This is a genomic window from Pandoraea cepalis, assembly GCF_902459665.1.
GTDB lineage: Bacteria > Pseudomonadota > Gammaproteobacteria > Burkholderiales > Burkholderiaceae > Pandoraea > Pandoraea cepalis.
Genome location: NZ_CABPSL010000002.1, coordinates 338,412 through 394,105 on the forward strand (window position 1 = coordinate 338,412; position 55,694 = coordinate 394,105).

The following is a 55,694-nucleotide window of genomic DNA, read 5'->3' on the forward strand; positions in this document are numbered from 1 at the left end:
ACGGCGGTGTCACCGCCGTTGTCCAACGTGTCACTTGTCTTGAAGGCTGAACATGGATCTGGGAATCAAGGGGCGCACCGCGCTGGTCTGCGGCGCGAGCAAGGGGCTGGGGCGCGCGTGCGCGCAGGCCCTGGCCGAAGCGGGCGTGAATGTCGTGATCGTCGCGCGCACGGCGCAGACGCTCAACGCGGCGGCCGACGAGATTCGCGCGGCCACGGGCGTGAGCGTGACCGCCGTGGCCTGCGACATCACCACGCCAGAGGGGCGCGCGCAGGCGCTCGCGGCGTGCGGGCAACTCGACATTCTCGTGACCAACGCGGGTGGCCCGCCGCCGGGTGACTTCCGCGACTGGCAACGCGACGACTGGATTCGCGCGCTCGACGCGAACATGCTCACCCCCATCGAACTGATCAAGGCGTGCGTGGACGACATGATGGCACGCGGCTTCGGCCGCATCGTGAACATTACGTCGTCGGCCGTGAAGGCGCCCATCGACATTCTCGGGTTGTCCAATGGCGCCCGCTCCGGTCTGACCGGGTTTGTCGCAGGACTGGCGCGCACGACCGTTGGGCACAACGTGACCATCAACAATCTGCTGCCGGGCGCTTTCGATACCGACCGCCTCGCGGCCACCCTGCAGGCATCGGCGACCAAGAGCGGACAGACGGTCGAAGAAGTCCGCACCAAGCGGGCTGCCGCGATTCCGGCGCGCCGTTTCGGGCAGCCCGACGAGTTCGGCGCGACCTGCGCGTTTCTCTGCAGCGCGCAGGCGGGCTACATTACCGGACAGAACGTGCTGATCGACGGTGGCGCGTACCCGGGCACGTTTTAACCTTTTTGAGATCGCTTCAATGACTGTATCGACGGTACCCAACGTCCGGATTGCGCTCATCGCGCACGACAAGAAAAAAGACGACATTCTGGCGGTGGCGCACGACTACGTCGACGTGCTGCGCCAGTGCAAGCTCGTGGCAACGGGCACGACGGGCGGACGCATCGCCACCGAGCTTGGCCTGGACGTCGAGCGCATGCTCTCCGGTCCGCACGGCGGCGACCTCCAGATTGGCGCGCAACTGGCCGAGGGGCGTGTCGACATGGTGCTGTTCCTGCGCGACCCGATGACGCCGCAACCGCACGAACCGGATATCAACGCCCTCGTGCGGGCGTGCGACGTACACAACGTGCCGTGTGCGACCAACAGCGCCACGGCGCGCATGCTGCTCGAGCAGTTGATCGTGCGTCTGGCCGCGCAGCCGGTGGCGTGACGCCGAGAACCGACAGTTCACAACACACTTCACACGAGTGAGAGGAGCGAGGATGACCAAGGCAATTCGCATCGAACAGAATGGCGGCCCGGAAGTGATGAAGTATGTCGACGTCGAAGTGGGCGACCCTGGGCCGGGCGAGGCGCGTGTGCGCCACAACGCCGTCGGGCTGAACTACATCGACGTGTATTTCCGCACCGGCCTGTACCCGCAGCCGCTGCCGGCCGGTCTGGGCATGGAAGCGGCCGGCGTGGTCGAGGCCGTGGGCGAAGGCGTGACACTCGTCAAGGCGGGCGACCGCGTCGCCTATGCCAGCCGTCCTTGCGGCGCCTACTCGCAGGCCCGCGTGATGCCGGTGGCCTCGCTCGTGCGTCTACCGGACAGCATCAGCGACGATCAGGCCGCCGCGATGATGCTGCAGGGTATGACCGCGCAGTACCTGTTGCGTCGCACCTACCCGGTCAAGGCGGGCGACACGATCCTCATCCATGCGGCCGCTGGCGGCGTGGGGCTCATCGTCTGCCAGTGGGCCAAGGCCTTGGGTGCGACGGTGATCGGCACGGTCGGCTCCGACGAGAAGGCGGCGCTCGCGCGCCAGCATGGCTGCGACCATCCGATCGTCTATACGCGTGAGAATTTCGTCGAACGGGTGAAGGAGATCACGAGTGGCGAAGGTGTGCCGGTCGTCTACGATTCCATCGGCAAGGACACGTTCATCGGCTCGCTCGACTGCCTGCGGCCGCTGGGCATGATGGTGAACTTCGGGAGCGCGTCGGGGCCCGTCGCGCAGATCAACACGGCCGACCTTGTGTCGCGCGGCTCGCTGTTCTTCACGCGACCGACGCTCTTCAGCTACACGGCCAAGCGGGCCGACCTGGAAGCCACGGCCAACGACCTGTTCGATGTCGTGGCCAAGGGGGCGGTCAAGATCGAGGTCAATCAGCGTTACGCATTGGCCGACGTGGCCCAGGCCCATCGCGATCTCGAGGCGCGCAAAACCACCGGGTCGACGTTGCTCATGCCCTGAGTGGGGGCGAATGACGCTAACGCCAGCAGGCATCAATGCGATGTGCTCCCGGACGCCGGACGCTGGTCCAACGTTCGGGGAGACTCGGCCAAGGTCCGTTGCTCATGGCCGACGGCGTCGTCAACGACCCGACTTAGGCTCGCTGCCTGAAGCGGTGGGCGCCGTGGGCGCGCGCATCCTCGCGCACCTCCTCGGGCAAACGGTTGATGAGCCAATGCACGACCAGCCCGATCACCACGACATCGTCGAGCAGGCCGAAGACGGGCACAAAGTCCGGAATCAGATCGAATGGACTGACTAAATAGACGGCGAGCAGCGCCAGCGCGGGCAGCAACCAGCGCGGGCGGCGCGGATCGCGAGCCGCGTGCCAGAGAACCCGGAAATCGTGGCGCGCAACTTGCCACAGACGCAGAAAACGCTTCACTTGCAGGCTCCTGAACGAATATCGCCGCCGAATGTGGCAGGTGTCTTCATTGTATTGATGGAAACGTCGCTCATTGATTCTTTAAGTTGTCGCATCGCGCGTTATCTCTCTGCCGTGCTGCATCGCCCGTAGCGTGTGGGCTCATACGCACGATGCGTGATATTGTGCTTCGACCCCGCCGAGGCGGGGTGGTTTCATCGTACATCGAGTCCTGTCCGGTGCCTGGGTGCCGGATCTGGCGGTCGATCGGCTTTCCCGGTTGCGGCAGGATCAGGCCGGCGGGATAATTTGCCAGCCGCAGTGGTCCATTCATTTTTCCCCCTTCGCGGACGCCATCCAAACGCCACCATGACTGACGCTCAAGATCCGAAATCGCCGCAGCCGTCGCCGCCGTCGAATAAGCCAGAGTCCGATACGAGCAAGAGCGCAACGCCACCGCAGACGCCGCCGTCCACCGACGCCGGTACGTCGCCAACGCCGGCCTCGCAGGGCGCGTCCGAGTATGTGGAGCCGCCGACAACGGCGACGTCTCATGCGACAGCGAAACCCGTTGCGGGCACGGCCGAGGCTTCGGGCAACATGCCAGCGAACCCCGACACGCTCACGCGTCCGGCGCCCGCGCCCGAGGCGCCGCCAGGGGCTCCTGCCTCGGCGACGAGCCCCTCAGTTCAGGCGTCCGCAGCCGAAGTGGCCGCCGACCGTAATCCGATTGGCACGCCGGCGCCAAAGCCGAGCGAAGCGACCAGCGTACCCAGCAGCGTCGGTGGCACGGGCAGTGAGACGGCGACCGGCAGTGCCGGCAGCGACGAGCCGCCGCATCAGCCGACATTCGGCCCCGGTGCCGCGCGTCCTGGCAGCCCTGCCTCGATGGGCACCCAGCCGTCGTACCTGCAGGCGGGCGATTCGCCGTGGTCGGTGCTGCGTCGTATCACGTCGGCACGATTTCGCGCGTGGTACGACCGCGCGGGGCAGCGCATCACGCAGCGCACCCTGAAGATCGGCATTTCAGCGCGCATCTTTCATCCGGAGCCGGGGTCGAAGGGGCTGCGCAGCAAGACGCTTCAGTACCTCGAAGAGTCGATTGCGCACTGGGTGATGTCGCGCGATGTGCTGGTGTTCATGATTCCCACGGTCGACACGCAGGGGCTGCTGCACCCGAGCCATATCCGTCTGCACGATTACGCGAAGCATCTCGACGGGCTGGTGTTGCAGGGCGGGGCGGACGTCTCGCCGCACAGCTATTCGGAAGTGGCGACGCGCCACGAATGGCAAGGCGATCGCATGCGCGACATGTACGAACTCGAATTGCTGCATGAGTTCGTGGAGCAGGGCAAGCCGATTCTCGGTGTATGTCGCGGCTGCCAGCTCATCAACGTGGCATTTGGGGGCACGTTGCACCAGGACATCGCGACGGATCTGCCCGACGCGATCCCACACGTGACCGATACCTACGAACACAACCGTCACACGCTGACGTTCCCCGAGGGGTCATCGCTCGCGCAGATGCTGGGGCCGGTCGACGTGCCGATCGTCAACTCGATCCATCACCAGTCGGTGAGAACGCTTGGGCGCGACCTGAGTGTGGAGGCGGTGTGCTCGGAAGATGGGGTGGTGGAAGCCATTCGCTATCGCAAGGCGCCGTTCGTGATGGGCCTGCAATGGCACCCGGAATTTCACCGGGCGGGTGGGCCGGAGTATCTCGATTGCACACCGGTGCTCGACAACTTCCTGCGCGCCGCGCGCGAAACGCGGTTCTGATTGGGCTTCTGATCGCACCGCGATCGACGCAATGAAAAATGGGCAGCCGCGAGGCTGCCCATTTTCATGTCAGGCGCACCGGCATCATGCCGCCGGTGTGCGCGCCGCGTCGATTAGAAGCGGTGACGGATGCCCGTGCCCACAACGGTTTGCGAGCTGGTCGACGACATACCGCCGGCAGCGCCGACACCGGCTTGGAGGCCCGTGCCTTCGTTGTCGGAGATGTGCTGGTACGAACCGGTCAGGTACACATCGGTACGCTTCGACAGACGGTAGTCGGCTTGCAGCGTCACGGTGTGGAACTTCGGCTTCTTGTCCGTCGAATCTTGCTTGGCCATCGTGTACGTGTACGCGGCGGACAGCGAGACTGCCGGGGTCAGCATGTAGCGACCGTTGACTTCGAAGTTGTCGAACTTCAGACCGTCGTTGCCGAAGGCAACTGCGGTGCTGTTGAAGTTCAGGCCGGTCAGGCCTTGGAGTTGCGTGTGGGTGTACACCAGGCCGACGGTTGCCGGGCCGAAGGCGTAGTTACCACCGATACCCCAGACGCGTTGCTTCGAGGCGCTGAACACCGAGTCGCCGCCAGTCGACGTGTCGACTGCGCCGCTGGTGTTGTTGGCGCCCGTGTTGCCTTGGCGTTCCAGGTAGGCAGCGGCCACGGTCAGCGGGCCGTTCGCGTAGTTCACGCCGGCGCTGAAGGCGCGGTTGTTGGCGAAATCGCCAGCCTTGTTCGAGAAGCCATACAGGCCGCCGAAGGTCAGGCCGTTGTAGTTGGCGCTCGAGTACTTGACCGAGTTGTTCACACGGAACGAGTTGTTCGTGTTGTCGTTATCGTACGGGTGCGCTGCGATCGTGCCGCCGAACGACGAACCGTTCAGGGTCAGCGGTGCCAGGTAGTCAACCAGCGAGTCGTATTGACGACCGATCGTCACCGAGCCGAACTTGTCGTTCTGCAGGCCAACGAAAGCCTGACGACCGAACATGCGGCCGTTTTGGCCCGAGGTGCCGTTGTTGATCGAGAAGCCGTTTTCCAGCACGAAGATGGCCTTGTTACCGCCACCCAGATCTTCCGCGCCCTTCAGGCCCCAACGGCTGCCGTTGATCAGGCCGCTCGTTGCGCGGAAGTTCTTCGAACCCGAAGCCGTCGAGGTCGTCGAGTTGCTGGTGTAAGCGACGCCAGCGTCGATCAAGCCATACAGGGTGACGCTGCTTTGCGCTTGGGCGCTCGCGGAGAACGCGCCGACAACGGCAGCGGCAAGAAGAGTTTTTTTCATGGTTTAAGCTCCAGTAACGTGACACGAATCGCAGAATTCGCGTGTAAACAGAACGCGGCGAAACAGAACATGTCGAGGTGACGGTTTGTCATTCGCGGACCCGATCAAGTATCGGCACTGCTCTGTTGACAGGGGGCAGTGTATGAGTGAGCGACACCCGCGCCTATTTCAGAATCCGCAAGAATCTATTTCAGATACGGGAAGAATCTGCCGAATGTGCCGAAAAGCGTTGTCCAATAAGGGATTGGCTTGAATAAGCCTAGGCGATAAATGACCACGCAAGCGACGTGTGTTGCGCTTGGGACACAGTGCAGAGGGCAAGCGGCATCGCTCGGGAAGCATTGCCAGCACTGGATCTACACGCGACATGGGGCAAGGCGTTAAGTTCCGGCGACACGTGATCTCCGCGATGGCGATCATTGACCCACGTCACGCGCCGAACGAAATAATGCCTTCGATGAAGGTACCTTCCGTTGCACGATCGGTGAGGTTTTGTGGTGGCTATAGGGAGAGGCGTAGGGGCGCGGTGCGGGCAGACGTCATGATCGCGTCATTGCGCGTACTGAAGCACACGCGATGAGGAAAATCCGAGATGCCGACAGGCGTGAACAATTGACTCGCGCCAAAAAGTCCTTTGTTGATAGCGTTTTACGGACTATTGCGAGTCGCCGAATAATGCATTGCGCCGAATGATGAGAATGATTCGGGAGGCCAGACCCTATACTACGTTCCGCGAGAAGTAGACTTTTGCGTTGAGTGAAAAGTCTCCAAACCTTGGCGCGGCCTCATTGGCCGCGCTTTTTTTTGTCTGCGTTTTTTGCCGCGTGTTCGGCTACGCGTAATGGCTCGCGCCGAGGGCGTCGCCGCAATCGCGCACGTGCGGAATGCGCAACTGCTTGAGCTTGCGATACAGCGACGCCCGGCAGAAGCCGAGGGTGCGTGCCGCTGCGGAAATGTTCCAGCGGTGTTGCGCGAGCGCCTGCAGAATGCGGTCGCGCTCTCGGTGGTCGTGCGGCGATGCCTGCGCACTTGCTTCGTTCGGGGCGGCGACGGGGCTCGACGCCACGACATCTCGCGCTTCCATGACACGCATCGCGACATTGCCACCTACATTGCGCGCCGGCGACGGCATGACAAGCTCTGGCGGCAGGTCGTCCATCTCCAGCATATTGCCAGCCATTACCGCGCACGCGTAACGCAACGCGGCGCGCATCTGGCGCAGATTGCCCGGCCACGCGTGGGAGAGCAGGCACGCCAAGACGTGCGGCGCTACGCGAGCCAATGCCTGATCGGCGCGCAATCCCGGCCACTCGTCGCACAGCATGCGCGCGATCAACTCGCGCTTGTCGTCGCGCTCGCGCAGTGTCGGCAGCGTGAGTACACCCACGGCGATGCGGTAGTAAAGATCTTCGCGGAACGTGCCCTGTGCCACTGCGCCGGCGAGATCCTGATGCGTGGCGCAGATGAGCTGAACGTTGACGGGCACCGGGCGACTCGCGCCCAGCGGCGTGACTTCCTGCTCCGAGAGCACGCGCAGCAGCCGCGTTTGAAGCGCATAAGGCATGTCTCCGATTTCGTCGAGGAACAGCGTGCCGCCGTCTGCCTGCTGCAACTTGCCTTTCATTCCGCCGGGCAGGGCGCCCGAAAACGCGCCGCGCTGATAGCCGAACAATTCGCTCTCGACGAGATGTTCCGGCAGCGATGCCGTATTGATCGCGACGAACGCTTGCGCGCGCCGCGCGCTGTACTCGTGCAGCGCGCGGGCCAGAAACTCCTTGCCCGTTCCCGTCTCTCCGAGGATCAACACCGGCAGTCCGCGATCGACGAAGCGCTTGCCGCGCGAGAGCAACGCGCGCATTCGGTCGTCGGTGCCGCACAGATCGTCAATGGCGAGATAGTCGGGGCGCATCTGAGAGGCGGCGGCGGGGGCGGCCGGTACCCGATGGATGCGCTCGGCGAGCGCGGTGACGTGGCTGAAGGCGGTACCGGCAGTGGCGGCGCCGAGGGGGGCGGCGGGGCCGACAGGTCGAGCGGGGGCTGACGCTACAGCAAGGTGAGCGGGCATGACTTGTCTCCTTCTCGTATCGGTACGAAAGGGCGCCGTCGGTGGCTTGTGGCCTGGCGATTCCTGACGTCTCTTTATGTCGCAGCCAGCTCGGGTGGCCAACCGCTGATGCAGGATACGACTGCCCAGTCATAACATCCAATACAATATAGATGCGCCATTAATACCTTTGGGGTATCAGATGATTGAGCTGCGCCATTTCCAGTACTTTGTGGTGCTCGCCGAGACCCTTCACTTCGGCCGAGCCGCCCAGCAATTGCATATCTCCCAGCCGCCGCTGTCGCGCCAGATCGCGCTGATGGAGGCAGAGCTGGGTGTGCAGCTTTTCGAGCGAACGCGCCGCAGCGTGCGCCTCACGCGCGCCGGCGCTCGCCTATATCAGGACGCGGTGGAAATTCTCAACTCGGTCGATCGGGCGCGCCGCAACGTCGTGGCGGCGAGCCGGGGAGAGGATGGCGCGATCACCGTCGGCTTCATGATGTCCTCGGCGTACAACATCCTGCCCGCGCTCACGCGCACGTATGCCGCCGCATATTCGCGCGTCGACATGAAATTGGCGGAAACGTTACCGAATCTGCTCGCCGAATCCGTGCGGGCTGGGCAGACCGACGTCGGCATCATGTATCGCCCCGAAGACCTGACCGGGCTCGATACGGCGACCGTGTTTCGTGAGGAGATGGTGGCGGTGCTCCCACGCACGCACCCGTTGGGGAAGGCGCGGGTGCTCGACGCCGCGCAACTGGCCGAAGAGTCGTTCGTGAGCATTCCGCGCGAGATCGCGCCGCTTGTCTATGACCTGGTCGTCGACCATTGCCGTCGCGCGGGATTCTCGCCGCATATCCGGCTCGAAACCAACCTGCAGCAGACCATCATCAACCTGGTGGGCGAAGGGCTGGGCGTGGCGATGGTGCCGATGTCGATGAGCAGTACGAGCGCGTTCGGCAATGCGGTTTTCAGACCGTTGCGCAACGCCCCGGTGGCGGAAGTGGCGCTACTGTGGAGCCGCGACAATCACAATCCGTGCGTCGAGACGTTTGTGGAGAACGCGCGAGCCGTGTGGCGCGATATGCAGCGCGCGCCGGGCGCTCGGCTGGTGCCGGATGGGCCGGACACCAGCGCGCGCTGAAGGCGGCGCGAGAGACAAGCGGGACGTCAGATTTCCAGAATGCCGGCGGCCACGAAGCCGCCGTCGACCGGCAGGATGTGGCCGGTCACATACGAGGCATCGTCCGACGCGAGAAAGCTCACGGCGCCAGCGATCTCACGCGGCTGCCCATAGCGGCCGAGCGGTGTCGTCTCCGTGTAGTGGCGACGCGAAATGTCGGAATGCAGCGCCTGCGTGAGCGGCGTGTCGACGGGACCGGGAGCGATCGCGTTGGCGGTGATGCCGAACGGCGCAAGTTCGATGGCCATCTGACGCGTGAGCCCGATGACGGCGGCCTTCGACGTGCCGTAGGCGGTGCGTCCGGCGCTGGCCAGAATGCCCGCCACCGACGCCAGATTGACGACGCGCCCCCAGCGTTGCTCACGCATGAGTCGCGCGGCGTGCTGCCCGCACAACAGCGTGCCCGTGAGGTTCACGGCCATGACCTGATGCCAGTGATCGAGCGGATAGTCGAGAAACGGAAACGTCTTGGCGATACCGGCATTGTTCACGAGCACGTCGCAGCGGCCATGGCGCTGCGCAATCTTTGCGAAGCCGTCGGCAATCGACGCCGCGTCGCCCACATTCATGCCCAGCGCCCACGCTGTGCCGCCCGCCGCGCTCAGTTTCTCCGCCGTTTCGGCGGCGGCGCCTTCGTTCAGGTCGGCGACCACCACGGTCATGCCGTCATTCATCAAGCGTTCGCAGATGGCGGCACCAATGCCCATTCCGCCGCCTGTCACCACCGCCACTTTCTCCATCATAATACGGACTCCTAAATTTAATGATTTTTACAGTCCGGGCTCCGCCGCCCGCAGTGCGGCGGAGCCCGTCGGTGAGATTGCGAAACCGTTAGCGGATTTGCGTTACTTCAGAAAGCCGATCGAGATCCAGGGGACGAGTACCACGAGCAGCAATGCGATGAACAGCGCGCCCATGTAGGTCCACATCCGGTTGAACACCTTGTCGGGCGAAGTCTTGCCGATGGCGCACGCAGCGTAGAAGCCAACGCCCAGCGGCGGGGCGAACAGTCCCATGCCCATCGAAAGAATCACGACCATCGCGTAATGCACGTCATGAATGCCCAGGGAGCGTGCCACCGGGAACAGGAGCGGTCCGAACAGCACGATGGCCGGAATGCCTTCGAGGACGCTGCCCAGGATGATGAACACGACCATCGAGATGAGCAGGAAGCCGACCTGACCGCCGGGCATGCCATGCATCAGACTGACCAGCGCGGCGGAGAACCCGGATTGCGTGAGCGCCCAGGCCATGGCCGTGGCCATGCCGATAATCAGCAGGATCGCGCCGGAGAGCGCGGCCGTTTCCGTCAACAGCGGATACAGGCGTTTGAAGTTCAGGTGCTTCTTGAACGCATGCACGATCAGGCCGATCACGACCGTGTAGGCGATGCCGACGGTCGAGACTTCGGTGGCCGTGGCGGCCCCCTCGATCACGGCCGTGCGGATGAGAATCGGCAGGGCGAGCGCCGGCAAGGCCACGATGAACGTCTTGCCGATCACGCGCCACGGCGCGCGGCGGGCCGCACTCGGCGCTTCCTTGCGCGAACGTGCGAAACACACCACGACGATGGCCAGCGTTGCGATGACCGCGGGCAGCAGGCCGCCGACGAAGAGCGAGGTGATCGATACACCGCACACGGCGCCGATCGTGATGAGCACCAGGCTCGGGGGGATCGTCTCCGTCATGGCGCCGGTCGACGAGAGCAGCGCCACGAGATCTTCCGGCTTCGAGCCGCGTCGCTGCATCTCGGGGAAGAGCGCGGGCGCAACGGCCGCCATGTCGGCCGCTTTCGATCCGGAAATGCCCGAGACCAGGAACATGGCGCCGAGCAGCACATATTGCAGGCCACCGCGCACGTGCCCGAGTAGCGCAGCCATGAATTCGATCAGGCTGCGTGCCAGCCCGCTCATTTCGATGAGCGCGCCGAGCAGTACGAACAGCGGCACCGACAGCAGGATGAGGCCTGACATTCCTTCGTCCATGCGGCTGACGACGATCTGCAGCGGGGCGTCGGTCACGAGCGCCAGATACGCCAGTGTTGCCGTCCCGAACGCAAACGCAATCGGAATGCCGCCGGCCACGCAGACGCCGACGATCAGCACGAAGAACACCAGCAGGTTGTAATTGCCCATGGCGATGAGCGCGGGGCGCCCAAGCCAGAGCGCGGCACCCAGCGTGGCCACGACCAGCACACCGAGTCCGAGCTGGCGCAGGCTCGAACAGCGCGCCAGGCGCGAGACGGCGGCAATGAGCATCAGCACCGCGCCCACGGGCAGGGCCGCGGCGCGCAGCCCGTCGGGAATTTCCAGCGCGGGCGTGGTGATGTCCATCTGCTCGATGGCATGCGAATACGCGGGCACGATAATGAGCGCGACGAATACGCAGACCGTGAGCGCGGCCATGGTCTGAAACCAGTCACGCCATGCCGCCGGAAGTTTGTTGACGATGGCGGACAGCCGCATGTGCTCGCCCCGGTCGAGCGCGAGCACGGCACCGAGCATCGATAACCAGATGAACAGGATCTGTGCCAGTTCGTCCGACCAGGTGAGCGGATTGTCGAACCCATAACGCGAGATCACCCCCGCGAGCAGGATGAGCGTCTCGGCCACCACCAGCAGCACGGCAACCGCTTCGGTGACTTTCATCACCGCGCGGTTGACGTGGCAGAAGAGGCGGGCAAGCGCGTGCGTCGGCTCGGCCGTCATCGTCAACGTTTCCATTTACGCAAGCTTCCCGGTGTACTTTTCGAGCATCGACCACGCCTCGTCGCCGAACTTCTTGTGCCATTCGGCATAGAACCCGGCGGCGCGAAGCTTGTCGCGGAACTGCTCGTTGTTCGGTGCGTTGAACACGAGGCCCTTCTGCTTGAGTTCGGTTGTCACGCTGTCGTTGAGCTTGCGCACATCGTCGCGTTGCGCGAGCGCGGCGGCGTTCACGTTGGCGGTGACGATCGCCTGCAGGTCCTTCGGCAGTTTGTCCCACTTCTGCTTGTTGCCAAGGAACCAGAAGCCGTCCCACATGTGGTTCGTCATCGACACGTACTTCTGCACTTCGTACAGCTTGGCCGTGGTCAGAATGGCCAGCGGATTTTCCTGGGCTTCGACGATGTGCGTCTGCAGGGCCGAATACACTTCGGAGAAGTTGATCGACGTGGGCGCGGCGTCGAAGGCGCGGAACATCGACGTCCACAGCGGGCTCGTCGGCACGCGGATCTTCAGGCCCTTGAGGTCGGCCGGCGAATTGATCGGGCGGCTGCTGGTGGTGATCTGGCGATACCCGTTTTCCCAGATCTTGTCGAAGGCGAACACCGAGGTTTTTGCGATCTGGCTGCGTACGTGGGCGCCCAGGTCGCCATCCATCGCGGCCCATACCTGACCGTAGTCCTTGAACGCGAAGCCCACGCCGGAGATCTGCGCCGAGGGCACGAGCGTGCCGAGAATCAGCGGCGAGAGCGTGAAGTAGTCGATGGCGCCCGAGCGAACCTGGCTCAGCATGTCGCTGTCGCTGCCCAACTGATTGTTCGGGTAAATCTGGAAGTCGATGCGACCTTTCGACTGCTCCGCGATCTTTTGCGCCATCTCTTTGGCGCGAACGTTCATCGGGTGGCTGACGGGAAGATTGTTGGCGAACTTCAGCGTGAATTCGGCAGCGTGCGCTTGCGTCTGATACAAGCCCGTGGCGGCGGCGGCCGACGTGGCGGCCACGACTTTGATGAAGTGGCGGCGATCCATGTTGCTCATACTGCATGTCTCCTGTTTTTAGGTTTGGTGACTGCGTCTGAAGCGCGAGGTGGGCGGACGTGTTGCCCTGCAACGCCTCGGCCATCTCGTAAGGCGAGCGTGAAGTGGCTCGCAAGTGGCTTGGCTATCTTACGCAAATCGAGTGCCAGATCGTCGTTCGAACGGGAAAACCCTTACGTTATTAAGCATTGTTGACCTCCCGCGCCGCGGACATTGTTTGGTTGGCCGACAGATCGTGCGACACCTGTCGCATCGGCCGCCCGTGCTGCGACACCTGTCGCATGCGGCAGACGACAACGATGCGACAGGTGTCGCTGGGTTTCCGGTGCGAGATGTCGCGTTGCGGTGCAGCAAACGGCGCTGACCCGGCGCGCCGACAAATTCGCTTGATGGGCCATCGACGGCGGCTTTACGCTTACGTCAACGGCGAGTGCGCCACGCACGGCGGGGCTGTGCCGCACAGGTCTGGCATTGAAATTGCTCACCGGAGCGGGATGACCTCATTTCTCCGGAGACACTTCATGGTTGCTGCATGCCTCACCGGCTGGGCCCACTCCCAGTTCGGAAAACTCGATAACGTCGATGCCGAAGTCCTGTTGGCCGATGTCGCCCAAGCCGCGCTCGACGACGCGGGCCTCGCGCCCGAGCAGATCGATTCCATTCACGTCGGCACGTTCAACGGTGGCTTCCTGTACCAGGACTTTCCGTCGTCGCTCGTTTTCAATCGCATTCCTGGACTACGTTTCAAGCCGGCCACGCGCTACGAAAATGCGTGCGCAACGGGGTCGGCGGCCGTGCACGGCGGTTTGCAGTCCATCGAGGCGGGCAAGGCCACCCACGTGCTCGTGATCGGGTTCGAGAAGATGACCGAATTGGCGACGCCGCAAGTTGGCGAAGTCCTGCTCAAGTGTTCGTATGCACGCGAGGAGGCCGACATTCCGGGCGGCTTCGCAGGCGTGTTCGGCACGATCGCGCAGGCCTATTTCGATCGCTATGGCGATCAGTCCGACGCCCTGGCACGCATCGCGGCGAAGAACCATCGCAATGGGTCGGTGAATCCTTACGCGCACATGCGTCGCGACTTCGGTTACGACTTCTGCCGCAACGTCTCCGAGAAGAATCCGTTCGTGGCCGGGCCGCTCAAGCGCACCGATTGCTCCATGGTGTCCGACGGCGCGGCGGCGCTCGTGATCTCGAAGGCCGACGTGGCGCGCACGATGCCCAAGGCGGTCGGTTTTCGCGCGGCGGTGCAGGTCAACGACTACCTGCCGCTCTCGCGGCGCGATCCGCTGGCGTTCGAAGGCGGCCAGCATGCGTGGCGTCAGGCATTGGGGGTGGCCGGTGTGTCGTTGAAGGATCTGTCGCTGGTCGAGACGCATGATTGCTTCACGATCGCCGAGCTGATCGAATACGAGGCGATGGGCCTGGCCAAACCGGGGCAGGGTGCGAGCCTGGTCGCCGAGGGCGTGACGGAGAAGAACGGTCTGCTGCCGGTCAACCCGTCGGGGGGCCTGAAGGCGAAGGGCCATCCGGTCGGCGCCACGGGCGTGTCGATGCACGTGATGGCCGCGATGCAACTGACGGGGACCGCGGGCGAGATGCAGATTCCCAATGCACGGCTCGCGGGCGTGTTCAACATGGGCGGCGCGGCGGTGGCCAATTACGTGAGCATTCTCGAAGCGCGCTGATGCTTCGCTTGAACGGTGGTGAGGCAGGCTGCCCGGCATTTGCCGGGCGGGACTGAGCGAAAAGAACGAGGAGACGAGCGACATGCTCAAGAAGGTCATGAATCTCGGCCGCCTGCTGGCCGACGTTGCCCGACGTCATCCGGACGAGCCCGGCCTGATCGTCGGCGACAAGGTCAGCACATGGGGCGAGATCGATGCGCGCGTGAACGCCGCCGTCGATGCGCTGCGCAAGCTGGGCGTGGGCAAGGGCGACAAGCTGCTGGTTCACTCGCGCAACAACCTGCCCATCTTCGAGAGTGCATGGGTCGCCTTTCGACTGGGCGCGGTGTGGGTGCCGACGAACTTCCGTATTACCGCACCGGAGGCGGCGTACCTGGGCCAATCGAGCGGTGCGTGCGTGATGATCTACGACGCTGGCTTCGAGGGGCACGTCGACGCCGTGCGCGCCGCGTCGCCCGCGTTGCGCCATGTGATCGCGCTGGGCGAGCCACGCGCAGGGGAATTGCATTACGAGACGCTGGTCACGGAACATCAAGGCGCGCCCGGCTACGAGGCGGAAGTCGAGTACGAAGATCCACTGTGGTTCTTCTATACGTCGGGCACGACCGGGCATCCGAAGGCGGGCGTGCTCTCGCATGGGCAGATGGCGTTCGTCGTGACGAATCACCTGGCCGACCTGATGCCCGGCATCACCTATCGCAGCCGCTCGATGGTGGTGGCGCCGCTCTCGCATGGGGCGGGCATTCACGCCATCGTCAATACGGCGCGTGGGGCGGCCAGCGTGCTGCTGCCGGGCGAGAAGATGGATGCCGAACAAGTTTGGCAGGCGATCGAGCGTCATGGCGTCGACAACATGTTCACGGTGCCGACCATCGTCAAGATGCTGGTCGAAGACCCGGCCGTCGATCGCTACGACCATCGCTCGCTGCGGTTCGTGATTTACGCCGGGGCGCCGATGTATCGCGCCGATCAGAAATATGCGCTGCGCAAGCTGGGGCGGGTGCTGGTGCAGTACTACGGGCTGGGCGAGGTGACGGGCAACATCACCGTGTTGCCGCCGTGGCTGCACACCGATGACGACGACGCACCCGACGCGCGCGTGGGCACCTGCGGCGTGCCGCGTACCGGTATGGAGGTGGCGATTCTCGACGAGCGTGGCGAGCGTCAGCCGCCGTTCGCGTCGGGCGAGATCTGCGTGCGCGGTCCGGCGGTCTTCATGGGATATCACAACAATCCGGAGGCGAATGCCAAGGCGTTCAAGGACGACTGGTTTCACACCGGCGATCTCGGACACGTCGATGCGCAGGGGTTCCTGTACATCACGGGCCGCGCGTCGGACATGTACATCTCGGGCGGCTCGAACGTCTATCCGCGCGAGATCGAGGAAGCGTTGCTCACGCACCCGGCCGTGTCGGAGTGCGCGGTGCTTGGCGTGCCCGACCCCAAGTGGGGCGAGAGCGGGCTTGCCGTGGTGGTCGCCCGGGAAGGCATGGCCGCTCAGGCCGATGAACTGCTCGGACATCTCGAAGCGCGTATCGCCCGCTACAAGTGGCCGCGGCGCTTCGTATTCTGGAATGCCATGCCCAAGTCGGGCTACGGCAAGATCGTGAAGAAGCAAATCAAGACGATGCTCGAAGAGCAAGGAGACTATCGACTATGAAACCTGCGCTTTCACGGATCTATCGACATGCAGGCGCCCCCACGTTACCCCGTGTGGAAGACTGCGTGTTGAGCGGGCAGCACGAACTGCGCGTCACGATCCGGTCGGGTGCGAATCTCGGCGAGTCCTTACGCGAAGCGTTATCCCGTTATGCGTATGGTGGCGGCGTCGGCCGTTTTTGCGCGGGCACCGCGCGAGGTCTGCGGTATCACATGATCGAGACCACCGCCGACGCGGAGCGTCCCTTTGGCTATGGGGCGCCGGTCGACGAAATCCGGGAGGTGGATCTGATCGGTGGCGCGATCACCGTGGGCCGCACGGCCGACGGCGCCACGCTGCTGCATTGCCATGCGGGATTTTCCGACCCGAGCGGCGAGTTGCATGGCGGCCATCTGATTCTCGATCACACGTGGGCCGGCGACGAGCCGGTCGTGATTCGCCTGTGTTTGTTCGAGCGCGGCGGCTACGTGAGCGCGGATGACGAGGAGACGCGTTTCCGTCTGCTGCATCCCATCGCGGGAGATCGCTCATGAGCGCCGAACTGGATATCCCGGTCGACATCGAGAACGGCACGCTGGGCAGGTTGGTCGTGGCGCGTCTCAAACCCAATCAGGACTTGACGGAAAGCATCGAAGCGCTGTGTGTGGAGCATGCCATCTCGCGCGCCATCGTGCGCGGTGCCGTGGGAAGTCTGATCGACGCGCGTCTGGCGTTTCGCGCGGGCGACGGCTGGCGCGAACAGCGGGTGAGCGGCCCCGGGGTGGAAATCCTCAATGTGTTCGGTGAGGTCGACGTACGGCCCGAAGCCGTGAGCGAGCTTCCCACACTGCACGGGATGGTCGCCGATACCGACGGGCGCATGTTCGCCGGGCGCTTCGTGCGCGGCGGCAACCTCTCGTTCATCACCATTGAAGTGACGCTGCAGGAGTGGTTGCCCGCATAGGGGGCGTAGGCATCGATCAGGGCAAGGCAAACGGGGAGTCTTAGGACTCCCCGTTGCTTTAGGGCGTACGCCGTAGCGGCTCAGGCGACCGTCGGGTGCACCAGCCCGTCTTCACGGAACATGTGCTTGATGCCGCGCACGGCCTGACGAATGCGCGACTCGTTCTCGATCAGGGCGAAGCGCACATATTCGTCGCCGTACTCGCCGAAACCGATGCCTGGTGAGACCGAGACCTTGGCCTGCGCGAGCAGCTTCTTCGCGAATTCGAGTGAGCCGAGCGCGCGATACGGTTCGGGAATGCGCGCCCAGATGTACATCGACGCGCGCGGCAGATCGACGTCCCAACCCGCTTCCGTCAGGCCTTTGTAGAGCACGTCGCGGCGGCGCTGATACTGTGCGCGAATCTCTTCGACGCAGTGTTGATCGCCTTCGAGCGCGGCGATGGCGGCGACCTGCAGCGGCGTGAACGTGCCGTAGTCGTGATAGCTCTTGATGCGCGCGAGCGCGGCGACGAGTTCGGCATTGCCGACCATGAAGCCGATGCGCCAGCCGGCCATGTTGTAGCTCTTTGAGAGCGTGAAGAATTCGACGGCCACGTCCTGCGCGCCGGGCACTTGCATGATCGATGGCGCTTTGTAGCCGTCGTAGACGATATCGGCGTAGGCCAGATCGTGCACGACGAGAATGTCGTGCTTGCGCGCGAGGTCGACCACCCGCTCGAAGAACTCGAGTTCGACGCACTGGGCGGTGGGGTTCGACGGGAAGCCGAGGATCACCATCTTGGGTTTCGGATGGCTTTCTCGAATGCCGCGCTCAAGTTCGGTGAAGAAGTCGATGCCGGGCGTCATCGGCACGGAGCGGATGTTCGCGCCCGCGATGACCGCGCCGTAGATGTGAATCGGGTACGACGGATTCGGCACGAGCACCGTATCGCCTTGATCGAGCGTGGCGAGCATCAGGTGAGCGAGGCCTTCCTTCGAGCCGATCGTGACGATGGCTTCGCGCTCGGGATCGAGGTCGACGTCGTAACGATCCTTGTACCAGCGTGTGATCGCGCGGCGCAGACGCGGAATGCCGCGCGACGTCGAATAACCGTGGGTGTCGGGGCGTTGCGCGACTTCGACGAGCTTGTTGACGATGTGCGGCGGGGTCGCCCCGTCGGGGTTGCCCATCGAGAGATCGATGATGTCCTCGCCACGGCGGCGCGCGGCCATCTTCAGCTCGGCGGTGATATTGAAAACGTAAGGGGGAAGACGATTGATGCGCGTAAAGCTGCGCGAGCCCTGAGAGCTGGACATGAGAATCCTGGAACGTAAGCGCCCGGAACCGTCCGAGCGACGCCGGTGTGCTGGCCACACCGTGACGGTGACTGTAGCGCGACGCGGGGCGCTTGGGCAAGTGAATTTTGCTGGGCCAGGCGGCGAACCCGTCGGTTATGATGATCGGCCGCGAATTCGAGGAAAAGGAGTGTCGATGGCGTACCTGTACCTGCTGGTGGCAATCGTGGCGGAGGTGATTGCCACTTCGGCACTGAAGGCCTCGGAGGGATTCACGCGCGTGGGGCCGGTGGCGCTGGTTGTGGTGGGCTACGGCGTGGCGTTCTACATGCTGTCGCTCACACTGCGCACAATTCCCGTGGGCGTGGCTTATGCGATGTGGTCGGGGCTCGGCATCGTGCTCATCTCGATCGCCGCACGCGTGTTGTTCGGTCAGAAGCTCGATGCCCCTGCGCTGATCGGCATGGCGCTCATCATCGCGGGCGTGTTGGTGATGAATCTCTGGTCGAAGTCGTCGGCGCATTGACGGGCGTGGTGCTTGAATGCACGAGCGTTCCGGCGCGCATGCGCCTGACCTGGCCTCGCGTCAGGCTTCGTGTCGGGCCTCGTTTTCCGCTTCGGCCAGCACGGCCTTGAGGGCGGAGATGCAGGTGTCGATCTCCGAGCGTTCGATGACGAGCGGCGGTGCGAGGCGCAGCACGGTCGCGCGCGTTTCCTTGGCGAGCACGCGACGGCGCAGCATGCGCAGGGACAGGTCGTGTGCGTCGGCGCGTGCGGGATCGATTTCGATGCCGGCCCAGAGGCCGCGGCCCCGGACTTCGCGAATGAGCGGCGAGTGAATCGCGTGTAATCGCGAGAGCAGGTATTCCCCCATCTCGGCACTGTGTCCCGGCAGGTCTTCGTCGGCCATGACGTCGAGCGCTTCGAGCGCGACGGTCGCGGCGAGGGCGTTGCCGCCGAAGGTCGAGCCGTGGCTGCCGGGCTCGAACAGGTCGATGATGTCGCGTCGTGCCACGAAGGCCGACACAGGGAGCAGGCCGCCGCCGAGTGCTTTGCCGAGCATGACGCCGTCGGGCACGATGTCTTCGTGCTGATAGGCGAACCAGCGGCCGGTGCGTCCGAGGCCCGACTGGATTTCGTCGAGCAGCATGAGCACGTTGTGTTCTGTGCAGAGCTGTCGCAGGGCGCGCAGGAAGCCGTCGGGCGGGACCACGATACCGCCTTCGCCCTGGATCGTTTCGAAGAGGACGGCGCAGGTGTTGGGGGTGATGGCGGCGCGCACGGCGTCGATATCGCCGAAGGGCACGCGCACGAATCCGGGCGCAAACGGGCCGAAGTCGGCGCGATAGGCGGGTTCGGACGAGAAGCCGACGATGGTGGTGGTGCGACCGTGGAAGTTGCCGTCGGCGACGATGATTTCGGCTTTGTCGGCGGGAATGCGTTTGGCGCTGTAGCCCCAGCGGCGGGCGGCCTTGATGGCGGTTTCGACGGCTTCCGCGCCGGTGTTCATCGGCAGGGCGCCGCCAAGCGTGGTGAGGTCGCACAGCCGTTCAAGGAAGGCGCCGAGGCGGTCGGTGTAGAAGGCGCGGGAGACGACGGCGAGGCGTTGTGCCTGCGCGGTGAGCGCGGCGACCAGACGAGGATGCGCATGACCGTGGCTGACGGCGGAGTAGGCACTCATCATGTCGAGATAGCGGTTGCCCTCGACATCCCAGACCCAGACGCCCTTGGCGTGCGAGAGCACGACGGGCAGCGGCGCGTAGTTGTGGGCGCCAAAGCGTTGTTCGCGTTCGATTTCGTTCATGCTCGCGCTCCTCCACGTTGCCAGTCTAAAGGCGAACGAGACGACACGCAAAGGGGGACATCTCCTGAAGCGACGCCGATGAAATTGGCATGCGCGTGCGCTATAATCGTCGATTGCTTGGGCGTGATGCGTTATCTCGCCACAGCAAGACCCGCCGGCAGCGACGTCTTGTCGCTGCCATCACGCACTGCCCATAGCTCAGTTGGATAGAGCATCGGCCTTCTAAGCCGACGGTCGGGGGTTCGAATCCCTCTGGGCAGGCCAGCTTCCCACGCGATTTCTTTCGATTGTGCGGATCGGTTTGCGAAGCATCTATTGTGTCTGATGTCGGGTGCCTTTTGCTTTAGGGAAGCATTCTCGTCTTGATCAGCTTCTGAACTCATAAGACTGCTACAACTCGTAGCGTAGGCATCTAGATGGTCAACATCGGGGTTTCGGAAACGATGGTCGCGATGTAATCCATCACCACGCGGACAGGTTTTGATCGACGTAAGTCGCGATGAACTACTAGCCAAATATCTCGCGCGAACGCACTTCCGTCGTGTTCCAGCCTAACCAGATCCCCTTCGGTATCGCCCATGAAGCACGGAAGTCCCGCGACGCCGGCGCCACCGCGCGCGGCGGCGAGATGGCCGCTGATGTCGCTCAATGTGCATCCCACCGGGCGGCCGTTTGCAATTTTCAATAGCCATTGTTGCTGAGGCATGTCGGCCAACGATGCGTCGTAAGCAATAAACGTCCAATCGGCCGGCGGCACCGTACGCGCGTAATCCTTGTGCGCGTATAGCGCGAAGGGCATGCGGCCGATGCGCCGCGCCACATTGCTGGGCTCTTTGGGCCGAACCAACCGCAGTGCGATGTCCGCTTCGCCGCGACTAAGGGATATTTGCTGAGCCTGGGCCAGTAGAGAGAGTTGAATTCCGGGGTGCGTCTCACGCAAGCTGGCCAGACGTTTTGCCAGGAAGTGGGCGACCAGTACCGGTGGCGCACTCAAGGCGACCTTCCCGTCCAGTGGGACATGTTGAGCGCGGGCAAGTCGGGCAATGTCAAAGGAAGCCGTCTCCATATGCTTGGCGAGTTCCAGAACCTTCTTTCCGTCGGGCGTCAATCGGCACGAGCGCGGCAGCCGTTCAATCAGAGACATTTGCAGTTCAGCCTCGAGAGCGTTCAATCGCCGACTCACCGTCGCGTGATCGACGTGCATCGCACGCGCTGCGCCAGAAAGCGTGCCTGCATGAGCGACGGCCAGGAAATGACGTAAATTCTCCCAATCAAACATCTGTGCATTTTCTCCAGGTTGAGTTGCAATTATAGGTAATTTACGCACAGACATCGACTGCCTAACATGGCATCAGTTTGTTACGTCAAGGATGTGCGTCATGCTCTCTTCCAGACCTTCGTCGCGTGGTACGTTGGCGGCTTCCGCCTTGGGATTGGTCGTTGTGCTGTTGGACGTTAGCGTTGTCAATGTCGCCCTGGAGGCCTTGCGACAGAAATTTTCGACTGATGTTGCGGGGTTGCAGTGGGTGGTCAACGCTTACACCTTGGCGTTTGCCGCGTTACTGTTGACTAGCGGAGCGATGGGCGACCGCTTTGGGGCGCGGCGCGTCTTTTCCTGGGGGTTGATCCTTTTTACATTGGCGTCGCTCATCTGTGGGCTCACGGATGAACTGAGCGGGTTGGTTGCCGCGCGGCTGCTTCAAGGTGTGGGTGCCGCGATGCTGGTGCCCAACTCGCTTTCCATACTACAAAGGGCGTTCCAACCGGGTGAGGAGCGTGGCCGCGCCGTGGGTTGGTGGGGGGCAGTGGGAGGCCTGTCACTGGCCGCCGGTCCGGTCTTGGGCGGCCTGCTGGTGACGCATTTGGGTTGGCGCTCGATTTTTCTAGTCAATCTACCCGTCGGGTTGATTGGCATTTACCTGACCTTGCGCTACGTAACGCCTGACGGGGAAGGTCACCGACGGCGTTTAGACTGGCCCGGACAGGCAACGGTGGTGTTTGCACTAGCGTCGCTGACTGCCAGCCTTATCGAAGCCAGTAGCCTTGGATGGGGCGATACGCGGGTTCAATCGGGGTTGTTGCTGGCTATCGCCGCGCTGTTTGTCTTTGTCTGGATCGAGTGGCGCACCCAAGACCCGATGTTGCCAATGACGTTGTTTCGTGCGCCAACGTTCATGGCTTCAACGGCTTCGGGTCTGATTGTGAACTTCTCGTATTACGGCCTGGTGTTTGTGCTGAGCCTTTTCTTCCAGTCGCAGTGTCGGTTTTCTCCTCAGCAGACGGGACTCGCTTTCTTGCCGATGACCGTCATATTGGTCGCGGCAAACATTGTGGCAGGAAGGCTCATCACCCGCCTTGGGGCGCGTCGCATCATGGTGCTTGGTTTGGGGCTGGCCGCGTGTGGATATTTGCTGATGCTGTTGGCAAGCTTCGACGGGCGCTACGGCATGCTGATCGTACCTATGTTAATCGCGGGTAGCGGCGTCGCGTTGACGATTCCCACCATGACCAATGTGACACTTTCATCGGTGGAGGCGTCGCGCGCAGGCATCGCATCCGGCGTTCTTAATTCCGCGCGCCAGATCGGCGGAATGTTAGGGGTCGCCGTGTTTGGCTATCTGGTTCGCGACACGGCTTCACACGCGTTCTTGTATGGCATGCACGCGGCAATGGCGATTGCGGGTTCTCTACTATTTCTGTGTAGCATGATGTGTTTGTATTGCATGCCAAAGCGAGAATATCGGGAAGTCGTCGTTGGATCGACGAAGGCGAATTCTTCATCCGAACTGTGTGGACGTGGATGAGCCGGTTCGGAAGGTGAACGAAATGAGGCAGGCCCGGTTCTCGGTAGAATTCCACTGATCGTTTCAGGAGGAAAAATGTTCGTTGTTCTCTTGCATTACCTTCAGCCGCTGGCCGACATCGAGGCGTTCCTTCAGGAGCATCGCGAGTATCTTGAGCGTCAATACGCTGCCGGTCACTTCGTGGCGTCTGGGCCTCAAGTCCCTCGGGTTGGCGGCGTTATCCTGGTGCGCAATCTAGGGCGGGAAGCGTTGGATGCCGTGTTGGCGCAGGATCCGTTCTACCGAGAAGGCATCGCCCAGTATCAGATCATTGAGTTTGCTCCGAACAAGTTCGCGGCGGGTGCGCAATGGGTACTCTGTGGGGATCACTGACAGTCGTCGCAGACGTCGTTCCTGGCCAGTACGATTCAGCGATTCCGTGAGGCGCCGCCGGGTTGGCGAATTCGCATTGTTCCGGGATGTCGCTCAATCTACTGGCGCAGGTCGACTCAGGCGAGATCGCCCTCGCCGCTGCCACGCACATCAATACCTCATATAGCCGTCATCGCTTCGCGCTCTTCAGCCGTGAGAATGGGGCCGTCCAAAGTAACTTGCGAGTGGTCGTCCCTGAACTTCGCGATGATCGGCTTCAGCTCGCTCTTGATGTGCTTTTCGCTGTAGCCGTTGAACAGGTGGCCGAGCAGGCCTCGACGCAAGTCGCTGCTCCCCATGTACCAGTCGGCAATCGGGAACGTCAGGTTCATGTTGTATTTCATCATGATGCCCATGTTGTGGTGGGCGGTGTGATGCCGGCGAATCGTATTGATGAAAGGCATGTTGCGCACGAACCAGTTCTCATGACAGTGACAGCAGTAATGGAACGTCTCGTAGATCACATATTGGCCGACCATCGTCAGAAAGACCATCCAGCCGGCATTCGGCCCCAGGATCAGTGAGGTCAGATAGCCGAGGGCACCGCCGCCAACGCCCAGCGTCATCAGCACGCGCCACGGAAAGAAGACGATGCGAAATTCGCGCGTCGTGTCGATCGTCGACAACTGGTCGCTGAAGTATTGGTGGTGCTGACGAGTGTGGCGGTTGTAAATCTCGCGCAAGCCCCAGACATTCACGCGACGATGCATCACGAAGCGATGCATGAACCACTCCACGAAGTTGCCCGCCAGGAAGACCGGAATCATCAACAGCCATTCCCACGTCGGGTGCTGCAACCGGCTGACGGCATAGACGACCGCACCGATGGCCACGATATACATCACGACGATGTGCAACAGGCCGTTGTACATCGGGCTGATGTCGGATTTGTACTGCTCTCGGAATTTCAATTGACGCTCGGTAATCATGGGTTGTCTCCTGCGTTTAAATCAATCGGATGGCGCTCGTGGAAGGGGTATCGGCGGGCAGGATTGCCCACCGATCAGCGCGTCAATGCGAAACGTCCTCAAGCGATCGGCCTTTGGTCTCCACGCCCAGCAGCAACACGGCGAGCGCTGCAATGACGAAGGAGAGGGCGCCCAGGGTGAAGACGCCCGCCTGTCCCCACGAGGGAAGCAGTACGCCAATGGCAAAGGGGCCTGCCAGGGAGCCGACGCGTCCGATGGACGACGCGAAGCCGGAGCCTGTCGCGCGCGTGCGGGTCGGATAAAGCTCGGGCGTGTAGGCGTACAGCACCGACCACATGCCGAACAGGAAAAATTGCATCATCAGTCCGGCGGCAATCAATTGTTCGATAGGGGCCTTGGTGCCAGCGGCCTGACCGTAAAGGTATGCGGCTGCCGCACTTCCCAGCAGCATCAGTGCGCACGTTGGCTTGCGGCCCCATTTCTCCAGCAACCACGCCGAGAACATGAACCCGGGAATCCCCGCCAGCGAGATGTAGACCGTGTAGAGAACCGATTTGGTCAGCTCATAGCCGGCCTGTTGAAGCAGCGCTCCCAGCCACGTCGTCAGTCCGTAGTAGCCGAGTAAGGCGAAGAACCACGTGGTCCAGAGCATGACCGTCCGTTTGGCATAGATGCCGGTCCAAAGCTCGGCGAAGAGCGCCTTCCTGCCGGTTTGGGCGCGAGGCGCGCTCGGCGTCAATGTGGGCGCGGGCAACTTGCGTCCGTAGGCTTTCTCCACCTTGGCCTCGATGCTATTCATCACGTCCGAGGCTTCGGTCATCCGTCCGGTGTCTTCAAGCCACCGAGGCGACTCGGGCACCACGCGCCGGATGACGAACACAAACACGGCCGGGACCGACAAGGCGATGAAAATGCCACGCCAGCCGATGACCGGAAGCATGAAGTAAGAGAGCGCGCCGGCAACGATGAACCCGATGGGCCAAAAACCTTCTAGGATTGCTACATACTTGCCACGGCTTTTGGCCGGCACGATCTCCGAGACCATCGACAGGCCGATGGGGAACTCCATGCCCATGCCAAAGCCCAGCACCACCCGGTACAACATCAGCGAATCGACGTTGTGCGCGAAGCCGCACATCAGACTACCGACGCCCCAGAAAATCATGCTGATCTGGAAGACCGGCTTTCGGCCGAATTTGTCCGCGAGCAGGCCCGCTATCGCAGCGCCGGCAAACATCCCAAGGAAGCTGGCGCTGGCCAGCAGTCCTGTTTGCGAGGCCGAGAGGCCGAATTCCGTCTTGATCGACCCCAGAACAAAGGTCATCAGACCCAGGTCCATGGAATCGAAGAACCAGGCGGTGGCAATGATCGAGAACAGCGTTCTCTGGTAGCGGGTCATCGGCAGCCGCTCTAGACGCGCGGCAACCCCAACACCCAGCCGCGAAGCGGCGACGGACATATCCATATTTGTGTCTCCTCCAATGTATGTTGCTGATAATCAGCTAACATGTTAGACATCGAGGCGCAAAGAGGCCGGTAGGCCCGGCCGAATTCTAGTGGTGTCTTTGCGTCGCTACAGCGTCGGGCAGAAATGCTCAATCTGCGGCGAGTCTCGCTGTCGTCTCGTCTTGAAGACGGTTATGCCACGCGTTATTGATAATGTCCGCATAGCTGTCTTCAATATTCCCAACCGGGAACGCTTTCGCCAACCGAGTCACGCCGAGCGAATCGGTGAGCAATTCCTGTAGCGATGTCCGCGCGACGCCAAACGCGTTGAGATCGGTGGGAATCCCAAGCTTGCCGACCAGTTCGCGCAATTGGTGCGGTAATGCGCGCACCGCCTGGACTTCGTCGGCCGTCTGAATGCCGAACATTCGGGCGACCTCCAAAAGTTCGGCATGTCGGGACTCGCGCAGGGCGTCGATGACATAGGGCAAGACAACGGCATTCGTCGCCCCGTGGGATTGGTGCGTCAGAGCGGCGACGCCGTAAGCAATGCCATGCACCGCATTCAGCCCTGCGCTGCCGTAGGACATCGCCGCATAGACGCTCGCATAGCACATGCCGACCCGTGCCTCGACATCGTGTCCGTCCTGATAGGAACGAAGCAGATACTGGGCGCAAAGCCGGATGGATTCGCGCGCAAACATCATGGTCAAGCCGCTGCGACCGCTATAGCCCGGGTCGACGTTGCCGCCTCGCTCGAACCGGCTTGAGTCAAGGGTGACAAACGACTCGAGCGCATGCGTCAGGGCGTCGATGCCGGATTCCGCCGTGACTTTGGGCGGGCAGGTGAAGGTGAGTTCGGGGTCGATGGCGGCGATGACCGGGCGAAGCCGATTGTCCATTACGGCGGTCTTGATACCGGTGGACGTGTCGAACAGAATGGTGCCGGGAGTCAGCTCAGAGCCCGTGCCCGCCGTCGTGGGCACCGAGACGTGGTCGATGACCGGTGTATCGCTCGTGATGCCGGCACTGAAGTCGCGAATGGGCCGCCCTGCAGTCAGGGTGACGCACAGCGCCTTGGCCAGATCGATGTTGCTGCCGCCGCCCAGGGAAATGATGTGGTCGGGCAGATGACCGTCAAGATGGACGCGCAGTTCGGCCGTCGCACGGTCGCACAGGTCGGTCGTGGGGTCGGGTTGGCCGCCCGCAAAGACATCGACGTGAATACCGAGGCGTTCGCAGGCGCTCACGTAGTCGTTCACCCAAGGGGTTCGATCCGAAAAGAAGCGATCGGTGACGAGCAATCCTCGCCGATAGCCGATGCTCTGCAAAAGATGGGGAAGCTTTTGACGGTAGCCGCGCTCGATGATCAGTCGGGAGGGGGCACAAAAGTGGATGCAATCGTCAAGCCTCATGAATTTGTCTCCGGGGTGCTCGGGCATCGGGATGCCATGCTGTATTGCGTGAGAAAGTGGCGCATGGCGACGCAGACCGCTTGCGTGTTCTGCGTCAGGATCGAGTGGCGCGCGCCCGGAATCACTTGCAGCGTTGCGCAGCGAATTCCCTCTCGCATGCGATGTGCGTGCTCGATGGGACAGTCTTCGTCGTCGCTGCCGTGGATGAGCAGCGTGGGCACGTCGACGTGCGCCAGATGCCGGAGGTGGGAAATCCGCTTCAGCGCATTCCATGTCCACGACACAGTGAGCGGATCCGCCGCGTGCGTCAGGCCCAAGCGCATTTGCCTGTGCCGAATTTCGTCGAGTAGGGCAGTCTCTTCGGACGCCTTGAACCAGGCAACCTCGTCCAACTGCGCGGTGCCGGACAACAGCACAATGGCCGCCGGCGGGTGATGACGCGCCGTGCCGTTCGCCAACTGCGCCATCAACTCGAGGATGACCGATACCCCCATGCTCCAGCCGGCCAGCGCATAGGGACGAGCGCCGACTTCCTGTTCAATCGACAGGCTGGCAATCCGCGCGAAGTTGTCGGTGCTGCATGCCTTTGGCCCGCTTGGCGATTCGGCGTCGCCGCGACCGGGCATGTTGGGCAAGACGAAATGGAATGCGTCTCCCAATGCGGTCGCGACAGGAATCCAGGAGTCGCTCGTGCCTTGAATGCCATGCAGGGCGACGACCGGAAAGCCCTCGGGCATTCCTACATGGCGAATATCCATCGCGTGCCCCTTCTGTAAGTAATATATTAGTTGATTAATAATAGCATGTCAGTCTGTGAAAACAAGTCGTCGACACCGAGGGAAAACTCGGGGGTAGGCGAGGGGCGAGCAAAAATGGTGAGGTGATGTGGCACTGCGCACCGCAGACGTACAGCGCGCGGTGCGCCGTCGAAGCCTTGAGAGCAGGTGATATACAATTAATATTTGCTCTGAAGCATCGACCCAATGGCGACAAAAAAAGCGACGCAACGCACGGGGAAACCAGTGCCCCATGTACCGGATGACGCACGGGAAGCCATCCCGCGAGGTCGCATGGTCGATATGGCTTACGAGTGGATTGAAGAGGCGATCGTGACGCTGCGGCTCGCGCCGGGGTCGACCTTGTCGGAACTGCAACTGAGCGAGATGACGGGCTTTGGCCGAACGCCGATCCGGGAGGCCGTGCAGCGACTGGCCCGCGAGCATTTGATCGTGGTGTTGCCGCAACGAGGGCTACTCATCCCGCCGATGGACGTCGCCAAGCAACTGCGCTTGCTGGAGACGCGACGTGAGGTGGAGCGCTTGATTGCGCGAAGCGCAGCAAAGAAGGCGACGGCCGAACAGCGCGAGCATTTCACGCGTCTGGCGAAGGCATTCAAGAGTTCGGCCCGCAGCGGCAAGGATGTGGAGTTCGTCCGCGCCGACCGCGAGTTCAACGAATTGTGCCTCGTGGCCGCGCGCAACGAGTTCGCCGAGGGCGCGATGCGTTTGTTGCACGGACTGGCGCGCCGCTTCTGGTACTACCACTACAAGGAAGCGGCCGATTTGCCCACGATGGCACGCCTGCATGCGGAAGTCGCGGAAGCGATTGCCGCGGGCGAAGTGAAGCGCGCAGGCGACGCCCTCGATGCGCTGTTGGACAATATCGAGGCATTCACGCGAGCCACGGTGCTGGGCGAGCGAGCCTAGTGGCGGAATTTCCCCTGGCTTGTCTGACAAAGGCGGCGACAGGCGCGCCGCCCCAAACTCAAATCGCCGACGGGTGGCGCGCCAGCGGCGTCACCGAGATGTCCATGTACGGGAACAGGGGCAACTGGCTCAGCAGCGTGTGCAGCTCGTCGTTGCTCTCGACATCGAAGATGCTGTAGTTGGCATATTCCCCGACCACGCGCCAGATGCTGGGCCACTTGCCCGAGCGTTGCAACGATTGAGAATACTCTTTTTCCGCCGCCTTGATACGCGCAGCCTCTTCCGCCGGCACCGTATCGGGAATCCGAACGATCATATGAACCAGATACAGCATTTCACTCTCCTTGAAGCGCGGGCGAAGTGCCCTTGACAGTCACAGGTGGGGCCACGCCACGACGACTGTGATATGAATCGCACGGAGATCGGTTGCGACCTCCGATGCGCCTCGCGTCAGGCAAGCGCCCTGGCGAGGAACTGGACCAGCGCGGCCTCGAACTGCGCCGGCGCCTCGATGTTCGACAGATGCGAGGCCGGCACCGACACCACCGTCGATCCGGCGATGGCGCGTTGCATCGCCTGCGCATCGGCCACCGTCGTCACCGGGTCGAACTCGCCGGCGATCAACAGTGTCGGTACCTTGATCGCCGAGATCTCGTCTCTGAGGTCAGAGGTCGCCAGGGCGTCGCAGCACGACGCGTAGCCTTCCGGCGCAAGCGCCGCAATCCCGGCCTGCGCGAGCGCCACGCGCGCCGGCTCGCGGGCGATGAAGCCCTCGGTAAACCAGCGCGACGGCGAGGATGCGGCCAACGCCGCCATCGCAGCTTTTCCATCTGTACGGACCTGCGTGGCGCGGGTCGTCCACCCCTCGGTCGTGCCGATCCTGGCGGCGCTGTTGCACACCGCAATCGCGTTGAAGCGCGTTGGCGCATGCAGACCCAGCCACAAGCCCGTATGCCCGCCCATCGATACGCCGCAGAAGCTCGCGCGAGGCACGTCCAGCGCGTCGAGCAGCGCGACGACGTCATCGCCCAACTGGTCGAACGTATAAGGCCCCTGCGTGACGATGCTGCCGCCGTGTCCTCTCGTGTCGTAGCGCACGACACGGAAGTCGCGCGCCAAACCCGGCACCTGCGCGTCCCACATCTCCAGCGTCGTGCCGAGCGAGTTGCTCAGCACTAGCACCGGCGCGGATACCGGGCCGGAAATCGCGACGCGAAAGCGGCCGTTTCTCGTTTCGATATACGTGTCGCCGGGCGTTTCAATCGCCGTGTCGAGGATGGCGGACATACGGTGTCTCTCTCAGGTCGGCGGGAATGGCGGCACGTGCGTGCCGCCATTCGGTGCGCCATAGGGTTTGGATGGAAGGCGATGGGCATGCACCCGTGTCGTTCGGCGCAACACCCGGCGGGCCGCAGTGCGCAGGTCGCTCGCGGAACCCGGCCTATCGCGCGCCAGTGACGACGCGCTGCGTGTCGCGACGATAGTGGGCGAGCTTGTCCTCGTCGATCGTGACGCCCAGGCCCACGCCGGTGGGCAGGTGCAGCGCGAACTCGCGGTAGGTCGGCCGCTCGACGACGATATCGTCCTTGAGCAACAGCGGCCCGAACAGCTCGGTACCCCAGGCGAGTTGACGAAGCGTGCAGAAGCAGTGCGCCGCCGCGATCGAGCCGATCGTGCCTTCGAGCATGGTGCCGCCATAGAGCGCGACACCCGCGGCATCGCCAACGGCGGCGGCACGCAGCGTGCCGTAAAGACCGCCAGCCTTGGCGATCTTCAGAGCGAACACATCGGCACAACCGCCGCGCACGAGTTCAATGGCGTCCTCGGCACCGAGGATCGCTTCGTCGGCCATGATCGGCACGACAAAGCGAGCCGCCAGTCGCGCCAGGCCGGCGCGCTGGTCGCGTGGGATCGGTTGCTCGATCAGGTCGACGCCGGCGGCTTCGAGCGCGGCGATGCCCGTGGCCGCTTCCGCTTCGTTCCATGCCTGATTGACGTCCACCGTGACGCGCGCACGGTCGCCCAGGGCGCGCTTGATCGCGGCAACGTGGGCCACGTCATCGCTTACGGCCCGCCGTCCGATCTTGAGCTTGAAGGTGTTGTGGCGGCGCTCGGCCAGCAGGCGCTCAGCCTCGTCGATGTCGCGTGCGGTATCGCCACTGGCCAGCGTCCAAAGCGTCGGGAGCGTTTCGCGCACCGCGCCGCCCAGGAGCGTGACGAGCGGCACGCCAAGACGCTTCGCCTGGGCATCGAGCAAGGCCGTTTCCAGCGCAGACTTGGCGAAGCGATTGCCGCGCGCGACCTTGTCCAGGCGCACCATGGCCGCGTGCACATTGGTGGCGTCGACCTCGCTCAATGCGGGCGCGAGATAGGTGTCGATCGCGAGCTTGATGCCCTCCGGGCTTTCCTCGCCGTAGGACAACCCACCGATCGTGGTGGCCTCGCCGATGCCTTCGATGCCGTCGCTGCAACGCAGCCTGACGATCACCAGTGTTTGCTTCTGCATCGTCGTCATCGCGAGCTGGTGCGCGCGAATCGTCGGCAGGTCGACCAGAATGGCCTCGATGGAGCTGACGGTTGGTTTCATACCCGGGAGATACAGTTGGACAGTGAATCGCAGTATGCAAGCCGCGTTATGTCGCTGTCCAAGACCGATGGCGTCTTGTTCAATACCTGCCGGGTATGGTGTCGATTAGGGTGAGCCGAGGTCCGAGGGCGGGAGGTGCTCCATGTTCCCCTCGGCGTAGAGGTCGTAGATCAATTCGAGCATGGCGCGAATATCGGGCGATTCGTCGAGCAATCGCATGCTCAGGATAATCGGCGATACAAGATTGGAATCGTCGAGTTCCTTATAGGCGATGTCGTCGCGTTTGAGGCCATTGACGCTCTGCGGCACGATGGCGATGCCTTCGCCAGCCGCGACAAGCCCGAGCGCAATCTGCAACTCCCGTGTCTCGTAGATGCGCTCCGGCTTGAGCGCACGATCGTGGAAGGCGGCAAGCACCTGATCGGCATAGCTCGGGCGAGGGGCTTGGGGAAAAATGATCAGCGTTTCCGACACGAGGTCGTGCAGCGACAGAACTGGCTTGGTCTCGATCAACGGATGGCCGAGCGGCAGGGCGACGATCATGCGTTCCTCGCGCAGCACCACGCGACGAATGCTCGGGTCTTCGTGACGAATGCGGCCGAAGCCGACATCGATACGGCCTTCCTTGAGCGCCTGGATCTGATCCATTGTCGACATCTCGTGCAGACTCAGCGCAACCGTGCTGTTCTCCCCGCGAAAACGCCGGATGATCTTCGGCAGCATGCCGTAGAGCGTCGAGCCGACAAAACCGACCGACAGGCTGCGATCGATCTTGCCCACGCGCCGCGTCATCGATTCGAGTTCGGAGGTTTGCGCGAGCAACTGCACCGCCTGCGAATAAAAAAAGCGCCCCGTGTCGGTCAGTTTGAGCGGACGCGAGTCGCGCTCGAACAGTTGAACGCCGAGCAACTCCTCGAGTTGCTGAATCTGGCGACTGAGCGGCGGCTGTGCGATATGCAGCCGTGCGGCGGCGCGCGTGAAGTTGCGTTCTTCAGCAACCGCCACGAAGTAGCGCATATGGCGCAACTCAATATTCATTTCATACCTTTCAGATATCGCGCCGATACTAAATCAGTGTTGGACGGTGCTATACCCCGTCATTATCCTGACTTCATGCTCTGCATCAGTGCTCGATTATACCTATCGCGTATGGACGACGAATGCTTGGTGCACGGGTTAACCCCAGCAAAATTCGAATAGAGGTAGGAGAAGACATGAGCGTGAAAGTATTCGACACGAGCGAAGTGCAAGCGCTGTTGAGCGCCGCTGCCAATCTCGGAAATCCGACCGGCGATACGCGCACCAAGCAAATCGTGCATCGCTTGCTGAGCGACCTTTTCAAAGCGATCGACGACCTCGATATTACGCCGGATGAAATCTGGGCCGGCGTCAACTATTTCAACAAACTGGGCCAGGATGGCGAGGCGGCACTGTTGGCCGCCGGCCTCGGCCTCGAGAAGTATCTCGACGTGCGCATGGACGCCGAGGACCGGGCCGCCGAGATTGAAGGCGGCACGCCGCGCACGATCGAAGGCCCGCTCTACGTCGCTGGTGCGCCGCTGCGCGACGCGGTGTCGAAGATCGACCTCGATGCAGATGCCGACGCTGGCCCGCTGGTGATTCGCGGCAAGGTGACCGGCCCTGACGGTCAACCGGTGGCGGGCGCTGTCGTCGAGTGCTGGCATGCCAACTCGAACGGCTTCTATTCACACTTCGATCCGACGGGCGCGCAATCGCCGTTCAATTTGCGCGGCGCCGTGCGCACCGATGCGCAAGGCAAGTACGAATTCCGCACGCTGATGCCGGTGGGCTACGGTTGTCCGCCGCAAGGCGCCACGCAGCAACTGCTCGACGCGCTGGCCCGACACGGCAACCGTCCGGCGCACGTGCACTTCTTCGTGACCAGCGAACAGCATCGCAAGCTCACGACGCAAATCAACATCGAGGGCGATCCGCTGATCTGGGACGACTTCGCCTATGCCACGCGCGAGGACCTGATCCCGCACGTGGTCGAGAAGACCGGCGGCGCTACGCTCGGCCTGAAAGCGGACGACTACAAGGAAATCGAATTCGATATCCAGTTGAGCCCGCTCACGCATGGCAAGGACAACCAGATCGTTCATCGCCTGCGCGCTTCGGCGGCGGCATAACCGCCCGCCACGGCGGCGGCGCCAGTGCGCAGCCGCCCATCTCATCGTTCCACCTTTGATACCGACGCGATCGCTCCCCGGTGGGAGCACGCGCGGGGAGAGCCCCCATGTCCTCCATCACCCAAACCCGCTCGCCACTGGATGCGCTGCTCGATACGGCCGTTCAGGACGACAAGCAGGCCGGCGTCTTCCGCTGCCGTCGCGACATTTTTACCAATGCCGAGTTGTTCGAACTCGAGATGAAGCACATCTTCGAGAGCAATTGGGTCTATCTGGCCCATGAAAGCCAGATCCCGAACAACAACGATTACTACACGACGTGGATCGGTCGCCAGCCCGTGGTCGTCACGCGCGACAAGAACGGTGAGCTGCACGCGGTCATCAATGCCTGCGCGCACAAGGGGGCCATGCTGTGCCGTCGCAAGCACGGCAACAAGGGCAGCTTCACATGCCCGTTCCACGGCTGGACGTTCTCCAACACCGGCAAGCTGCTCAAGGTGAAGGAAGAGAAGACCACGCAGTATCCGGTGCAATTCAATACGCACGGCTCGCATGACCTGCGCAAGGTCGCGCGCTTCGAGAGCTATCGCGGTTTCCTGTTCGGCAGCCTCAACCCCGATTCGATGCCGCTCGCGGACTATCTCGGCGAGACCCGCGTGATCATCGACCAGATCGTCGATCAGGCGCCGCAAGGGCTGGAAGTCGTGCGCGGCAATTCCTCGTACGTCTACGACGGCAACTGGAAGATGCAGATGGAGAACGGCTGCGACGGCTATCACGTCAGTACCGTTCACTGGAACTACGCGGCGACCATGGGCCGACGCAAGGAGGAGGGCACGAAAGCCGTCGACGCCAACAGCTGGAGCAAGTCGGTGGCGGGCGTCTATGGCTTCGATCATGGCCACATCCTGTTGTGGACCAACACGATGAATCCGGAAGTTCGCCCGGTCTACGCGCATCGTGACGAAATCAAGGCGCGCGTCGGCGACGTCAAGGCCGATTTCATCGTCAACCAGACGCGCAACCTCTGCCTCTACCCGAACGTGTTCCTGATGGACCAGTTCAGCACGCAGATTCGCGTGGTACGCCCGCTCAGCGTGGACAAGACGGAAGTTTCGATCTTCTGCTTTGCGCCGAAGGGAGAAAGTGCCGAAGTGCGCGCCCACCGCATCCGCCAGTACGAGGACTTCTTCAACGTCACGGGCATGGGCACGGCCGACGACCTGGAAGAATTCCGCGCCTGCCAGGCGGGGTATGCCGGCACCACGGCGCTGTGGAACGACTTGTCGCGCGGCGCGCCGCTGTGGATTGACGGGCCGGACGACAACGCCCGCAAGATGGGCCTGACACCGCGCCTGTCCGGCGAGCGCAGCGAAGACGAAGGATTGTTCGTCTGCCAGCACGAATACTGGGTCGAAGTGATGCGCGACGCCCTGAAGAAAGAACAGACGGAGGCCACGGCATGAACTTCGATTACGCAACGATTTGCGCCACGCTGTATCGCGAAGCCCGTCTGCTCGACGACCGTCAGTGGGACGAGTGGCTGGCGTGCTATGCCAACGACGTCACGTACTGGATGCCGGCGTGGGACGACGACGATCGCCTGACCGACGACCCCCAGAGCCAGATCTCGCTGATGTACTACGCGGACCGTGGGGGATTGGAGGATCGCGTGTTCCGCATCAAGACCGAGCGTAGCAGCGCCTCGATGCCGGAGCCCCGCACCGCGCATACCGTCGCGAATGTGGAAGTGCTGGCGCAACGCGACGACGAAGTCGACGTGCGCTACAACTTCAGCACGCTCAGCCATCGTTACAAGGCGACCGATCAATTCTTCGGCACGATGTTCGTCACGTTGCGCCACGACGGCGATGCGCTGTTGATCGCCAAGAAGAAGATCGTTTTGAAGAACGACTATATCCGTCAGGTACTCGACGTTTATCACGTTTGACGTTGACTATCGCATCAGGACTGGAAGTCGAGGAGGCTATATGTCCAGCTACAACGTAGCGCTCAATTTCGAAGACGGGGTGACCCGCTTCGTCGAATGCAAGGCTGGCGAGAAGGTGCTCGACGCCGCCTTCCGCGCCAAGATCAATCTGCCGATGGATTGCTCCGACGGTGTGTGCGGCACTTGCAAGTGCCGTGCCGAGAGCGGCAGTTACGACATGGGCGACGACTACATTGACGACGCCCTGAGCGCGGACGAGAAGGACAGTGGCCTCGTCCTCACATGCCAGATGGTGCCGCAGAGCGACTGCGTGATTGCCGTGCCGGCGTCGTCAGCGGCGTGCAAGACGGAGCAGAGCCGATTCGCCGCGACCGTCACCAAAGTCGAGACGCACAACGACGCGGCGGTCGTGCTCGAACTCGATGTGGGCGCCGCCGCGCCCGTGTTCCTGCCCGGCCAGTACGTCAACATCGATGTGCCTGGCAGCGGTGTGCGTCGCTCGTATTCGTTTTCGTCCGCGCCGGGCGAATCGCGCATCGGATTCCTCATCAAGAAGATTCCGGGCGGGGCCATGAGTTCGTGGCTCGATCATGCGCAACCCGGTAATGCGCTCGAGATGACCGGCCCGCTCGGTAGCTTCTATCTGCGCGCCGTCGAGCGCCCGTTGCTGTTCCTGGCGGGCGGCACGGGGCTGGCGCCGTTCCTGTCGATGCTCGAAGTCCTCGCGCGCACGTCGTCGCAACAACGCGTGCATCTGATCTACGGCGTGACGCGTGATCTCGATCTGGTCCAGGTTGAGGCGATCGAGGCCTACACAGCCAAGCTGCCGAATTTCACCTTTGCCACGGTGGTGGCGGACGCCGAATCGAAACACCCGCGCAAGGGCTGGGTGACGCAACACATCCCGGCGGAGGCGCTCAACGATGGCAACGTCGACGTGTATTTGTGCGGGCCGCCGCCGATGGTCGATGCCGTGCGCAAATACTTCGATGACAACGGCGTGAGGCCCAAAAGCTTCCATTATGAGAAATTCACGCCCAACGTCGCAATGGTGGACGCATGACAACGCAACGATTTGCCGGCAAGGTCATGGTCGTGACCGGTGCGGCGCAAGGCATCGGTCGGGGTGTCGCGCTGCGCGCGTCGGCCGAAGGGGCGAGGGTGGTCTTCGTGGATCGTGCCGAATTCGTCGCCGAGGTCGCGGCCGAAGCGGTCGGCGAGTCGGCCGGCTTCGTGGCCGATCTCGAGACCTACGAAGGTGCCGCCGCAGCCATGGCGTTCGCCAACGAGCGCTTCGGGGGCATCGACATTTTGATCAACGGCGTGGGCGGGGCGATTCGTATGCGTCCGTTCGCCGAGTTCGAGCCGGCGCAGATCGACGCGGAGATTCGCCGCTCGCTGATGCCAACGCTCTATACCTGCCACGCGGTGCTGCCGTACCTGCTCAAGCGTGGCGGCGGCACGATCGTCAACGTCTCGTCGAATGCGACTCGGGGTATTCGACGCGTGCCTTACTCCGCAGCGAAGGGCGGGGTGAACGCCATCACGCAATCGCTGGCGATGGAATACGCCGAACACAATATTCGCGTCGCGGCGACCGCGCCGGGGGGCACCACGGCGCCGCCACGCCGGATTCCACGTAACGCCGCGGGCGACAGCGAACAAGAGGTTGCCTGGATGAACGAGGCGGTCGCGCAGGTGACCGAATCGACGTTCTTCAAACGTTACGGCACCCTCGACGAGCAAGTCGCGCCCATTCTTTTCCTGGCCTCCGACGAAGCCGGATACATCACCGGTACGGTCTTGCCGGTCGCCGGCGGCGATATGGGCTGACGCCAGGCGCCGAGAGATCATTGGATGAATGGGCGTTGCGCAAGCGCGTCGGCATGGCCTGCCAGTGGGGCAACAACGCCTGCTGCCGAGGTGGCAGATCGGCGGTTGGCATATGATGAACGGTCTTTGACTCCCCTGGAACGACCTTTCCATGCAAGTTTTTGTCGACGCTGACGCCTGCCCCTTTGCCATCAAGGAGATATTGTTCCGGGCCGCGCGACGTGAGGAGGTGCGGGTGACGCTGATCGCGAATCAATTCCTGCGCACGCCGCCGTCACCGTTCATCAAGGCGATTCAGGTGCCGGCAGGCTTCGATGTGGCCGATGCCCGCATCGTCGAACTTGTCGTCCTGGGCGATCTGGTGATTACCGCGGACATCCCGCTTGCCGCCTTGGTGCTCGACAAAGGGGGGCTGGCGCTCGATCCACGCGGGAATTGGTTCACGCGTGAAAACATCGAGGAACGACTGAGCATGCGCGACATGATGGATCAACTGCGCAATGCGGGCATCGAGACCGGCGGTCCTGCTCCCTTCAGCGCGCGCGACAGTCAATCGTTCGCCGGGCAACTCGATCGCTTCCTCGCCCGTCATCGCGCGTCGCGCCGGTAAGCGGTCCGCGCCGGAACGCGCCAAAACGGGCTTACTCCGCTTCCGAACTCGCCCGCAACAGTTCGCCAAACCGAGTGTTGCACCATTGCATCACGTCGTTGGGCTCTCGCCCAAAACGCCAGAGCATGCGCACGGGGAGTTGCGGCAGGCCGAGGTCGTCGCAGCGCAGTTCGTGAAGTTCATCGTACTTCGCAATGTCGATCGGCAGCACGGCCCAGCCGAGTTTGTCGAGCACCATGCTGGCGATCAGGTATGAACTGTCCGCCCGCCAGATTGACGGGCTCAGTTGCCACGGTGTGAAATCGTCCATCTGCAGCAGAATCTGGCGGTACTTGGCCAAATCGCCGCGCGTGACCTGATCGCGGTAAGCGAGCGGATGATCGCCAGCGACAAATACGCCTTGCACGGCCGACCCAACATATTTGTGCCCCAGCGCCAACGAGATCGCGCCGCGATCCACGTGAAAGCCAATGTCCGCGCGCTGCTTCTCCACATACTCGGCCACTTCCGTCGAGGTCCCGTTGAGTATCGTCAGCTCCAAATAAGCGAACTGGTACGCAAGATCGCGGACCAGTTCGCTCACGACTTGATACGGCAACGCTTCGTCGATTGCCAGCGACAACTGCGGTTGCTCGCCGAACGCCAGCGCATTCGCCCGATGGTTCAAGCCCTCCGCCTGACGCAGCAACTCCTTCGCCTCGAGCAACATGACCTCCCCCTGCGCGGTGAGTCTCGCGTTGCGACGGCTGCGGTCGAATAGTTCAAATCCCAAATCGGCCTCGAGCAGCGAAATCGCCGAACTCAACGCCGACTGGGCTTTGCCGAGTCTTCGGGCGGCAGCCGATATCGATCCTTCCTCCGCGGCAGCCACAAAGTAGCGCAATTGCTCTATTGTCCAGTTCATTCATCCATTTTATCGATAGGTTCCAACTTTTTCTAACTGAAATTTCGCGGCAGAATCGCGATTCTCCAATGTAGGACGCCAAATTGAATCGCCAACATAGGCGAGGCGGCAGACGACCGGATCTTCCGGTCCGGTGGTCTCGGGTACTGACCCCTTCGCGCAATGCGCACCTGCCACCCACGGCGAGCCTGGAGAGATGCGGGCCCCCGGTACCCCATCCGTGGCTGCGCCATGGGTCGACGTCGCGCACTGAGCGCGGTCTCGACACCCCGACCGGTTGTCGTCAATCCAACGTACTTACATGTCATCGAATATTCATTACCGAACTCGCTTCGGACGGCTAACCGGCCTGTCAGCCAGCCTGATCGCCAGTATTCTCGTGCTCGCCGCCTGCGCCGACCGAGATCCAAAGGACGAGGCCGATGCGACGCCGGAAGCGGTCGTGCGCATCGTCGAGCGCCGTGCGCAGACCCTTACGACTCAGCAGCCGGGACGTCTGGCCGCCTACCGCAGCGCCGACGTGCGTGCGCGTGCGGGCGGAGTCGTCGTCGAACGCCGATATCAGGAGGGGCAGACCGTTGCCAAGGGCGACGTGCTGTTCCGCATCGACCCGCAACCGTTGTCGGCTGCGCTGGACGCCGCGCGCGGTGCACTCGCCAAGGCACACGCTGAACACGACGCGGCGCGCGACAAGGTCGAGCGATATCGCGGCCTTCTGGAAGTGCGCGCCATCAGCGCCCGGGAAGACGCCGAGTCTCGCTCGGCCGAAGCGCGTGCGCGCGCGGAGGTGCTGGCCGCTCGCGCGGAAGTCCGCAAGGCGGAACTCAATCTCGGCTATACGCGCGTCGTCTCACCCATTGCGGGGCGCGTGCGCGGTGCCGAAGTCACGGAAGGCGCGCTGGTCGGTCTCGACTCGGCCACGCTGCTCACACGCGTTGAGCAGATCGATCCGATCTACGTGAACTTCTCGCAGCCGGCCGCGGAGGTGTATGCGATGACGCGCGATTTGCGCGCCGGCAAGCTGCAGCACGGCAACGCGTCGGCCGCGCCGCCGGTGCACGTGACGCTGCCCGACGGCCGTGAATACGCGCTACCGGGCCAATTGCTCTTTACCGATCTGGCGGTCGATCCGGGCACGGACACGATCGCCATGCGCGCCGTGCTGCCAAACCCCGACGGCGTATTGCTGCCCGGCGCGTTCGTGCAGGTACGCCTGCAGGGGGCGGTGAATCCGAACATCGTGCGCGTGCCCCGCGAGGCGCTCACGCGCACGGCCAATGGCGCCGTGGTGCGCGTGGTCGACGCACAGGGCACGGTGCGCGACACGAAGGTGCATGCGGATGAGATCGACGGCCGCGATTGGCTCGTCACGGAGGGCCTTGCGGGCGGCGAGACGATCATCGTGCAGAACGTCGCGCAGTTCTCCGACGGCATGCACGTCAAGGTCAAGGCCGAGGCCAAGCAGACGGACGACACGAAGGCCAAGCCGGTGACATCCCGCGACGCGAAGCCGAAAGACAATGGCGGACCGGTTGAGCCTGCGCGCGCCGGACCGGCCTCCCACGCGGAGACGCAATAATCATGGCTCGCTTCTTTATCGATCGCCCGGTCTTTGCCTGGGTGATCGCCCTGTTGATTACGCTCGTCGGCGTGCTCGCGATCCGGGCGCTCCCCGTTGCGCAGTACCCCGACATCGCCCCGCCGACGGTCAGTGTCTGGAGCAGCTATCCGGGCGCGTCGGCCAAGGTGGTCGAAGACGCCGTGACGGCGATCATCGAGCGCCAGATGAACGGCGCGCCGGGGCTGATGTATACGTCGGCGTCCAGCGGCAATGGTCGTTCGTCGGTCAATCTCACCTTCCGGCAGGGCACCAATCTCGATCTGGCCGCCGTCGAGGTGCAGAACCGCTTGAAGACGGTCGAATCGCGTCTGCCTGAAGTCGTGCGCCGCGATGGCGTCGTGGTCGAGCGCGCGGCCGACAATATTCATATGGTGGTCACGCTGGCGTCCGCGAATCCGGCGATTGGCGAATCCGATCTCGGCGAGATCGCCGCCGCGCAGGTCATCAACCAGCTCAAACGCGTGCCGGGCGTCGGACAGGTGCAGTTCTGGGGCACGGAGAAGGCGATTCGTATCTGGCCCGACACAGCGAAGCTCGTCGCCCTCGACCTGAGTGCTTCGGACATCGTCTCAAAGATCCGGGCCTACAACGTGCGCGTAACCATCGGTGATATCGGCGCAGGCTCGACGCCCGCGTCGGCCCCGATCAACGCCAACGTGGTGTCGGAAGGCTCGCTTTCCTCCCCCGAAGCCTTTGCCGGGATTCCGTTGCGCGTGCGTGCCGACGGCTCGGCGATCCGGCTCGGCGATGTCGCTCGCGTGGAATTGGGGGCGGCCGATTACGCCTATTCGTCGCGCGTGGACGGCATGCCGGCCACCGCGATGGGCATCAAGCTGGCCGCCGGCTCGAATGCCGTCGCGGTGATGAAGGCGGTGCGCAAGGTGATGGACGAACAATCGGCGCTGTTTCCGGCCGGTGTTTCGTACCAAATTCCGTACGAGACCGCGTCGTTCGTCAAGGTTTCGATCCAGAAGGTCGTGAAGACGTTGCTCGAAGCCGTGGTGCTGGTGTTCCTGGTGATGTACCTGTTCATGCAGAACCTGCGCGCCACGCTCATTCCCACACTGGTGGTGCCGGTCGCGCTGCTCGGCACCTTCGGCGTGCTGCTGGGACTCGGCTATTCGATCAACACGCTCACGATGTTCGGCATGGTGCTGGCCATCGGCATTCTCGTCGACGACGCGATCGTCGTCGTGGAGAACACCGAACGCATCATGGTGGAAGAGGGACTCTCGCCCTATGCCGCCACGGTCAAGGCGATGAAGCAGATCAGCGGGGCCATCGTGGGGATCACGGTGGTGCTGGTCGCGGTGTTCGTGCCAATGGCGTTTTTCCCCGGTGCGGTGGGCAACATCTACCGTCAGTTTGCAATCACGCTCGCGGTGTCGATTGCCTTCTCGGCGTTCCTTGCCCTCTCGCTCACGCCCGCGCTGTGCGCCACGCTGCTGCGTCCAATCGCGGCCGGCCATCACGACAAACGCGGTTTCTTCGGTTGGTTCAATCGGACTTTCGCGCTGGGTACCGAGCGCTACACACGGACCGTAAGCAAGACGTTGCGCCGTCCGTGGCGCGCGGTGCTGGTGTATGGCGCGGTGTTGATCGCCGTGCCGCTCGCGTTCATGCGTCTGCCCTCGTCGTTCATTCCCGACGAGGACACCGGCAGCTTCATGGTGATGGCGTCCGAGCCGCAGGGCGCCACGTTGCCCGAGGCGATGTCGGCGCTCGAGCGCATCGAGCAATACCTGATGCGGCACGAGCCGGTCAAACACGTCTTTGCGCTGGGCGGATGGAACGAGTTCGGTTCGGGCCCGGGCGGCGGCATGCTGTTTGTCACGCTCAAGGACTGGCACGAGCGTACATCTGCACACGACGAGGTGAGCGCCATTGTCGAGCGCGTCAACGCCAAATTTGGCGGACAGCCGGATCGCATGGTGATGGCGATGAACAGCCCGGCGCTGCCGGAACTGGGTTCGTCGAACGGCTTCAATCTGCGCTTGCAGGACCGGGCCGGTGTGGGTAAGGACGCGCTCACCGCCGCGCGCGATGCGCTGCTCAAGAAGGCGGCGCAAGATCCTGTGCTCAGGAACGTGATCTTTGCCGGTCAGGGCGACGTGCCTCAAATCGACGTCGCCATCGACCGGCACAAGATGGAAGCGCTCGGCGTCAAGATGGACGACGTCAATACGACGCTCGCGACGATGTTCGGCTCCGACTATGTCGGCGACTTCATGCTGGGCGCGGAGAGTCGCCGCGTGATCGTGCAAGCGGACGGACGTCAGCGCGTGTCACCGGAGGACGTCGGCAATCTGCGCGTGCGCAACGCGAATGGCGAAATGGTGCCGCTTTCGGCATTCGTCTCGCTCAAGTGGAAACTCGGCTCGCCGCAGCTCAGGCGATACAACGGCTACCCCTCGTTCACGATCCAGGGCGAATCGGCACCGGGCAAGAGCAGCGGCGAGGCGATGGTGCGCATGGAGCGACTGATGGCCGACCTGCCCCAGGGCATCGGTTACGAGTGGAGCGGCCAGTCGCTCGAGGAGCGCATCTCGGGCGCACAGGCGCCGGTGCTGTTCGCCTTGTCGGTGCTGGTCGTGTTCCTCGCGCTCGCGGCGTTGTACGAAAGTTGGGCGATTCCGGCGGCCGTCGTCATGGTGGTGCCGCTCGGTGTGATCGGGGCGCTCGGCGCGGTGAGCTTGCTGGGCATGCCCAACGACATCTACTTCAAGGTGGGGTTGATTGCGACCATCGGTCTGTCGGCGAAGAACGCCATCCTGATCGTGGAAGTCGCCAACGATATGACGAAACAGGGCATGGCCTGGCTCGATGCGGCGGTCGAAGCCGCGCGTTTGCGCCTGCGCCCGATCGTGATGACGTCGCTGGCATTCGGCTTCGGCGTGGTGCCGCTGGCCATTGCCTCAGGCCCGGCATCGGGCGCACAGCGTGCCATCGGTGTGGCGGTGCTCGGCGGGATCGTGACGGCCACGGTGCTGGCGATTTTCCTGGTGCCATTGTTTTTCCTGTGGGCCGGCCGCTTTGTGCGCCGGCCAATGACGAACGCGTCGGGCGATGCCGCGCCGGCCATCGAGGGGAAGGTATGAAGACGTTTCGACCCCGCTTGCGCGGGATAGCTGCGCCCGGCGTGTGCTTGCTGGCATTGGTCGGCGGATGCACGTTGGCGCCGACCTATGAGCGCCCGGCGGCACCGGTGCCGAACACGTACGAGGCGGCACCGTCGGGCTCAGGTGCGCGTCTGGCGCTCGCCGAGCCGCTCGCGGCCGACGCGGATTGGGCCGACGTATTCACCGATCCCGCCTTGCAGACGCTGATTCGCCGCTCGCTCGCGCAGAATCGCGACTTGCGCCTGGCGTCGCTACGGGTGCAGGAAGCGCGTGCGCTGTATGGCATCGAGGCGGCCAATCTGCTGCCGAGCGTGCAGGCAGGCGGTGCATTCTCCCGTCAGCGGTACTCGGGGGCGGCGGGCCTGCCTGAGGGCAGAGGCACCGCCGCAGGTTACGTCGCCAACGACATGCGAGCGACGCTCGGCGTGAGCGCCTTTGAACTCGATTTCTTCGGGCGCGTGCGCAGCCTGAGCGACGCGGCGCTGCAATCGTATTTGGCGAGCGAGGAAGCGCAACGGGCGGCGCAGGTGAGTCTCGTGGCGGAAGTAGCCACGTCCTACATTGGACTCGTGGCCATCAACGAACAGATCGCCTACGCGCGCGAGGTGCTGGCGGCGCGCGAGGAGGGCATTCGCGTGGTTCGCCTGCGCGCCGAGCGCGGGTTGATCGACGATCTCGACCTGAATGCCGAGACTACGCAGGTCGAAGTCGCGCGCGCAGCACTCGCCGAGCGCGAGCGGCAACGCAGCGAGATCGTGCATGCGTTGCAGGTTCTGACCGGCGATGTGAGTGCGAAGCCGGTCGCGGCGGCGTCGCTCGACGACGCATTCGTCGTGCCCGTGGCCGCTGGATTGCCGTCGTCGTTGCTGATGCGTCGTCCGGACATTCGGCAGGCGGAAGCGCAACTGCGTGCGGCCAATGCGGATATCGGCGCCGCTCGTGCGGCGTTTTTCCCGTCGATCAAGTTGACGACGGACGTCGGTACCGCCAGCGCGGGCATTGCGGATCTGTTCGGCGCGGGCACCGGTGTGTGGTCGTTCCTGCCGCAGATTACCGTGCCGATCTTTGCGGGCGGGCGTCACCGGCAAGGGTTGAATCTGGCGAACGTGCGCAAGGAGATGGCCGTTGTGTCGTACGAGCGCACGATTCAAACGGCGTTTGCCGAAGTGGATGACGCCCTGACCGCGCAAGGGCTGCTATCGCGCCAGTTCCAGGCGCAAAAGCGCGTGTCGGACGGCGAGCGCGAGCGGCTTCGTCTGGCCCATCATCGCTACACCAACGGCGTGGCGAGCTACCTCGAACTGCTCGACGCGCAGCGCAGCGCATTTCACGCGGCGCAACAGTTGATCGATGTGAAGCAGCAGGTGCTCGTGAACCATGTGGCGCTGTACCGAGCGTTGGGCGGCGGATGGCAACCGGAGAGCGGCACGTCCTGAGACGGTGGGCGGCGGGACCGCATCGCGGGCAGCGCATTGACATGGCGCATCGATAGCGTCTCTTGGTAAAGTCTTGACATGCCCCTACGGTTCATAAGGAAAACTTTGAGATGCGCCGCCTGAATCTGGATCAGCTTCACACGTTTTCCGAAGTCCTCGACGCGGGGAGTTTCTCCGCGGCCGCCGCGCGGCTCGATCTGTCGCAGCCCGCCGTGAGCTTGCAGGTTCGTCAGTTGGAACAGCGATTGAACGTCCGACTGGTTGAGCGCGTGGGCAAGCGGCTCAAGCCGACGTCCGCCGGGCTGACGCTGCTGGACCATGCCCGCCGCATCGATGCTGTCGTCGAAGACGCCATGCATGCGCTGTCCAGCCATGCGAGCGGCGAAGTCGGTGAAGTGGCGATCGGCACCGGAGCGACCGCCTGCATTCATTTGTTGCCGCCGATACTGCGAGCGATGCGCAAGCGCCACCCGATGCTCGACATCCGCGTGAGCACCGGGAACACCGACGACGTGGTCGCCGCCGTGACCGAGAATCGGCTCGATATCGGTCTTGTCACCTTGCCCACTGCCGGGCGCAGCCTGCATATCACGCCCGTATTGCGCGACGCGTTCGTCGCCATCGCGTCGGCCGGCGACTCGCACTGGGCGACGGAGGTCACGCCGCAGATGCTCGCCGCGGCACCGATGGTCGCGTTCGAGCCGGGGAGCAGCACCCGGTTGTTGATCGACGAATGGTTTCTCCAAGCGGGATTGCGCGTGCGGCCAGTCATGGCGCTGGGCAGCGTCGAAGCCATCAAGGAAATGGTGGCGGCCGGCTTGGGTTACAGCATCGTGCCCAGGCTTTCCGTCAACGCGGCGCACTACCGGCGGGGCTTGCGTGTCTCGACGCTCACGCCGGGGTTGACGAGAACGCTTGCGGTCGTCATGCGCCGCGACAAACCGCTGACACCGGGATTGCGCAGGGTCGCGTCGGCACTTGAGGCGTTGGGCGATGCCGCCTGATGGCGATGTGATGGCAACGCGGAAATGATCGGTAATTCACGGTAAATCAGTTTGCGGCCCGGTCACGTAGAATTGCCAACCGTGACCGCATAAAGATAGGACTACCATGCGAGAATACGGGAAATTTGCCGGAAATCATTGAGAAGCGCGCAATTCGCAATGCACCATCACCTTTATCGATATGAAGGGCTGCTCGGTGCCGGCTCGGTCGATGCACTTGACGCCGAGTTTCAGAAGCTGACGCAATCCCTGGGATATGAAGCGTTGTTCTATGCGCCGCTGTCACCGCGTCGCGAACGGGAGGCGGCTGCCTTCCAGATGGGGGACCAGCGCATTACCTCGCAGGGAATGCCTGGCCGGCACATTTTCACGACGTTTCCGGCCGCCTGGATCGAGCGCTATCAAAGCGTGGGATATGCCGAAGTGGATCCCGTATTGATTGCCGCGAATTTGTCGCCGCTGCCGATTCTCTGGCGAACCTTCCTCGCACAGGCGAATCCGCACCCCATCTTCGCGGACGCGCGCGCACACGGCCTCGGGTCCGGGGTGTCGATTCCGATCTACGGTGCGACCGGCGAGCGCGCGATCTTCAGTGCCGCGACGGCCGCGTCGCCGGAAGCCTCGGCCGAGCACGAAGCGCGCATGCTCGGAGAGATTTATCTGACGGCAGTGTATTTTCACCAGGCGATTCAGCAGCTCGACATGCAATGGGTGGCGAGTCGCAGCACCGGCAAGCTCAGCCCGCGTGAGATCGAAAGTCTGCTGTGGGCGGCACGCGGCAAAACCGCGTGGGAGATCGGTTTGATTCTGCGCATCTCCGAGCACACGGTGACGTTTCACCTCAATAACGCCAAGCGCAAGCTCGGTGCGGTCAATCGGCACCAGGCCATTGCCGCGGCGATCAGCAGCGGGGCGATATCACCCTGAGGCATCGTCGATGCCGTCATCTCCCGTGAGCGTCCTCGACGTAACGCTCGCGCGGCCGCTTCGCCTGCCATCCCCGCCCCGCTTTTGTTTCGTTTTCGCGTAATTCCTTCATCGGATTGCGAGGATTTCACCGCGTTTGTGAAACAGTGTGTTGTCGCTTTAGGGCTGGTTCATTAATGAGGGAAAACTATAATTTACCTATGGCGAAAACTGATTGAGTGCGGTTTTCGTGTCCATACGTAACCGATGAACGATAAAAGGAGTTTTCCATGAAAAAGAACCTGTTGAGCGCTGTCGCCCTCGTTGGCTTGACGATGGCTGCCGGCTCGGTATTCGCCGAAGGGCAGGCGCAAACGACCGGTGTCACCCGCGCCCATGTGCGCGCCGAACTTCAGGCAGCCCGTGAACTGGGTCTCTCGCCGGTGACGGAATTCAACTTCCCGTACACCTATGAGCAGTCGGTCCAATTGCAGAACCTGACGGCCCAGATCGAAGCGCGCAATCAAACGGCGACCCCGGCCGCCAACTGAAGGTGAAGCGATAACCGTCGACAGGTTATCGATGGCAGTGCCTGGATTCGCCGACGGCCCGCCTGACTCGCCACCGAGTCCCGCCTGCGCCGTGCGAATCACCCCACCGACGCCGCAGCGCGTCCTACCACAGCCCCGCCCGAGGATTCGTTCCCGACGGGGCTTGTGTGTTTCTGGAGGCACGGCGTCGCGAAGACGCCACCTGCCTCATCTCAACGGGTGGATACTGAAGATGCCGTGGAGGTTGCCGGCGTGTTGTTGCTGCCGGCCGTCTCATGGGATGCCGTCGGCGACGCCTTCTCGTGACTTGCATTCGCGGCACTCGATTGCCAGCCACCGCCCAACGCCAGGAACAGATTGACCTGGTCCAGCGCGACTTGTGTCTCGGAGGCGGCCAGCGCGGCCTCGGCACTGGCGTGCGTGCGCTCCGCGTCAAGACTCGTCAGATACGGCGCGCGACCGGCCTGGTAGAGCTTGTGGTTCTGTTCGGCGGCGGTGCGTGATTTGTCGCGGGCATCGCGCAGGGCGTCGTCGCGCTGCAGCTCACGCGTGTATGCCGAGAGTGACGTCTGTGTTTCTTGCAGGGCCTTGAGCACGACGCCGTCGAAATGCGCGAGCGCGGCATCCGCCCCGGCTTCCATGCCCTTGATGTGCGAACGCACGCCGTTGGTCGGCAGCGACCACGTGATCATCGGTCCCACGCTCCACTGCTCGGTGCGGCCTTGCCCGAAGTGTTCCAGGACACCGCTCGCCCCGATCGACGCACCAATGCGAATCGACGGGTAGAGGTCTGCCGTGGCGACACCGATCTTTGCCGTGGCGGAGGCGAGTTCGCGCTCGGCCTGACGCACGTCGGGGCGGCGCTTGAGCAGCGCCGTGCCGTCGCCGACCGGCAGCGGTTGCGCGAGTTGAGGAATGCGGCGGCATTGCGCCGCGCTTGCGTCGAGCGTGCCCGGCACCTTGCCGAGCATGACGGCCAGTCGGTACGTCGCCGCGTCATGCTGCGCCTGGAAGCGCGGCAGGGCGGCACGCAAGGTGTCGGCCTGCGCTTGCGCTCGCAGCAGATCGGTCGGCTGATCGCGCCCGGCGTCGACGAGCTTGCGCGTAATCGCGACGCTCTTTTCCTGCAACGCCAGTTGTTCGTTGGCAATGTCGAACTCGTGGTTGGCGGCGCAGCCTTGCACATAGGCGCGCACCGTTTCGGCGGCCACGCTCACACGCACGACGTCGAGGGCCGCCTGACTGGCTTCGGCGGCGGCCAGCGCGGCTTCATCGGCGCGCGCGAGTTTGCCGAAGAAGTCGATCTGATACGAGATGGACAGGGCGGCGGCGGCCAGATTGACCACCGGCAATTTTTCTTCCTTCAGGAAGCTCTCGCCGGAGATCTGCGCGCGTGCGGCTTCGGCTTGCACGCCGCCTTGCGGCAGATTCTCCGATTCGACTTCGTGGTACATCGCGAGCGCGCGCTGCACGTTGGCGGCGGCCACGCGAATGTTCGTGTTGGCGGCCAGCGCCGTTTTCACGAGTGCGTCGAGCTTGGGGTCGTCGTAGAGTTGCCACCAGTCGTCGGGCACGGCGCCGATCGAGACACCGCGTTGCGCTGCGTTCGCGATGGGGCCATTGGCTTCGGGCGAGCGCATGAGCGCGTGGTCCGGAAGATGATAGTCAGGCCCGACGGTCGTGCAACCGGCAACGAGCGCGGCGGCCACTGCCACGGCGCTCATCAGGCATACGCGTGATTTCACCGCTGGGCTCCCGGTTGGGCGGACTTGGCCGACGTGGCCGACGTGACCGACGAAGGAGATGGCGTCGACGGTTGCGATTGACCGGCGGTGTCCTGCTGACCTTCCACGACCGTCACGGTCGCGGTGCGCCCGGCGACCAGGCGCATGTCCTTGGGCACATCGTCGAGCGCAATGCGCACCGGAATGCGTTGGGCGAGACGCACCCAGTTGAAGGTCGGGTTGATGTTGGGCAGCATCGACGCACCGCTCGTGCGATCGCGATCCTCGATGCCGGCGACGATGCTCTGGACATGACCGTGCAGCACCTGGCGCTCGCCCATCAGACGCACCTCGACCTTGTCGCCGATGTGGATGCCGCGCATCTTCGTTTCTTCGAAATAGCCTTCCACGTGCAGCGAGTTGGCATCGACCATCGAGAGCACCGGGCGGCCGGTGCTGACGTAGTCGCCAACCCGTGGCAGGCGATCGTTCAGGTAGCCGTCGGCGGGCGCGAGCACCCGGGTGCGCGCGAGGTTGAGTTTCGCCAATCGCACGGCGGTTTCCGCCTGGGCGAGCGCCGCCTCGCCCGATTCGACCTTGGTCTGGCCGGCTTCGACGACTTCCTTGGCGACCACTTCCGTCAATTGATGGTTGCGTGCATTTTCGCGGCGCGCCTGTGCGAGCGTGGCGCGCCGCGCCGCGACGTTGGCCTCGGCCTGCTGCACTGCCAGCGTGTAGCGCTCGGGGTCGATCACGAACAGCAGATCGCCACGGTGCACCGGCTGATTGTCCTTGACCTCGACATCGGTGATGAGGCCGGAGACGTCGGGGGCGACCTGCACGATGTCGGCGCGAATGCGGCCGTCGCGTGTCCAGGGGGCGACGGTGTAGTAGTCCCACAGATGCAGCAGAACGAACACCGCGATGCAAGATACCGCGAGCGTCAGCGCGACGGGGCCGATGGAGCGAAATTTCAGTTTCATGGTTGGCAGGCGTGCGCGATGGCGACAATGCCGCCCAGCGCGATGATGTACACAGCAAGGTTAAACAGGGAACGGTGCCAGACGAGCTTGTAAAAGCCCAGGCGCGCGAGTACGAAGCGCAGCGCGCCGGTCAGGACGAAAGCCACGACCATCAGCACGAGCAGCGTCGGTACGAACACGCCGTAGATATCGATCTCTCCGCTCATTGAGCACTCCCGGGGCGTGTGGTGGGGAACAGCGCGACGTGGATGTCCATGAGCGACGCGCGCGCGCTGCGCGACGCCTGGTCGGTATGCGCCACCATCGAGCGCACGGCACCCAGCAGTTTGTCTTGCAGCGTGGCGTCGGGGATGCTGACCGATTCGTCGAGCCGCGCCTGATAAAAGCGCGCCACATCGGTGAGCACGGCCTCAACGGCGTCGCGCTGCGATGCACTGAGATGCGGCAACTCTCGCTGCAACGCCAGCGCCGAGAGTTCGACGCGCACTTCGGTAAAACCATCGCTCGACGTTTCGCTCTCGCTCGCCGCCAGGCGCGGCACGAGCTGGCCCAACCGATCGAGCAGACGCGTGCGCAGACGGTTATGTTGGGCAACGGAGCGCCCGAGCGCGTTGCGCGCGATGTCACGCCAGCTCGAATGGATCAGTCGCCGCATGGCAACGCGCGTACCGAACGGGCGCGTCTGCAGTGTCCAGAGCAAGGCGAACAGCACGCCGGCCAGTCCGGCGAGATTGCCGTTGAAGAACGCCTGGAAGTCGGCGCTGTATCCGCCCTGAATGCCCACGAAGCTCGCCGTATTCACCGCGACGAGCATGGCCACCATCGTGAAGCGCGGTTGTGGAATCAGCGTGCCCAGCAACAGATACGGAATGGCGAACAGCGCGACGAGCAGCCCGAAGTCGTGCGCATTCGTCAGGATGAAGAACACGTACACAGCGGCGAACACCACGCACACGGCTGTCGCCCAGAAAAACGAGCGGATGAACGGCGCGGGCTCGTCCATCGCGGCGAAGAAGCAGCAGGCCACGGCACCGAGCGAGACGCCGGCGGCGCCATCGTTCCAGCCGGTGTAGATCCACGCCATGCCCATGAGGAACGTGCACAGTGCCGCCGACACCGTCGAGAACAGCAGCAGACCATGGTCGTAGTGGCGCGCGCCGCCCAGCTCCCAATGCTGGAAGGCGGGCGTCCAGTCACCCTCGCCCTCGTGATGCTCGCGCTGACCGAAGCGGCGCTGCAGCGACGCGCAATCCTGCCAGAGCTGTACAAGCGAGCGCAGACGGTCTTCGGTGGCTGCGACCAGGGCACCATACCAGTCCGACGCCTCGCCGGCCGATGGCGCCGGACTCAGTAAATGCGCCGGGGCGGGCATTGGCGCACCGCGACGCAGCCAGGCGACCACGTCGGCCATCTTGGCTTCGAGCGCCCCGGGCGCGCCGCTCGGATGCTCGCGCAACGCCTGCACGAGCGACGCGACCGTCGAGAGCACGGGCATCATCATCGTCATGCGCCCGCGCAATTCCTGCGCATCGCGCACGCGTTCGGACGTGTCGGCGTCGTACGAGAGCTGGCTGATCAACTGGTCGAGGGCCAGAATGTCGGCCGCCATGCGGTGCCGGCTCATGTGGCGCGTTGCCTTGCCGTCGGGGTCTGCCGAGAGCATGTCGGTCGTCCAGCGCGCGGCGTCGGTCAGCCAGCGCGCCGAGCGGTCGTGCAGGACCTTGGCCACGCTCGTGGGCAGGACCACGGCGCCGACCACGCTTGCACAGACGATGCCGAGGATGATCTCTTCGGAGCGCGCGACGGCGATATCGAAGATGACGCCAGGCGTGTTGACGGCCGGCAGGGCGATCAGCGGCAGCGTGTACGAGGCGAGCAGGAACACATAGCTGCGCGGCGAGCGATGCAGCAGCGAAATATAGAGCAGCGTGCCGGTCCACAGCCCGACGGCCGCCATCAGCAGCTCGGGCGTGTTGACGAGCGCCGGCACGAAGACGACGGACGCCGCGGCGCCGAGCAGCGTGCCGAACACGCGATACAGTGCCTTGGAGCGCGTGGCGCCCGTGAGCGGGTGCGACACGATATAGACGGTGGCCATCGCCCAGTACGGACGCGGCAGGCCGAGCGCGAGCGCGATGTAAAGCGCCAGCATCGAGGCGAGGAACGCCTTGATCGAGAAAATCCAGTCGCGGGAGGAAGGCCAGGTGAGCACGGTTTACTTCTTGGGGGGAGCCAGTGCGAGGATGGACCCATCGGGGCCCGCTGCGCGAGAGAGCACTTCGAACACGCGCAACACCGCTTCGAAATCCTCGCGCGGAATGTCGGCGAACACCTTCGCGCGCAACTCGCTGAGTTCGATTTCGAGCTTTTCGGCAAGCGCTTCGCCCGCCGCGGTCAGTCGCAGCGCATTGGCGCGGCGGTCGCTTGCGTCGACTTCGCGCAGCACGAGACCGGCCCCGCACAACTGATCGAGCAGCCGTACCAGCGACGCGCCTTCGAGCCCGACATATTCGGCAAGCTCGACCTGACGCACGCCCTGACCCAGCCGGCGGATGAACAGCAACGGGCCGGCGCTCGCCGCCGAAATACCGTATTCGGCGATCGCGCCTTGCGATAGCTGGCGCCATTGTTTGCCGGCCAGCAGCAGATGGCTCGTAAAGACAAAGCGGAGCGATTCCAGGGAGGTCATGAGAAAGATTATATGTTAACTAATAATTAGCATGCTAGTTAATAGGGTATTGCGTGTGATAGCGATGTCGCGGGAAACCCAAGCCTGTATTGGGTTTTCGGGAGATCGTCGCGCGCCTTGACGGCGCTTCGGCGGACGATTTCGGCGCCGTTCGCCTGTTTTATTTTTGGTGAAGCGATTTCAGGCGCCCTGGCGAGCGTGCCCGTCGTCTGCGCGTTCTCCCTCGCTTTCTCCATCGGGCGGGCCGCCTGCCGCCTCGTCGATCCGCTTCATGTTGTCGAGCAATTTGAGCAGATAGTGCAGCGTGTGCGTCATGTCTCCCGTCGAGAATTCATCGAGCGCCTGCGCGTAATAGTCATGAATACGCGGGACCGCCTCGCGGTGCCAGACCGCATGCCCATGCTCGGTCATGGTGATGCGGCGCGATCTCCGGTCACGGCCGTCCGGTGCGCTCGCGATATGGCCGTCGCGCTCCATACGGCCGATCAGGCCCGACAGATTCTGGCGACTCACCATCAGATAACGCGCGAGATCGCCCACACTCATGCCGTCGGGCACCTCCGGGCGCGAGAGGGCACCGAGGACGGCCCATTGCTGCGTCGTCAGGCCCAGACTTTCCACTGCTCGTGTACCTGTTTTATGCAACATGTTGGCGCATTGATAGAGGCGGAAGAACAGCCGGTTCGCCAGCTCCATGCGCGTTATTTTCGTATTATTGCTAGGGTTTTCCATATCAATTTCTCCGCTTTCGCGTGCTTGCGCATCGTCGAGGTCGCGTCTAGTATACGTCAACATATTGACGTAATTTTATCGATGGGCCGGGATCTCCAAGGTCAACAAGGATACCGCGCCCACCTGTGACTCTGGAGGCGAGACATGCGGCGATTCGAGGGCAAGACGGTCATCGTGACGGGCGGTGGGGGCGGGATAGGCGGGGCGACGTGTCGCCGTTTCGCCAGTGAGGGCGCGGCGGTGGCGGTATTCGACCGCGATCTTGCGGCGGCCGAGCGCCGGGCGGGCGACATTGTGGCAGCGGGCGGACGTGCCCAGGCATTCGCATGCGACATCACCGTGCGTGATCAGGTCGATGCCGCCGTCGCTGCGGCATCGGCGGCGTTGGGGCCGGTGGATGTCCTGGTCAACAACGCCGGTTGGGACATTTTCAAGCCCTTCACCAAGACGACCCCGGCGCAATGGGAGTCGCTCATCGCGATCAACCTTGTGGGGGCGCTGCATATGCACCACGCGGTGTTGCCCGAGATGGTGGCACGGCGCAGCGGACGCATCGTAAACATCGCGTCGGACGCGGCGCGCGTCGGGTCGTCGGGCGAAGCGGTGTACGCCGCGTGCAAAGGTGGGCTCGTCGCGTTCTCAAAGACGCTTGCCCGCGAGCACGCGCGCCACGGCATCACCGTCAACGTGGTGTGCCCGGGGCCGACCGATACGGCGCTCTTTGCCGATTACAAGGAAGGCGCGGGCAATCCGGAAAAGCTGGTGGAAGCGTTCACCAAGTCCATTCCGCTCGGCCGCATCGGCCAGCCGGACGACCTGCCGGGGGCGATTGCCTTCTTCGCGAGCGACGACGCCTCGTTCGTCACCGGTCAGGTGCTGAGCGTATCGGGCGGCCTGACCATGTGCGGTTGATCCCGACTATTTCCCGATCTCTCTTATCGATATCACCATTGGCGCGCGTCGCGGCTTTCAGCGATACCCCACGACAGCGAGCGACGCGCAGCGGCAAGGAGCGACACCATGCAATACGAAGACATCCTGTATGAAGTGCGCAACGGCGCGGCGTGGATCACGATCAACCGTCCGGACAAGATGAACGCCTTTCGCGGGCGTACCTGCGACGAACTGATTCATGCCATCAACAAGGCCGGCTACGACCGCGAGATTGCCAGCATTGTGCTTGCCGGCGCAGGTGAGAAAGCATTCTGCACCGGGGGCGATCAGTCGGCGCACGAGGGGCAGTACGACGGACGCGGCACCATCGGGCTGCCGATGGAGGAACTGCACAACGCCATTCGCGACGTGCCCAAACCCGTCATTGCCCGCGTGCAAGGCTATGCCATCGGCGGCGGCAACGTGATCTGCACCTTGTGCGACTTCACGATTGCGTCCGAGAAGGCCGTGTTCGGGCAGGTCGGCCCGAAGGTCGGCTCGGTCGATCCGGGCTTCGGTACCGCATTTCTCGCGCGCGTCGTCGGCGAGAAGAAGGCGCGTGAGATCTGGTATCTGTGCCGTCGCTATCCAGCGGCGGAAGCGCTGGCGATGGGTCTCGTGAACACGGTCGTGCCGCACGATCAACTCGACGCGGAAGTTCAGAAATGGTGCGACGAGATTCTGGAGCGCAGCCCGACGGCGATTGCCATTGCGAAGCGCTCGTTCAACATGGACACGGCGCAACAGGCGGGCATCGCGGGCATGGGGATGTACGCGCTCAAGCTCTACTACGAGACGGAGGAGTCGCGCGAGGGCGTGCGTGCATTCCAGGAGAAGCGCAAGCCCGAGTTCCGTAAATACGCCAAATGAGCGAGGCGAACGCGATGCAGAATCCGTATCTCGACGACGATCTCGTTGCGCTGGCCGAGCACACGCGGCGATTCGCCCAGGCGCGAGTCGCCCCCGGCTTTCTCGAGCGTGACAAAACACGCGTGCTCGATCGCACGCTCATGCGCGAGATGGGGGAACTTGGCCTGATCGCGCCGGAGCTGCCGGAAGCCTTCGGTGGGCAGGGCATGGGGCGTCTCGCGGCGGGCGTGATACACGAAGCAATTGCGCGCGCGGACCTGAGCCTGTCGTATGTCAATCTGCTGGCC

At 63.3% G+C, this 55,694-nt stretch carries 52 protein-coding genes, 1 tRNA gene and 1 pseudogene (1 of these 54 only partly in view); 30 read left to right on the forward strand and 24 right to left on the reverse strand.

The window, feature by feature from the left end:
• Window positions 1–52 precede the first annotated feature (52 nt).
• From PCE31106_RS05930 to PCE31106_RS05940, 3 genes are read left to right on the forward strand one after another with little or no spacing between them, the layout of a single operon-like run.
• Entirely contained in the window at window positions 53–832 is a 780-nt protein-coding gene (locus PCE31106_RS05930; RefSeq protein WP_150562685.1) for an SDR family oxidoreductase, read from the forward strand.
• Between the two features lie 19 nt (window positions 833–851).
• Window positions 852–1,265, forward strand: coding sequence for a methylglyoxal synthase (locus tag PCE31106_RS05935; protein WP_150562686.1), 414 nt, complete (start codon window positions 852–854; stop codon window positions 1,263–1,265).
• Window positions 1,266–1,317: 52 nt separating this feature from the next.
• On the forward strand, window positions 1,318–2,292 hold the full coding sequence (locus PCE31106_RS05940; RefSeq protein WP_150562687.1) for a quinone oxidoreductase family protein: 975 nt from the start codon (window positions 1,318–1,320) through the stop codon (window positions 2,290–2,292).
• 133 nt (window positions 2,293–2,425) lie between these two features.
• Here PCE31106_RS05940 and PCE31106_RS05945 read toward each other — a convergent pair whose 3' ends face one another.
• Entirely contained in the window at window positions 2,426–2,716 is a 291-nt protein-coding gene (locus PCE31106_RS05945; protein WP_150562688.1) for a YkvA family protein, read from the reverse strand.
• 348 nt (window positions 2,717–3,064) lie between these two features.
• Here PCE31106_RS05945 and PCE31106_RS05950 point away from each other — a divergent pair, with 348 nt between their 5' ends.
• Complete coding sequence (locus PCE31106_RS05950) at window positions 3,065–4,474, forward strand: gamma-glutamyl-gamma-aminobutyrate hydrolase family protein (protein ID WP_150562689.1); 1,410 nt, start codon at window positions 3,065–3,067, stop codon at window positions 4,472–4,474.
• 113 nt (window positions 4,475–4,587) lie between these two features.
• Here the strand turns inward: PCE31106_RS05950 and PCE31106_RS05955 are convergent, their stop codons facing one another.
• Both PCE31106_RS05955 and PCE31106_RS05960 read right to left on the reverse strand, forming a co-directional pair.
• Window positions 4,588–5,748: a porin gene (locus PCE31106_RS05955; protein WP_017233951.1), complete on the reverse strand. Its 1,161-nt coding sequence runs from the start codon at window positions 5,746–5,748 to the stop codon at window positions 4,588–4,590.
• An 832-nt stretch (window positions 5,749–6,580) separates the two neighbouring features.
• Window positions 6,581–7,813, reverse strand: a complete 1,233-nt coding sequence (locus tag PCE31106_RS05960; protein ID WP_367649256.1) for a sigma-54-dependent Fis family transcriptional regulator — start codon at window positions 7,811–7,813, stop codon at window positions 6,581–6,583.
• Between the two features lie 181 nt (window positions 7,814–7,994).
• Here PCE31106_RS05960 and PCE31106_RS05965 point away from each other — a divergent pair, with 181 nt between their 5' ends.
• Window positions 7,995–8,939: a LysR family transcriptional regulator gene (locus PCE31106_RS05965; protein ID WP_150562690.1), complete on the forward strand. Its 945-nt coding sequence runs from the start codon at window positions 7,995–7,997 to the stop codon at window positions 8,937–8,939.
• A gap of 26 nt (window positions 8,940–8,965) precedes the next feature.
• Here PCE31106_RS05965 and PCE31106_RS05970 read toward each other — a convergent pair whose 3' ends face one another.
• From PCE31106_RS05970 to PCE31106_RS05980, 3 genes are all read right to left on the reverse strand, one after another.
• Entirely contained in the window at window positions 8,966–9,721 is a 756-nt protein-coding gene (locus tag PCE31106_RS05970; RefSeq protein WP_150562691.1) for an SDR family NAD(P)-dependent oxidoreductase, read from the reverse strand.
• A gap of 102 nt (window positions 9,722–9,823) precedes the next feature.
• Window positions 9,824–11,686 (reverse strand): TRAP transporter large permease, encoded by a 1,863-nt coding sequence (locus tag PCE31106_RS05975; RefSeq protein ID WP_051060184.1) that lies wholly within the window; start codon window positions 11,684–11,686, stop codon window positions 9,824–9,826.
• A 15-nt stretch (window positions 11,687–11,701) separates the two neighbouring features.
• On the reverse strand, window positions 11,702–12,721 hold the full coding sequence (locus tag PCE31106_RS05980) for a TRAP transporter substrate-binding protein (protein WP_017233946.1): 1,020 nt from the start codon (window positions 12,719–12,721) through the stop codon (window positions 11,702–11,704).
• 521 nt (window positions 12,722–13,242) lie between these two features.
• Between PCE31106_RS05980 and PCE31106_RS05985 the strand changes: the two genes are divergently transcribed.
• From PCE31106_RS05985 to PCE31106_RS06000, 4 genes are read left to right on the forward strand one after another with little or no spacing between them, the layout of a single operon-like run.
• Window positions 13,243–14,409 carry an acetyl-CoA acetyltransferase gene (locus PCE31106_RS05985; RefSeq protein WP_150562692.1) on the forward strand — a complete coding sequence of 389 codons (1,167 nt, stop codon included), beginning with the start codon at window positions 13,243–13,245 and terminating at the stop codon, window positions 14,407–14,409.
• A 52-nt stretch (window positions 14,410–14,461) separates the two neighbouring features.
• Window positions 14,462–16,069: an acyl-CoA synthetase gene (locus PCE31106_RS05990; protein ID WP_302476045.1), complete on the forward strand. Its 1,608-nt coding sequence runs from the start codon at window positions 14,462–14,464 to the stop codon at window positions 16,067–16,069.
• Window positions 16,066–16,602: a PPC domain-containing DNA-binding protein gene (locus tag PCE31106_RS05995; RefSeq protein ID WP_254440926.1), complete on the forward strand. Its 537-nt coding sequence runs from the start codon at window positions 16,066–16,068 to the stop codon at window positions 16,600–16,602. Before PCE31106_RS05990 ends, PCE31106_RS05995 begins: the two co-directional genes overlap by 4 nt.
• On the forward strand, window positions 16,599–17,012 hold the full coding sequence (locus PCE31106_RS06000; protein ID WP_017233942.1) for a PPC domain-containing DNA-binding protein: 414 nt from the start codon (window positions 16,599–16,601) through the stop codon (window positions 17,010–17,012). The genes PCE31106_RS05995 and PCE31106_RS06000 overlap by 4 nt, the downstream gene beginning before the upstream one ends.
• An 80-nt stretch (window positions 17,013–17,092) precedes the next feature.
• Here the strand turns inward: PCE31106_RS06000 and alaC are convergent, their stop codons facing one another.
• Complete coding sequence (gene alaC, locus PCE31106_RS06005) at window positions 17,093–18,310, reverse strand: alanine transaminase (protein WP_150562694.1); 1,218 nt, start codon at window positions 18,308–18,310, stop codon at window positions 17,093–17,095.
• Between the two features lie 175 nt (window positions 18,311–18,485).
• On the opposite strand from alaC, the gene PCE31106_RS06010 reads away from it, so the two are divergent.
• Window positions 18,486–18,815, forward strand: coding sequence for a DMT family transporter (locus PCE31106_RS06010; protein WP_017233940.1), 330 nt, complete (start codon window positions 18,486–18,488; stop codon window positions 18,813–18,815).
• Window positions 18,816–18,875: 60 nt separating this feature from the next.
• Here PCE31106_RS06010 and rocD read toward each other — a convergent pair whose 3' ends face one another.
• Window positions 18,876–20,093, reverse strand: a complete 1,218-nt coding sequence (gene rocD / locus PCE31106_RS06015) for an ornithine--oxo-acid transaminase (protein ID WP_017233939.1) — start codon at window positions 20,091–20,093, stop codon at window positions 18,876–18,878.
• A gap of 187 nt (window positions 20,094–20,280) precedes the next feature.
• Here rocD and PCE31106_RS06020 point away from each other — a divergent pair.
• Window positions 20,281–20,357, forward strand: a tRNA-Arg gene (locus PCE31106_RS06020).
• A 148-nt stretch (window positions 20,358–20,505) separates the two neighbouring features.
• Here the strand turns inward: PCE31106_RS06020 and PCE31106_RS06025 are convergent.
• Window positions 20,506–21,372 (reverse strand): LysR family transcriptional regulator, encoded by an 867-nt coding sequence (locus PCE31106_RS06025; RefSeq protein ID WP_150562695.1) that lies wholly within the window; start codon window positions 21,370–21,372, stop codon window positions 20,506–20,508.
• A gap of 100 nt (window positions 21,373–21,472) precedes the next feature.
• Here PCE31106_RS06025 and PCE31106_RS06030 point away from each other — a divergent pair, with 100 nt between their 5' ends.
• The 3 genes and pseudogenes from PCE31106_RS06030 to PCE31106_RS24240 form a co-directional block, all read left to right on the forward strand.
• Window positions 21,473–22,897, forward strand: a complete 1,425-nt coding sequence (locus PCE31106_RS06030; RefSeq protein WP_150562696.1) for an MFS transporter — start codon at window positions 21,473–21,475, stop codon at window positions 22,895–22,897.
• Window positions 22,898–22,972: 75 nt separating this feature from the next.
• Window positions 22,973–23,269 (forward strand): YciI family protein, encoded by a 297-nt coding sequence (locus PCE31106_RS06035; RefSeq protein ID WP_150562697.1) that lies wholly within the window; start codon window positions 22,973–22,975, stop codon window positions 23,267–23,269.
• 3 nt (window positions 23,270–23,272) lie between these two features.
• Window positions 23,273–23,406 (forward strand): annotated as a pseudogene (locus PCE31106_RS24240) (LysR family transcriptional regulator); the annotation flags it as partial.
• 21 nt (window positions 23,407–23,427) lie between these two features.
• Here the strand turns inward: PCE31106_RS24240 and PCE31106_RS06045 are convergent.
• The 4 genes from PCE31106_RS06045 to PCE31106_RS06060 form a co-directional block, all read right to left on the reverse strand.
• Window positions 23,428–24,237, reverse strand: coding sequence for a sterol desaturase family protein (locus PCE31106_RS06045; RefSeq protein WP_150562698.1), 810 nt, complete (start codon window positions 24,235–24,237; stop codon window positions 23,428–23,430).
• Window positions 24,238–24,319: 82 nt separating this feature from the next.
• A complete protein-coding gene (locus tag PCE31106_RS06050) occupies window positions 24,320–25,702 on the reverse strand; it encodes an MFS transporter (RefSeq protein WP_150562699.1) in 1,383 nt (460 codons plus the stop codon).
• Between the two features lie 130 nt (window positions 25,703–25,832).
• A complete protein-coding gene (locus PCE31106_RS06055; RefSeq protein WP_150562700.1) occupies window positions 25,833–27,098 on the reverse strand; it encodes an iron-containing alcohol dehydrogenase in 1,266 nt (421 codons plus the stop codon).
• Window positions 27,095–27,856 carry an alpha/beta fold hydrolase gene (locus tag PCE31106_RS06060; protein ID WP_150562701.1) on the reverse strand — a complete coding sequence of 254 codons (762 nt, stop codon included), beginning with the start codon at window positions 27,854–27,856 and terminating at the stop codon, window positions 27,095–27,097. The genes PCE31106_RS06055 and PCE31106_RS06060 overlap by 4 nt, the downstream gene beginning before the upstream one ends.
• Before the next feature lie 312 nt (window positions 27,857–28,168).
• Between PCE31106_RS06060 and PCE31106_RS06065 the strand changes: the two genes are divergently transcribed.
• Window positions 28,169–28,804 (forward strand): GntR family transcriptional regulator, encoded by a 636-nt coding sequence (locus PCE31106_RS06065; RefSeq protein WP_017233930.1) that lies wholly within the window; start codon window positions 28,169–28,171, stop codon window positions 28,802–28,804.
• Window positions 28,805–28,862: 58 nt separating this feature from the next.
• Here the strand turns inward: PCE31106_RS06065 and catC are convergent, their stop codons facing one another.
• The 4 genes from catC to PCE31106_RS06085 all read right to left on the reverse strand — a co-directional run bounded on the left by catC (window position 28,863) and on the right by PCE31106_RS06085 (window position 32,423).
• Entirely contained in the window at window positions 28,863–29,138 is a 276-nt protein-coding gene (gene catC, locus PCE31106_RS06070; RefSeq protein ID WP_017233929.1) for a muconolactone Delta-isomerase, read from the reverse strand.
• A 116-nt stretch (window positions 29,139–29,254) separates the two neighbouring features.
• Window positions 29,255–30,091, reverse strand: a complete 837-nt coding sequence (pcaD, locus tag PCE31106_RS06075) for a 3-oxoadipate enol-lactonase (protein ID WP_150562702.1) — start codon at window positions 30,089–30,091, stop codon at window positions 29,255–29,257.
• A gap of 154 nt (window positions 30,092–30,245) precedes the next feature.
• Entirely contained in the window at window positions 30,246–31,391 is a 1,146-nt protein-coding gene (locus PCE31106_RS06080; protein WP_150562703.1) for a muconate/chloromuconate family cycloisomerase, read from the reverse strand.
• 105 nt (window positions 31,392–31,496) lie between these two features.
• Complete coding sequence (locus tag PCE31106_RS06085) at window positions 31,497–32,423, reverse strand: LysR family transcriptional regulator (RefSeq protein ID WP_150562747.1); 927 nt, start codon at window positions 32,421–32,423, stop codon at window positions 31,497–31,499.
• Window positions 32,424–32,605: 182 nt separating this feature from the next.
• On the opposite strand from PCE31106_RS06085, the gene catA reads away from it, so the two are divergent.
• The 6 genes from catA to PCE31106_RS06115 all read left to right on the forward strand — a co-directional run bounded on the left by catA (window position 32,606) and on the right by PCE31106_RS06115 (window position 37,935).
• On the forward strand, window positions 32,606–33,541 hold the full coding sequence (catA, locus tag PCE31106_RS06090) for a catechol 1,2-dioxygenase (RefSeq protein WP_017233925.1): 936 nt from the start codon (window positions 32,606–32,608) through the stop codon (window positions 33,539–33,541).
• 107 nt (window positions 33,542–33,648) lie between these two features.
• A complete protein-coding gene (locus PCE31106_RS06095) occupies window positions 33,649–35,007 on the forward strand; it encodes a Rieske 2Fe-2S domain-containing protein (protein WP_150562704.1) in 1,359 nt (452 codons plus the stop codon).
• Window positions 35,004–35,492, forward strand: a complete 489-nt coding sequence (gene benB / locus PCE31106_RS06100; RefSeq protein WP_017233923.1) for a benzoate 1,2-dioxygenase small subunit — start codon at window positions 35,004–35,006, stop codon at window positions 35,490–35,492. Before PCE31106_RS06095 ends, benB begins: the two co-directional genes overlap by 4 nt.
• A 40-nt stretch (window positions 35,493–35,532) precedes the next feature.
• Window positions 35,533–36,555 (forward strand): benzoate 1,2-dioxygenase electron transfer component BenC, encoded by a 1,023-nt coding sequence (gene benC, locus PCE31106_RS06105; RefSeq protein ID WP_150562705.1) that lies wholly within the window; start codon window positions 35,533–35,535, stop codon window positions 36,553–36,555.
• Complete coding sequence (gene benD, locus PCE31106_RS06110; protein ID WP_150562706.1) at window positions 36,552–37,325, forward strand: benzoate diol dehydrogenase BenD; 774 nt, start codon at window positions 36,552–36,554, stop codon at window positions 37,323–37,325. The genes benC and benD overlap by 4 nt, the downstream gene beginning before the upstream one ends.
• A gap of 151 nt (window positions 37,326–37,476) precedes the next feature.
• Entirely contained in the window at window positions 37,477–37,935 is a 459-nt protein-coding gene (locus PCE31106_RS06115; RefSeq protein WP_017233919.1) for a YaiI/YqxD family protein, read from the forward strand.
• Window positions 37,936–37,966: 31 nt separating this feature from the next.
• Here the strand turns inward: PCE31106_RS06115 and PCE31106_RS06120 are convergent, their stop codons facing one another.
• The gene (locus PCE31106_RS06120; RefSeq protein ID WP_026131947.1) at window positions 37,967–38,839 is read right to left on the reverse strand and encodes a LysR family transcriptional regulator; all 873 of its coding nucleotides are present in this window, start codon (window positions 38,837–38,839) and stop codon (window positions 37,967–37,969) included.
• A 301-nt stretch (window positions 38,840–39,140) separates the two neighbouring features.
• Between PCE31106_RS06120 and PCE31106_RS06125 the strand changes: the two genes are divergently transcribed.
• The 6 genes from PCE31106_RS06125 to PCE31106_RS06150 all read left to right on the forward strand — a co-directional run bounded on the left by PCE31106_RS06125 (window position 39,141) and on the right by PCE31106_RS06150 (window position 47,476).
• Complete coding sequence (locus PCE31106_RS06125) at window positions 39,141–40,418, forward strand: efflux RND transporter periplasmic adaptor subunit (protein WP_254440927.1); 1,278 nt, start codon at window positions 39,141–39,143, stop codon at window positions 40,416–40,418.
• A 2-nt stretch (window positions 40,419–40,420) separates the two neighbouring features.
• On the forward strand, window positions 40,421–43,558 hold the full coding sequence (locus PCE31106_RS06130) for a multidrug efflux RND transporter permease subunit (RefSeq protein ID WP_150562707.1): 3,138 nt from the start codon (window positions 40,421–40,423) through the stop codon (window positions 43,556–43,558).
• On the forward strand, window positions 43,555–45,015 hold the full coding sequence (locus tag PCE31106_RS06135; protein WP_150562708.1) for an efflux transporter outer membrane subunit: 1,461 nt from the start codon (window positions 43,555–43,557) through the stop codon (window positions 45,013–45,015). Before PCE31106_RS06130 ends, PCE31106_RS06135 begins: the two co-directional genes overlap by 4 nt.
• A gap of 110 nt (window positions 45,016–45,125) precedes the next feature.
• Complete coding sequence (locus PCE31106_RS06140) at window positions 45,126–46,019, forward strand: LysR family transcriptional regulator (protein WP_150562709.1); 894 nt, start codon at window positions 45,126–45,128, stop codon at window positions 46,017–46,019.
• 159 nt (window positions 46,020–46,178) lie between these two features.
• Window positions 46,179–46,946, forward strand: coding sequence for a LuxR family transcriptional regulator (locus PCE31106_RS24150; RefSeq protein WP_150562710.1), 768 nt, complete (start codon window positions 46,179–46,181; stop codon window positions 46,944–46,946).
• 269 nt (window positions 46,947–47,215) lie between these two features.
• Window positions 47,216–47,476 carry a DUF4148 domain-containing protein gene (locus PCE31106_RS06150; protein ID WP_150562711.1) on the forward strand — a complete coding sequence of 87 codons (261 nt, stop codon included), beginning with the start codon at window positions 47,216–47,218 and terminating at the stop codon, window positions 47,474–47,476.
• Window positions 47,477–47,688: 212 nt separating this feature from the next.
• Here the strand turns inward: PCE31106_RS06150 and PCE31106_RS06155 are convergent, their stop codons facing one another.
• From PCE31106_RS06155 to PCE31106_RS06180, 6 genes are all read right to left on the reverse strand, one after another.
• On the reverse strand, window positions 47,689–49,200 hold the full coding sequence (locus tag PCE31106_RS06155) for an efflux transporter outer membrane subunit (protein ID WP_017233911.1): 1,512 nt from the start codon (window positions 49,198–49,200) through the stop codon (window positions 47,689–47,691).
• A 17-nt stretch (window positions 49,201–49,217) separates the two neighbouring features.
• The gene (locus PCE31106_RS06160) at window positions 49,218–50,183 is read right to left on the reverse strand and encodes an efflux RND transporter periplasmic adaptor subunit (protein ID WP_150562712.1); all 966 of its coding nucleotides are present in this window, start codon (window positions 50,181–50,183) and stop codon (window positions 49,218–49,220) included.
• A complete protein-coding gene (locus tag PCE31106_RS06165) occupies window positions 50,180–50,389 on the reverse strand; it encodes a DUF1656 domain-containing protein (protein ID WP_017233909.1) in 210 nt (69 codons plus the stop codon). Before PCE31106_RS06165 ends, PCE31106_RS06160 begins: the two co-directional genes overlap by 4 nt.
• Window positions 50,386–52,395 carry an FUSC family protein gene (locus tag PCE31106_RS06170; RefSeq protein WP_150562713.1) on the reverse strand — a complete coding sequence of 670 codons (2,010 nt, stop codon included), beginning with the start codon at window positions 52,393–52,395 and terminating at the stop codon, window positions 50,386–50,388. The genes PCE31106_RS06165 and PCE31106_RS06170 overlap by 4 nt, the downstream gene beginning before the upstream one ends.
• A gap of 3 nt (window positions 52,396–52,398) precedes the next feature.
• Complete coding sequence (locus PCE31106_RS06175) at window positions 52,399–52,872, reverse strand: MarR family winged helix-turn-helix transcriptional regulator (RefSeq protein WP_130026726.1); 474 nt, start codon at window positions 52,870–52,872, stop codon at window positions 52,399–52,401.
• 180 nt (window positions 52,873–53,052) lie between these two features.
• On the reverse strand, window positions 53,053–53,568 hold the full coding sequence (locus PCE31106_RS06180) for a MarR family winged helix-turn-helix transcriptional regulator (protein ID WP_017233906.1): 516 nt from the start codon (window positions 53,566–53,568) through the stop codon (window positions 53,053–53,055).
• A gap of 180 nt (window positions 53,569–53,748) precedes the next feature.
• Here PCE31106_RS06180 and badH point away from each other — a divergent pair, with 180 nt between their 5' ends.
• The 3 genes from badH to aliB form a co-directional block, all read left to right on the forward strand.
• Window positions 53,749–54,516 carry a 2-hydroxycyclohexanecarboxyl-CoA dehydrogenase gene (gene badH, locus PCE31106_RS06185; RefSeq protein WP_017233905.1) on the forward strand — a complete coding sequence of 256 codons (768 nt, stop codon included), beginning with the start codon at window positions 53,749–53,751 and terminating at the stop codon, window positions 54,514–54,516.
• 108 nt (window positions 54,517–54,624) lie between these two features.
• Window positions 54,625–55,407, forward strand: a complete 783-nt coding sequence (badI, locus tag PCE31106_RS06190) for a 2-ketocyclohexanecarboxyl-CoA hydrolase (RefSeq protein ID WP_130026724.1) — start codon at window positions 54,625–54,627, stop codon at window positions 55,405–55,407.
• On the forward strand, window positions 55,404–55,694 hold the beginning of the coding sequence (gene aliB, locus PCE31106_RS06195; protein WP_017233903.1) for a cyclohexanecarboxyl-CoA dehydrogenase. Its footprint extends 882 nt past the window's final position; 291 of the gene's 1,173 nt are visible here — the first part of the coding sequence; its start codon is at window positions 55,404–55,406; its stop codon lies off the right edge, out of view. Before badI ends, aliB begins: the two co-directional genes overlap by 4 nt.

What these genes read in the sequence shown, in the direction of transcription:
- PCE31106_RS05930 (WP_150562685.1), top strand. Translation starts at nt 53, where the DNA reads ATGGATCTGGGAATCAAGGGGCGCACCGCGCTGGTCTGCGGCGCGAGC.
- PCE31106_RS05935 (WP_150562686.1), top strand. Translation starts at nt 852, where the DNA reads ATGACTGTATCGACGGTACCCAACGTCCGGATTGCGCTCATCGCGCAC.
- PCE31106_RS05940 (WP_150562687.1), top strand. Translation starts at nt 1,318, where the DNA reads ATGACCAAGGCAATTCGCATCGAACAGAATGGCGGCCCGGAAGTGATG.
- PCE31106_RS05950 (WP_150562689.1), top strand. Translation starts at nt 3,065, where the DNA reads ATGACTGACGCTCAAGATCCGAAATCGCCGCAGCCGTCGCCGCCGTCG.
- PCE31106_RS05955 (WP_017233951.1), bottom strand. Translation starts at nt 5,748, where the DNA reads ATGAAAAAAACTCTTCTTGCCGCTGCCGTTGTCGGCGCGTTCTCCGCG.
- PCE31106_RS05960 (WP_367649256.1), bottom strand. Translation starts at nt 7,813, where the DNA reads ATGCCCGCTCACCTTGCTGTAGCGTCAGCCCCCGCTCGACCTGTCGGC.
- PCE31106_RS05965 (WP_150562690.1), top strand. Translation starts at nt 7,995, where the DNA reads ATGATTGAGCTGCGCCATTTCCAGTACTTTGTGGTGCTCGCCGAGACC.
- PCE31106_RS05970 (WP_150562691.1), bottom strand. Translation starts at nt 9,721, where the DNA reads ATGATGGAGAAAGTGGCGGTGGTGACAGGCGGCGGAATGGGCATTGGT.
- PCE31106_RS05975 (WP_051060184.1), bottom strand. Translation starts at nt 11,686, where the DNA reads ATGACGGCCGAGCCGACGCACGCGCTTGCCCGCCTCTTCTGCCACGTC.
- PCE31106_RS05980 (WP_017233946.1), bottom strand. Translation starts at nt 12,721, where the DNA reads ATGAGCAACATGGATCGCCGCCACTTCATCAAAGTCGTGGCCGCCACG.
- PCE31106_RS05985 (WP_150562692.1), top strand. Translation starts at nt 13,243, where the DNA reads ATGGTTGCTGCATGCCTCACCGGCTGGGCCCACTCCCAGTTCGGAAAA.
- PCE31106_RS05995 (WP_254440926.1), top strand. Translation starts at nt 16,066, where the DNA reads ATGAAACCTGCGCTTTCACGGATCTATCGACATGCAGGCGCCCCCACG.
- PCE31106_RS06000 (WP_017233942.1), top strand. Translation starts at nt 16,599, where the DNA reads ATGAGCGCCGAACTGGATATCCCGGTCGACATCGAGAACGGCACGCTG.
- alaC (WP_150562694.1), bottom strand. Translation starts at nt 18,310, where the DNA reads ATGTCCAGCTCTCAGGGCTCGCGCAGCTTTACGCGCATCAATCGTCTT.
- PCE31106_RS06010 (WP_017233940.1), top strand. Translation starts at nt 18,486, where the DNA reads ATGGCGTACCTGTACCTGCTGGTGGCAATCGTGGCGGAGGTGATTGCC.
- rocD (WP_017233939.1), bottom strand. Translation starts at nt 20,093, where the DNA reads ATGAACGAAATCGAACGCGAACAACGCTTTGGCGCCCACAACTACGCG.
- PCE31106_RS06025 (WP_150562695.1), bottom strand. Translation starts at nt 21,372, where the DNA reads ATGTTTGATTGGGAGAATTTACGTCATTTCCTGGCCGTCGCTCATGCA.
- PCE31106_RS06030 (WP_150562696.1), top strand. Translation starts at nt 21,473, where the DNA reads ATGCTCTCTTCCAGACCTTCGTCGCGTGGTACGTTGGCGGCTTCCGCC.
- PCE31106_RS06035 (WP_150562697.1), top strand. Translation starts at nt 22,973, where the DNA reads ATGTTCGTTGTTCTCTTGCATTACCTTCAGCCGCTGGCCGACATCGAG.
- PCE31106_RS06045 (WP_150562698.1), bottom strand. Translation starts at nt 24,237, where the DNA reads ATGATTACCGAGCGTCAATTGAAATTCCGAGAGCAGTACAAATCCGAC.
- PCE31106_RS06050 (WP_150562699.1), bottom strand. Translation starts at nt 25,702, where the DNA reads ATGGATATGTCCGTCGCCGCTTCGCGGCTGGGTGTTGGGGTTGCCGCG.
- PCE31106_RS06055 (WP_150562700.1), bottom strand. Translation starts at nt 27,098, where the DNA reads ATGAGGCTTGACGATTGCATCCACTTTTGTGCCCCCTCCCGACTGATC.
- PCE31106_RS06060 (WP_150562701.1), bottom strand. Translation starts at nt 27,856, where the DNA reads ATGGATATTCGCCATGTAGGAATGCCCGAGGGCTTTCCGGTCGTCGCC.
- PCE31106_RS06065 (WP_017233930.1), top strand. Translation starts at nt 28,169, where the DNA reads ATGGTCGATATGGCTTACGAGTGGATTGAAGAGGCGATCGTGACGCTG.
- catC (WP_017233929.1), bottom strand. Translation starts at nt 29,138, where the DNA reads ATGCTGTATCTGGTTCATATGATCGTTCGGATTCCCGATACGGTGCCG.
- pcaD (WP_150562702.1), bottom strand. Translation starts at nt 30,091, where the DNA reads ATGTCCGCCATCCTCGACACGGCGATTGAAACGCCCGGCGACACGTAT.
- PCE31106_RS06080 (WP_150562703.1), bottom strand. Translation starts at nt 31,391, where the DNA reads ATGAAACCAACCGTCAGCTCCATCGAGGCCATTCTGGTCGACCTGCCG.
- catA (WP_017233925.1), top strand. Translation starts at nt 32,606, where the DNA reads ATGAGCGTGAAAGTATTCGACACGAGCGAAGTGCAAGCGCTGTTGAGC.
- PCE31106_RS06095 (WP_150562704.1), top strand. Translation starts at nt 33,649, where the DNA reads ATGTCCTCCATCACCCAAACCCGCTCGCCACTGGATGCGCTGCTCGAT.
- benB (WP_017233923.1), top strand. Translation starts at nt 35,004, where the DNA reads ATGAACTTCGATTACGCAACGATTTGCGCCACGCTGTATCGCGAAGCC.
- benC (WP_150562705.1), top strand. Translation starts at nt 35,533, where the DNA reads ATGTCCAGCTACAACGTAGCGCTCAATTTCGAAGACGGGGTGACCCGC.
- benD (WP_150562706.1), top strand. Translation starts at nt 36,552, where the DNA reads ATGACAACGCAACGATTTGCCGGCAAGGTCATGGTCGTGACCGGTGCG.
- PCE31106_RS06115 (WP_017233919.1), top strand. Translation starts at nt 37,477, where the DNA reads ATGCAAGTTTTTGTCGACGCTGACGCCTGCCCCTTTGCCATCAAGGAG.
- PCE31106_RS06120 (WP_026131947.1), bottom strand. Translation starts at nt 38,839, where the DNA reads ATGAACTGGACAATAGAGCAATTGCGCTACTTTGTGGCTGCCGCGGAG.
- PCE31106_RS06125 (WP_254440927.1), top strand. Translation starts at nt 39,141, where the DNA reads ATGTCATCGAATATTCATTACCGAACTCGCTTCGGACGGCTAACCGGC.
- PCE31106_RS06130 (WP_150562707.1), top strand. Translation starts at nt 40,421, where the DNA reads ATGGCTCGCTTCTTTATCGATCGCCCGGTCTTTGCCTGGGTGATCGCC.
- PCE31106_RS06135 (WP_150562708.1), top strand. Translation starts at nt 43,555, where the DNA reads ATGAAGACGTTTCGACCCCGCTTGCGCGGGATAGCTGCGCCCGGCGTG.
- PCE31106_RS06140 (WP_150562709.1), top strand. Translation starts at nt 45,126, where the DNA reads ATGCGCCGCCTGAATCTGGATCAGCTTCACACGTTTTCCGAAGTCCTC.
- PCE31106_RS24150 (WP_150562710.1), top strand. Translation starts at nt 46,179, where the DNA reads ATGCACCATCACCTTTATCGATATGAAGGGCTGCTCGGTGCCGGCTCG.
- PCE31106_RS06150 (WP_150562711.1), top strand. Translation starts at nt 47,216, where the DNA reads ATGAAAAAGAACCTGTTGAGCGCTGTCGCCCTCGTTGGCTTGACGATG.
- PCE31106_RS06155 (WP_017233911.1), bottom strand. Translation starts at nt 49,200, where the DNA reads ATGAGCGCCGTGGCAGTGGCCGCCGCGCTCGTTGCCGGTTGCACGACC.
- PCE31106_RS06160 (WP_150562712.1), bottom strand. Translation starts at nt 50,183, where the DNA reads ATGAAACTGAAATTTCGCTCCATCGGCCCCGTCGCGCTGACGCTCGCG.
- PCE31106_RS06165 (WP_017233909.1), bottom strand. Translation starts at nt 50,389, where the DNA reads ATGAGCGGAGAGATCGATATCTACGGCGTGTTCGTACCGACGCTGCTC.
- PCE31106_RS06175 (WP_130026726.1), bottom strand. Translation starts at nt 52,872, where the DNA reads ATGACCTCCCTGGAATCGCTCCGCTTTGTCTTTACGAGCCATCTGCTG.
- PCE31106_RS06180 (WP_017233906.1), bottom strand. Translation starts at nt 53,568, where the DNA reads ATGGAGCTGGCGAACCGGCTGTTCTTCCGCCTCTATCAATGCGCCAAC.
- badH (WP_017233905.1), top strand. Translation starts at nt 53,749, where the DNA reads ATGCGGCGATTCGAGGGCAAGACGGTCATCGTGACGGGCGGTGGGGGC.
- badI (WP_130026724.1), top strand. Translation starts at nt 54,625, where the DNA reads ATGCAATACGAAGACATCCTGTATGAAGTGCGCAACGGCGCGGCGTGG.